49 protein-coding genes, 1 tRNA gene and 3 pseudogenes (2 of these 53 only partly in view) are annotated in these 57671 nt (G+C 75.4%); 17 read left to right on the top strand and 36 right to left on the bottom strand.

Features of this window, described 5'->3' with window-relative positions; genetic code table 11:
* From GC089_RS07855 to GC089_RS19640, 8 genes are all read right to left on the bottom strand, one after another.
* Positions 1–2031, bottom strand: the 5' portion of a protein-coding gene (locus tag GC089_RS07855) for an ATP-binding protein (protein WP_155377227.1). Its footprint begins 1347 nt before the window's first position; the window shows 2031 of its 3378 coding nt (coding positions 1–2031); it begins with the start codon at positions 2029–2031; the stop codon falls past the left edge of the window.
* The gene (locus GC089_RS07850; RefSeq protein WP_196250862.1) at positions 2028–2720 is read right to left on the bottom strand and encodes a DUF4194 domain-containing protein; all 693 of its coding nucleotides are present in this window, start codon (positions 2718–2720) and stop codon (positions 2028–2030) included. Before GC089_RS07850 ends, GC089_RS07855 begins: the two co-directional genes overlap by 4 nt.
* The gene (locus GC089_RS07845) at positions 2713–4188 is read right to left on the bottom strand and encodes a DUF3375 domain-containing protein (protein WP_155377226.1); all 1476 of its coding nucleotides are present in this window, start codon (positions 4186–4188) and stop codon (positions 2713–2715) included. The genes GC089_RS07850 and GC089_RS07845 overlap by 8 nt, the downstream gene beginning before the upstream one ends.
* 105 nt (positions 4189–4293) lie before the next feature.
* Positions 4294–4920 carry a GyrI-like domain-containing protein gene (locus GC089_RS07840; protein WP_155377225.1) on the bottom strand — a complete coding sequence of 209 codons (627 nt, stop codon included), beginning with the start codon at positions 4918–4920 and terminating at the stop codon, positions 4294–4296.
* A 97-nt stretch (positions 4921–5017) separates the two neighbouring features.
* Complete coding sequence (locus GC089_RS07835) at positions 5018–6040, bottom strand: ADP-ribosylglycohydrolase family protein (protein WP_155377224.1); 1023 nt, start codon at positions 6038–6040, stop codon at positions 5018–5020.
* Positions 6037–6231 carry a phosphatase PAP2 family protein gene (locus tag GC089_RS18405; protein ID WP_196250861.1) on the bottom strand — a complete coding sequence of 65 codons (195 nt, stop codon included), beginning with the start codon at positions 6229–6231 and terminating at the stop codon, positions 6037–6039. The genes GC089_RS07835 and GC089_RS18405 overlap by 4 nt, the downstream gene beginning before the upstream one ends.
* On the bottom strand, positions 6228–6806 hold the full coding sequence (locus tag GC089_RS07830) for a phosphoesterase PA-phosphatase (RefSeq protein WP_196250860.1): 579 nt from the start codon (positions 6804–6806) through the stop codon (positions 6228–6230). The genes GC089_RS18405 and GC089_RS07830 overlap by 4 nt, the downstream gene beginning before the upstream one ends.
* Positions 6807–6885: 79 nt before the next feature.
* Positions 6886–7011 (bottom strand): hypothetical protein, encoded by a 126-nt coding sequence (locus tag GC089_RS19640; protein ID WP_255449051.1) that lies wholly within the window; start codon positions 7009–7011, stop codon positions 6886–6888.
* A 117-nt stretch (positions 7012–7128) separates the two neighbouring features.
* Here GC089_RS19640 and GC089_RS07825 point away from each other — a divergent pair, with 117 nt between their 5' ends.
* The gene (locus tag GC089_RS07825; RefSeq protein ID WP_155377222.1) at positions 7129–7443 is read left to right on the top strand and encodes a hypothetical protein; all 315 of its coding nucleotides are present in this window, start codon (positions 7129–7131) and stop codon (positions 7441–7443) included.
* An 86-nt stretch (positions 7444–7529) separates the two neighbouring features.
* On the opposite strand, the gene GC089_RS07820 is transcribed toward GC089_RS07825, so the two are convergent.
* Positions 7530–7613, bottom strand: a tRNA-Leu gene (locus tag GC089_RS07820).
* 204 nt (positions 7614–7817) lie between these two features.
* On the opposite strand from GC089_RS07820, the gene GC089_RS07815 reads away from it, so the two are divergent.
* Complete coding sequence (locus GC089_RS07815; RefSeq protein WP_155377221.1) at positions 7818–9068, top strand: AI-2E family transporter; 1251 nt, start codon at positions 7818–7820, stop codon at positions 9066–9068.
* Between the two features lie 48 nt (positions 9069–9116).
* Here GC089_RS07815 and dnaE read toward each other — a convergent pair whose 3' ends face one another.
* The 5 genes from dnaE to GC089_RS07790 all read right to left on the bottom strand — a co-directional run bounded on the left by dnaE (position 9117) and on the right by GC089_RS07790 (position 16236).
* Positions 9117–12611: a DNA polymerase III subunit alpha gene (gene dnaE / locus GC089_RS07810; RefSeq protein ID WP_155377220.1), complete on the bottom strand. Its 3495-nt coding sequence runs from the start codon at positions 12609–12611 to the stop codon at positions 9117–9119.
* Positions 12604–14373: a DNA polymerase Y family protein gene (locus GC089_RS07805; RefSeq protein ID WP_155377219.1), complete on the bottom strand. Its 1770-nt coding sequence runs from the start codon at positions 14371–14373 to the stop codon at positions 12604–12606. Before GC089_RS07805 ends, dnaE begins: the two co-directional genes overlap by 8 nt.
* Positions 14373–15038, bottom strand: a complete 666-nt coding sequence (locus tag GC089_RS07800; RefSeq protein WP_196250859.1) for a hypothetical protein — start codon at positions 15036–15038, stop codon at positions 14373–14375. The genes GC089_RS07805 and GC089_RS07800 overlap by 1 nt, the downstream gene beginning before the upstream one ends.
* Entirely contained in the window at positions 15005–15319 is a 315-nt protein-coding gene (locus GC089_RS07795; RefSeq protein WP_155377218.1) for a hypothetical protein, read from the bottom strand. Before GC089_RS07795 ends, GC089_RS07800 begins: the two co-directional genes overlap by 34 nt.
* A gap of 221 nt (positions 15320–15540) precedes the next feature.
* Positions 15541–16236, bottom strand: a complete 696-nt coding sequence (locus GC089_RS07790; RefSeq protein ID WP_155377217.1) for a trimeric intracellular cation channel family protein — start codon at positions 16234–16236, stop codon at positions 15541–15543.
* Between the two features lie 176 nt (positions 16237–16412).
* Here GC089_RS07790 and GC089_RS07785 point away from each other — a divergent pair, with 176 nt between their 5' ends.
* Together GC089_RS07785 and GC089_RS07780 are read left to right on the top strand one after the other, a co-directional pair.
* Positions 16413–16955: a YbhB/YbcL family Raf kinase inhibitor-like protein gene (locus tag GC089_RS07785; protein ID WP_155377216.1), complete on the top strand. Its 543-nt coding sequence runs from the start codon at positions 16413–16415 to the stop codon at positions 16953–16955.
* Between the two features lie 46 nt (positions 16956–17001).
* Positions 17002–17577 (top strand): YbaK/EbsC family protein, encoded by a 576-nt coding sequence (locus GC089_RS07780; RefSeq protein WP_155377215.1) that lies wholly within the window; start codon positions 17002–17004, stop codon positions 17575–17577.
* A 62-nt stretch (positions 17578–17639) separates the two neighbouring features.
* Here the strand turns inward: GC089_RS07780 and GC089_RS07775 are convergent, their stop codons facing one another.
* The 11 genes from GC089_RS07775 to GC089_RS07725 form a co-directional block, all read right to left on the bottom strand.
* The gene (locus GC089_RS07775) at positions 17640–18755 is read right to left on the bottom strand and encodes a right-handed parallel beta-helix repeat-containing protein (RefSeq protein ID WP_155377214.1); all 1116 of its coding nucleotides are present in this window, start codon (positions 18753–18755) and stop codon (positions 17640–17642) included.
* A 219-nt stretch (positions 18756–18974) separates the two neighbouring features.
* Entirely contained in the window at positions 18975–19811 is an 837-nt protein-coding gene (locus tag GC089_RS07770) for an RNA methyltransferase (protein WP_155377213.1), read from the bottom strand.
* A complete protein-coding gene (locus tag GC089_RS07765) occupies positions 19742–21046 on the bottom strand; it encodes a sugar MFS transporter (protein WP_155377212.1) in 1305 nt (434 codons plus the stop codon). Before GC089_RS07765 ends, GC089_RS07770 begins: the two co-directional genes overlap by 70 nt.
* Positions 21043–22350: an endo-1,4-beta-xylanase gene (locus GC089_RS07760; RefSeq protein WP_230685140.1), complete on the bottom strand. Its 1308-nt coding sequence runs from the start codon at positions 22348–22350 to the stop codon at positions 21043–21045. The genes GC089_RS07765 and GC089_RS07760 overlap by 4 nt, the downstream gene beginning before the upstream one ends.
* Before the next feature lie 108 nt (positions 22351–22458).
* On the bottom strand, positions 22459–24366 hold the full coding sequence (locus GC089_RS07755; RefSeq protein ID WP_230685139.1) for an ABC transporter ATP-binding protein: 1908 nt from the start codon (positions 24364–24366) through the stop codon (positions 22459–22461).
* A 128-nt stretch (positions 24367–24494) separates the two neighbouring features.
* Positions 24495–26267 carry an ABC transporter ATP-binding protein gene (locus GC089_RS07750; RefSeq protein ID WP_155379025.1) on the bottom strand — a complete coding sequence of 591 codons (1773 nt, stop codon included), beginning with the start codon at positions 26265–26267 and terminating at the stop codon, positions 24495–24497.
* A 109-nt stretch (positions 26268–26376) separates the two neighbouring features.
* Positions 26377–27552, bottom strand: coding sequence for an SPFH domain-containing protein (locus GC089_RS07745; RefSeq protein WP_155377210.1), 1176 nt, complete (start codon positions 27550–27552; stop codon positions 26377–26379).
* A gap of 63 nt (positions 27553–27615) precedes the next feature.
* Positions 27616–28134 carry an NfeD family protein gene (locus GC089_RS07740; RefSeq protein WP_370514093.1) on the bottom strand — a complete coding sequence of 173 codons (519 nt, stop codon included), beginning with the start codon at positions 28132–28134 and terminating at the stop codon, positions 27616–27618.
* A 57-nt stretch (positions 28135–28191) separates the two neighbouring features.
* Complete coding sequence (locus GC089_RS07735) at positions 28192–28995, bottom strand: ABC transporter ATP-binding protein (protein WP_155377208.1); 804 nt, start codon at positions 28993–28995, stop codon at positions 28192–28194.
* A gap of 73 nt (positions 28996–29068) precedes the next feature.
* Entirely contained in the window at positions 29069–30181 is a 1113-nt protein-coding gene (locus GC089_RS07730) for a GNAT family N-acetyltransferase (RefSeq protein ID WP_155377207.1), read from the bottom strand.
* Positions 30182–30239: 58 nt separating this feature from the next.
* Positions 30240–32366, bottom strand: a complete 2127-nt coding sequence (locus GC089_RS07725; protein ID WP_155377206.1) for a type IIA DNA topoisomerase subunit B — start codon at positions 32364–32366, stop codon at positions 30240–30242.
* Between the two features lie 149 nt (positions 32367–32515).
* Here GC089_RS07725 and GC089_RS07720 point away from each other — a divergent pair, with 149 nt between their 5' ends.
* The gene (locus tag GC089_RS07720) at positions 32516–32779 is read left to right on the top strand and encodes a hypothetical protein (RefSeq protein ID WP_155377205.1); all 264 of its coding nucleotides are present in this window, start codon (positions 32516–32518) and stop codon (positions 32777–32779) included.
* Positions 32780–32988: 209 nt separating this feature from the next.
* Here GC089_RS07720 and GC089_RS18985 read toward each other — a convergent pair whose 3' ends face one another.
* The 3 genes from GC089_RS18985 to GC089_RS07705 form a co-directional block, all read right to left on the bottom strand.
* On the bottom strand, positions 32989–34566 hold the full coding sequence (locus tag GC089_RS18985) for an RNA polymerase sigma factor (RefSeq protein WP_155377204.1): 1578 nt from the start codon (positions 34564–34566) through the stop codon (positions 32989–32991).
* A 193-nt stretch (positions 34567–34759) separates the two neighbouring features.
* The gene (locus GC089_RS07710; protein ID WP_155377203.1) at positions 34760–35155 is read right to left on the bottom strand and encodes a universal stress protein; all 396 of its coding nucleotides are present in this window, start codon (positions 35153–35155) and stop codon (positions 34760–34762) included.
* Between the two features lie 82 nt (positions 35156–35237).
* A complete protein-coding gene (locus tag GC089_RS07705) occupies positions 35238–36404 on the bottom strand; it encodes a DUF4192 domain-containing protein (protein WP_155377202.1) in 1167 nt (388 codons plus the stop codon).
* A gap of 116 nt (positions 36405–36520) precedes the next feature.
* Between GC089_RS07705 and GC089_RS07700 the strand changes: the two genes are divergently transcribed.
* Both GC089_RS07700 and GC089_RS07695 read left to right on the top strand, forming a co-directional pair.
* Positions 36521–37048 (top strand): hypothetical protein, encoded by a 528-nt coding sequence (locus tag GC089_RS07700; RefSeq protein WP_155377201.1) that lies wholly within the window; start codon positions 36521–36523, stop codon positions 37046–37048.
* A 57-nt stretch (positions 37049–37105) separates the two neighbouring features.
* Positions 37106–38185 carry a polyprenyl synthetase family protein gene (locus GC089_RS07695; RefSeq protein ID WP_155377199.1) on the top strand — a complete coding sequence of 360 codons (1080 nt, stop codon included), beginning with the start codon at positions 37106–37108 and terminating at the stop codon, positions 38183–38185.
* A gap of 42 nt (positions 38186–38227) precedes the next feature.
* On the opposite strand, the gene GC089_RS07690 is transcribed toward GC089_RS07695, so the two are convergent.
* Complete coding sequence (locus GC089_RS07690; protein WP_155377196.1) at positions 38228–38635, bottom strand: Rv2175c family DNA-binding protein; 408 nt, start codon at positions 38633–38635, stop codon at positions 38228–38230.
* Between the two features lie 180 nt (positions 38636–38815).
* Between GC089_RS07690 and GC089_RS07685 the strand changes: the two genes are divergently transcribed.
* Entirely contained in the window at positions 38816–39955 is a 1140-nt protein-coding gene (locus tag GC089_RS07685) for a LysM peptidoglycan-binding domain-containing protein (protein ID WP_230685138.1), read from the top strand.
* A 49-nt stretch (positions 39956–40004) separates the two neighbouring features.
* Positions 40005–41987, top strand: coding sequence for a Stk1 family PASTA domain-containing Ser/Thr kinase (pknB, locus tag GC089_RS07680; RefSeq protein ID WP_155377193.1), 1983 nt, complete (start codon positions 40005–40007; stop codon positions 41985–41987).
* A 145-nt stretch (positions 41988–42132) separates the two neighbouring features.
* On the opposite strand, the gene GC089_RS07675 is transcribed toward pknB, so the two are convergent.
* The 3 genes and pseudogenes from GC089_RS07675 to GC089_RS07665 all read right to left on the bottom strand — a co-directional run bounded on the left by GC089_RS07675 (position 42133) and on the right by GC089_RS07665 (position 45665).
* Complete coding sequence (locus tag GC089_RS07675; protein ID WP_155377190.1) at positions 42133–43485, bottom strand: class II 3-deoxy-7-phosphoheptulonate synthase; 1353 nt, start codon at positions 43483–43485, stop codon at positions 42133–42135.
* A complete protein-coding gene (locus GC089_RS07670) occupies positions 43482–44702 on the bottom strand; it encodes a pyrophosphate--fructose-6-phosphate 1-phosphotransferase (RefSeq protein ID WP_155377188.1) in 1221 nt (406 codons plus the stop codon). The genes GC089_RS07675 and GC089_RS07670 overlap by 4 nt, the downstream gene beginning before the upstream one ends.
* Positions 44703–44883: 181 nt before the next feature.
* Positions 44884–45665, bottom strand: a pseudogene (locus GC089_RS07665) (lysophospholipid acyltransferase family protein).
* A gap of 136 nt (positions 45666–45801) precedes the next feature.
* On the opposite strand from GC089_RS07665, the gene GC089_RS07660 reads away from it, so the two are divergent.
* Complete coding sequence (locus GC089_RS07660) at positions 45802–46419, top strand: hypothetical protein (RefSeq protein ID WP_155377184.1); 618 nt, start codon at positions 45802–45804, stop codon at positions 46417–46419.
* Positions 46420–46438: 19 nt separating this feature from the next.
* Here the strand turns inward: GC089_RS07660 and GC089_RS07655 are convergent.
* Positions 46439–47384, bottom strand: a pseudogene (locus GC089_RS07655) (ROK family glucokinase).
* 217 nt (positions 47385–47601) lie between these two features.
* On the opposite strand from GC089_RS07655, the gene GC089_RS07650 reads away from it, so the two are divergent.
* Complete coding sequence (locus GC089_RS07650) at positions 47602–49410, top strand: long-chain fatty acid--CoA ligase (protein WP_155377183.1); 1809 nt, start codon at positions 47602–47604, stop codon at positions 49408–49410.
* Positions 49411–49470: 60 nt separating this feature from the next.
* Here the strand turns inward: GC089_RS07650 and GC089_RS07645 are convergent, their stop codons facing one another.
* On the bottom strand, positions 49471–50727 hold the full coding sequence (locus GC089_RS07645; protein ID WP_155377181.1) for an NYN domain-containing protein: 1257 nt from the start codon (positions 50725–50727) through the stop codon (positions 49471–49473).
* A gap of 194 nt (positions 50728–50921) precedes the next feature.
* Between GC089_RS07645 and GC089_RS07640 the strand changes: the two genes are divergently transcribed.
* Together GC089_RS07640 and GC089_RS07635 are read left to right on the top strand one after the other, a co-directional pair.
* On the top strand, positions 50922–52787 hold the full coding sequence (locus GC089_RS07640) for a DEDD exonuclease domain-containing protein (protein WP_155377179.1): 1866 nt from the start codon (positions 50922–50924) through the stop codon (positions 52785–52787).
* A gap of 8 nt (positions 52788–52795) precedes the next feature.
* Entirely contained in the window at positions 52796–53077 is a 282-nt protein-coding gene (locus tag GC089_RS07635) for an Lrp/AsnC family transcriptional regulator (protein ID WP_155377177.1), read from the top strand.
* An 88-nt stretch (positions 53078–53165) separates the two neighbouring features.
* Here the strand turns inward: GC089_RS07635 and trpD are convergent.
* Together trpD and GC089_RS07625 are read right to left on the bottom strand one after the other, a co-directional pair.
* Positions 53166–54214: pseudogene (gene trpD, locus GC089_RS07630) on the bottom strand (anthranilate phosphoribosyltransferase).
* The gene (locus GC089_RS07625) at positions 54211–54633 is read right to left on the bottom strand and encodes a response regulator transcription factor (protein ID WP_155377176.1); all 423 of its coding nucleotides are present in this window, start codon (positions 54631–54633) and stop codon (positions 54211–54213) included. Before GC089_RS07625 ends, trpD begins: the two are co-directional and overlap by 4 nt.
* Before the next feature lie 200 nt (positions 54634–54833).
* Here GC089_RS07625 and GC089_RS07620 point away from each other — a divergent pair, with 200 nt between their 5' ends.
* The 4 genes from GC089_RS07620 to GC089_RS07605 form a co-directional block, all read left to right on the top strand.
* Positions 54834–55499: a heme-copper oxidase subunit III gene (locus GC089_RS07620; protein WP_155377174.1), complete on the top strand. Its 666-nt coding sequence runs from the start codon at positions 54834–54836 to the stop codon at positions 55497–55499.
* Positions 55500–55567: 68 nt separating this feature from the next.
* On the top strand, positions 55568–56353 hold the full coding sequence (locus GC089_RS07615; protein WP_155377172.1) for a c-type cytochrome: 786 nt from the start codon (positions 55568–55570) through the stop codon (positions 56351–56353).
* Positions 56350–57411 (top strand): ubiquinol-cytochrome c reductase iron-sulfur subunit, encoded by a 1062-nt coding sequence (locus tag GC089_RS07610; protein WP_155377170.1) that lies wholly within the window; start codon positions 56350–56352, stop codon positions 57409–57411. Before GC089_RS07615 ends, GC089_RS07610 begins: the two co-directional genes overlap by 4 nt.
* A protein-coding gene (locus GC089_RS07605; RefSeq protein ID WP_155377168.1) for a ubiquinol-cytochrome c reductase cytochrome b subunit crosses the window boundary here: on the top strand, positions 57408–57671 show its start. 1512 nt of this gene lie beyond the right edge of the window; 264 of the gene's 1776 nt are visible here — the first part of the coding sequence; it begins with the start codon at positions 57408–57410; the stop codon falls past the right edge of the window. The genes GC089_RS07610 and GC089_RS07605 overlap by 4 nt, the downstream gene beginning before the upstream one ends.

The following is a 57671-nucleotide window of genomic DNA, read 5'->3' as shown; positions in this document are numbered from 1 at the left end:
CGTCGCGTACGCGCGCAGCGCGGCCTCGTGCCGGTCCATCCGGGTGCCCGCCTCGGCGACCTGCGCCTCCGCGACGACCAGCCGCTGCTCCGCGCGGGCGACCTGCTCCTCCAGGTGCGCCAGGCGGCGCGTGTTCGTGAAGCCGAGGACGTTCGCCCACCCCTGCCCGCCGTGCGCGCCGCGGGTGCCCTCCGACACCTGCCCGGTACGCGTCAGCGCCTTCGCGTGCTGCGCCAGCTCGCCGGGGGTGTCGACGCACACGTACGCGTACCGCGACGCGAGCTCGCCCTTGAGCCAGCCGGTGAAGGGGCTCGTGCGGTAGTCGAGCCGGCCCGGGAGCGTGCGCGCGTCGACGCCCGCGTCGTCCCGCAGCCCCGTCGGGACGCCCTCGAAGCGGATGCGCCGCGCGACCGGGACGGTGTCGATCGCGCGCCGGAACGCCTGCAGGTGCGCCACGTCGATGAGCAGCAGCGTCGCGAACCCGCCCAGGGCGAGGTTGAACGCCTCCCGCCACGGCTCGTGCTCGGTGCGGACCTCGACGAGCTCGGCGACGAACGGCAGGTCGTCGACGGTGAGCCCGGCGGCGGCGGCGAGCGCGGCCCGCGCGGCGTGCAGGTCCTCGGGCAGGTTGTCGCGACGCCGTGCCGCGGCGGCCGCCTCGCCCCGCAGGGCGGCGAGGTCGGCGGCGGCCTCCTTGCGCTCCGACATGGCGTCGAACAGCGCCCGCCGGGCCGACTCCTTCGCGTCGGTGTCCTGCAGGGCGGCCTGCGCGCGCGCGACGAGGGCCTCGAACTCGGCCTGCGTCCCCACGCCCGCCCCGAGGGCACCGGTGAGCACCTCGTCGAGGCGACGCCGGGCCCGGCCGACCTCCTCCAGCCGGGACCCGACCACGCGCAGCTCGCGCTGGGCGCGGGCCAGCTGGTCCCCGCCGGACGCCCACAGCGTCTCCCGGACGCCGTCGAGCTCGGAGCGCGCCGCGTCGATGCGGGCGCTCGTCTCCAGGGCGAGCCGCTGGGCCTGCCCGTGCCGTCGCTGCAGGTCCGCCTCGACGTCGCGCACCAGCGCGAGGCGGCGCTCGTCACGCCACAGCGCGGCCGGCGAGCCGGCGTCCTCGAACCGGCCGATCGCCTCGATGACGCGCAGCCGCTCGGCGCCCGCCTCGATGGCCGCGCGGTGCTCGCGGATCGGCTCCAGCGCCCGCACCTGCTGCCGGGCCGTGACCATCTGCTCGCGGGTGCCGCTGAGCTTGTCGAACTGCTCGACCACGGCGTCGGCCGTCGCGAACGTGTCGGGCTCCTCGAGCACCATCGCCTTGTACAGGGCGTCGACGGTGGTGATCTGCTGACCGGCCTGGATGCGGCCGAGCAGCGCGACAGCCTTGCCGCCGTCCCCCGACGCGCCGATGCCGAGGGACGTGTGCAGGCGGGCGGTGAACTCCCGGTCGGTGTCGAAGCACGCGAGCCCCGTCGCGGTGACCGCCGGGCGCGCGAGCCGCTGCGCCGCGGCGGCCTCCAGCTCCCGCAGGTCGAACGCGCCGTCGACGGTCGCGCGGACCGCGACGACGTCCTCGAGCGTGCGGGCCGCCGACGGCACGTACCAGGCCCGCACGGCCGTCAGCTCGGCGCCGGACTGGTCCGCCCACGTCATGCCGATCGCGGTCCACGTGTCCCGGCCGTCGCCGCGCAGCACGCGCTCGCGCGTGCCGTCGTCCGTGCGGGACTCGTCGAGCTTGCCCCGCGCGTAGGACAGGATGTTGCGCTGGTCCTTGCCGCGCGGACGCCCGACGACGCCGCCGTTCGAGGCGCCGTTGAACGGCGTCGTGTGCGGCATGAGCAGCGCGATGTACGCGTCCATGAGCGTGGACTTGCCGGAGCCGGACCCGCCGGACAGCAGCGTCGCCGTCGACGCGAGGCGCACCCGGTGGTGCCCGTCGTAGCCGCCCCAGTTGACCAGCTGCAGGTCGCGCGCGACCCACTGCTGCCCCGTCGACGCGGACGGCACGAGCCCGAACAGCGTGTCGACCATCGTCATCGGGCCACCTCCGTCTGCGCGCGCAGCCACGTGCGCAGCTCGCCGAGCCGCTCGGTGCTCAGCACGATCTCCACGAGCGGCGACACGCGGTAGCGCCCCTCGGACTCCTCCTCGACGATGCCCTCCTTGGCCAGGCGCGCGACGGCGGCGCGGATCTCGCGCTGGTGGGCGGCGACGTTCGTGTCGTCGGCGTCGAAGTACGTCAGCGCGGTCTGCTCGATCTCCTCGACGTCCACCCGCACCGACGTCTGCCCGGCGCCCTGCCCGCGCTGGTAGACCGTGCGCAGGTGCACGAGGACGAGGGTCTCGGCGCGGCTGTAGGCGTCGTCGCGCAGCAGCACCGGCACGTCGAGCTCCGCCGAGCGCACCTGCTGCTTGTACGCGACGCCGCGCTCGTGGTCGACGACGAGCCGGACGAACAGGTCGTGCAGGCGCGACTCGACGACGTGCTGGTTCTCCAGGAGCGTGCGCCACTGGGCGGGGCTGCGCTCGGCCAGCAGGAACCGGCGCTGCAGCAGGCGCACGAGCACGCGCCGCACGTCGGCGTCGAGCGTGCCGGTGTCCCCCGCGAACAGCTCGGCGGGGTCCTCCTCCATGGGCACGGGGGCGATGAACGCCGCCTCGCGCTCCTCGGCGGCGACGTCGCCGGGCGCCTCCTCGACGTCCGTCAGGTCCGTCGTCTCACTCATCGTCGTCCCCGATCCGCGTGGTCACCGCGCCGAACGCCAGGCGCCGAGCCGTCCCGTCGGGGCGGACCGCGTCGACGAACGCGACCTCCCCGGTCTCCGTCATGCCGTGCCGGTGCGCGATCTCCAGCAGCCCGAGCAGGTCCACGGGCCGGCGCGCGTCCGACGGCGCCGACCGGAACGCGGCCGCGACGTCGGCCGTCCCGTCCGCGCCGGCGGACGCGTGCAGGTGCGCCTCCAGCTCCGCGTAGTGCGGCCCGCCCCACGCGCGCGCCTCGTCGTGCGCGGCGACCGCGTCCAGCTCGTCGTCCCAGTCCACCAGCGGCGCCGGCGGCTCCGGCGGCCGCGGGTCACCGACGCTCTGGCGCAGGTGCTCGACCTCGGCGACGGGCAGGCGGCGCAGCGGGTCGACCGGCTGGCCGCGGCGCGCGCCCGGCACCCACTCCTGCAGCCCGGCCATCACGTCGCGCAGCAGCGCGTCGACCTGCCGGTCGCGCAGCGGGTCGTGGTGACGCACCTGCGCCGTGATGACGTAGGACGCCTCCCGCTGCGCGGCGAACACCTGGTCCAGGCCCTGCTCGATGCGACGGACGATCTCGCGCAGCTCGGTGCGCTGCTGCGCCGGCAGCCGACGCGTGAAGCGGTGCCGCAGCACGACGTCGATCTGCCCCGCGAGCGCGTCGAGGCGCTGCGGGTCGCCGATGAGCCGCAGCGCCCCCGCGAACGCGCGCCCCTCGGCCGTCGACTCCATGACGTGCTCGCCGCGTTCGAGGTACTCGCGCAGCACCGCCCCCGTGGGGCGCTCGTCCTGGCGCAGGGCCGTCACGACGTCGCGCTGCATGGCCTTGATGGACTCGGCGACGCGCGCGAAGTCCGCGGGCAGCTCGCGCACGAGGTGCAGGACGTTCTCCGCCTCCTCGAGGAGCGTCTCGTCGTCGACCGGGTCGACCGTGCCGGTGCGCTCGAGCCGCGCGAGCTCCTCGCGCAGCCGCGCGATCTCGGCGTCGAGGCGTGCGATGCGCACGAGCACGTCCGGGTCGGCGTCCTGGGCGAGCCGCTCCACGGCGTCGAGGAGCGTGCGCACGCGCGACTGCGACACCCGCGCGCGGGCACCGCCGGCGCGTCCCGCGACCTCGAGGGCGCCGACGGCGTGCGCGGACAGCCGGTACGCCTCGACGTCGTCGTCGAGCACCTGCCGCACGAGCCACCCGGCGTCGGCCCACTGCCGGCACAGGTCGCGGGCCGACCCGGTCGGCAGGTCGTCGCCGTGCCCCGCGGCGCGCAGCTGGTCGAGGGCGTCGGCGATCTCGGTGTGCGCGTCGGCGACGGGCACGGTGGGGCGCTCGGCCGTGAAGAGGACCGACAGCAGGGACACCACGAGGGGTGCGTGCCGCTTGTGCAGCAGGTCCAGCATGGGGTTCCGGAACGCGCGCACGGCGCCCAGGTACGCCCCTTCGGCACGAGTGATCATCGGCGGACAGCGTAGGCGGCGCGCGGAGCGCCCCGGGACACGGGCCGGCGGCCGGGGGCGGCGGGACCGCTCAGAGGTGGGCGAACAGGACGCGCCCCCAGCGCGTCACCCGTCCGCGGCGTCCCGCGTCACCGGCTGGCGCAGGATCGTGCGCAGCCGCTCGGGCGCGGTCCGGCGCGCGTCGCTGAGGTAGACCTCGTGGTGCCGGCCCGTCATCCGCAGGCCGTGGTCCGGCACGAAGCGGTCGTGGATCTCCGCCAGCACGGGACCCTCGGCGTCGTAGGGGCCGACGTGCAGCGTCTGGACGCACAGGCCCTCGTCGAGCCGCTCGAGGCGCAGCGCGTCCAGCGCGGGGGCACCGCCCTTGGCGGCGACCGTGGCGCGCGCGTCCTCGACGTGCTCGGCGGTGATCCAGTCGGGGACCAGGATCATCGCGGTCCAGCTCCACCGGGACTTGTCGCGGGCGGTCGTGAACGCCGCCATGTCGTCGGCCCACCACAGCGCCTCGAGCGGCATCACGACGTGGTCGCGCCCGAGCTCGCGCCGGCTGAGGAACTTGAGCGTGTACGCCACCGGGTAGAGCGTGCGCAGGGCGTCCTGGTACTCCGGCGCCGTGTTGGGGTCCCCGTGGCCGTCGACCATGAGGTACTGCAGCGGCGGGACGGTGACGAGCTCCGGCGTGCCGCGCCGGGCGCGGTAGGCGGGGATCTCCCTCTTGAGGTCCAGCGGCACGACGCCTCCTCCTCGGCACGCGCCGCGTCACGCGCGCGGTGCGCCCGGCGCCAGCGTGCCCGACCCGCGCCCGCGGCACGAGGCCCCCGGGGCGTCGCTACGTCGCGACGCGGAGCCGGCGCAGCACGACCAGCCGCTCGGCGACGGGCGCGAGGTCCAGCCTGTTCACGGCGACGACGCGCCCGAGCGGCTCGGCCGGGAGCGCGTCGAGCCCCGCGACGGCCCCCGCCATGCCCGCCGCCATGGACGCCACCGTGTCCGCGTCCCCGCCCGCGCTCGCCCCCAGCACCGCCGCGCGCCACGGGTCGGCGTCGGCCCGCACCAGGCACGCGACCGCGGCCGGCACCGACTCCACGGCGGCGACCGACGTGCCGACCTCGTCGACGAGGCGGCGCAGGAAGTCCTCGTCGTCGGCGGCGGTGCGCGCGACCTCCACGGCGGCGTCGAGCGCGGCGAGCAGGCGCGGCCCGGCGGCGGGCGTGCCGCGACGGCCCGCCAGCGCCGCGGCCGCCCGGGCGACCGCGACGTGCCCGTCCAGGTCGGCGCCGGGCTGCGCGAGCGCGGAGCTGACGACCGCGGCCACGGCGGCGGCGCCCGCGAGCGCCTCGCTCGTGTGGTGCGACATGACGCACGTCTCCTCGACGGCGTCGACCAGGGCGTCGAGGTCCTCCGTCGGGACGACGACGCCCACGGGCGCCACACGCATCGCGGCGCCGTTCGTCCGCCCGGAGCGGCCGGTGGTGCGCGGGTCGGCGCCGGCCCGCAGGAGGGTCAGCGCGGCGGCCGTGCTGGGTCCGATGACCGCGTCCGCCCGGGGCCCCGCGGCGTCGACCCACGCGAGCAGGTGACGGACCACGACGTCCACCCGCGGGACGCCGCCCGTCTCGGTGAGCGCCGCGGCGAGCATGAGGGTCTGCTCGGTGTCGTCGGTGACCGTCCCCGTCGCCATGCCGCGGTCGGTGCCGGGCAGCAGGCGGTCGACGACACCGAGCTCGGCGGCGATGCGGGCGCGGGTCCAGCCCTCGACGGGCATGCCGAGCGCGTCCCCGAGCGCGACGCCGGCGAGGCAGCCGTGGGCGTGGTCCCGCAGCCGGTCGTCGCCCCCACCGCCCGGGCTCACGGCACCGGCTCCGGGGCGGGCGCCATGCCGGCCCGGGCGGCCCGGCCGCGGGTGGGCGTCGCCCAGCCCGCCCGAGCGCTCCCCCGGTACGCGGACCACGAGCCGACCGCGACCGCGGCACCCAGCAGCAGCCCGGCGACGACGTCCGACGGGTGGTGCACGCCCAGCAGCACGCGGTCCGCCGCGGTCACGGCCGCCACGCCCCCGCGACCGCCGGGACCACGACGCGTCCCCGACGCCCCAGGACGGGCCACGCGACGACCGTGAGCACGACGCCCGCGGTCGCGGCCATGTTCGCGTGCCCCGACGGGAAGCTGAACCCGTCCGCGTGCGCGAGCGGGTCGTGCACGGTGGGCCGCGCCCGCTGCACGAGCAGCTTCACCGCCGCCGTCGTCCCCCACGACACGAGCAGCGTGACGGCGCCCCACAGCGCACGCGTCGGCAGACCGTGCCGGCGCCACACCCAGCCGCACAGCGCGCACCCCGCGAGCACGAGCCAGACCGGCTGCGTCACCTCCTGCCCGACGACGAGCGCGTCGTGCAGGGCCGGCGCGTCGCGCGTCGCATCCGTCGCCGCCGCCACCGCCCGCACGTCGAGGCGGTGCACGGTCGAGGACTGCGCGCGCACCGCCCACGCGACGGCGGCCACGGGCAGCGCCAGCACCGCGGCCGACGCGACGGCGCGTGCCGCCCGCCGCCACGGCGACCCGGCCTGCCACGCCGCCCGCAGGTCCTCGTGCACCCGCGTCCCTCGCTCCCCCGCCATCCCGAGAGAGTAGGTCGGTCCCGCCGCACCGGCAGGTCCGGGGGCGGACGGCGCCGGCGCGGGCCCCACGCGGCGAGGCTCAGGCCCGCGTGCGCGCCACCGTCCGCGCGATGCGCACCGCGTCGATGCGCAGCTCGCGCAGCATGCCGCTGACGGGTTCGGCGCAGCCGGTGACGTACCGGCCCGGAGCGCGGACCGCGGCCACCGTGAGGCTGCCCCGCCCGATGCACCGACCACCAGCACCGGAGCCGTCACCATCGCCGACCTCCTCGTCGGTGCGCGCGGCCCGTCCCGCAGGACGCGCACCGGCTCCGTGACCGCCGTGCACCGCAGCGACGACGGCGTCGACGTGCCGACGGCCGTGCGGCACCCCATGCTGAGCACGCCGGCACCGACGCCGGCAGGGCCGGCACCGACGCCGGAGGTGGGACGGTCGACGATGACGAACCTGCGCATGATCGCCCTGACAGCGGCCGCCTTCGGCACCGTCGCGCTGCTCGCCGCCGTCGTGGCCGCGGACCCCGCGCTGTGGGCCTCGTGGCCCGGCGCCGTCCTGCGGTACTGCGGGTTCTGCACCCTCGCCGTGGGGCTGTACGCACTGGCGGGGCGACTCGACCGCCGGCCGGCGCGCCGCTGACGGGCGCCTCTGACCACCGGGCCCGCGACGAACGACGACGGCCCCGACCGTGTGGTCGGGGCCGTCGTCGTCGCTGTCTCAACGAGTGTCCGGAGGGGGACTTGAACCCCCACGCCCTATACGGGCACTAGCACCTCAAGCTAGCGCGTCTGCCATTCCGCCACCCGGACAGGTGGACCTCGGTGACCCTCGCGGGCCCCTCGGCGCGGCAGAAAACATAGCACGGCACGGGCGCGATCCCCGCATCGACCCTCGCGCACGGTCGCCGTCCTGCCGGCGGACGTGACGGGGCCGGACGGCGCACCGCCGCGCCGGTCGGGTGCGGCGGGGGCAGACTGCGGGGTGAGGGCATCGACGACGGGCGGAGGCGCTGCATGGCCGACGTGACGAACGCCTCGCGCCCGCGCGCGAGCGCGGTCAACCCCGTGGCGCGGCGGGTCGCGGGTGGACGCCGCAACCCGCACGTCGTGGGCGCGGACGAGCCCGCACCGCGCTGGCTGCGGCAGGCGGCCGGCGTGTCGTGGCGGCTGCTCGTGGTGGTGGCGGCGGTCGTGCTCGTGTTCTACGCCACCTCGCGCGTGCAGCTGCTGTTCGTCGCCGTCTTCCTCGCGCTGGTGTTCACCGCGGTGCTGCGCCCCCTCGTCGACGGCATGGGCCGGGTCATGCCGCGGGGCCTCGCGACGGCGCTCGCCCTGCTCGCCGGGATCCTGTTCTTCCTCGGCATGCTCACGTACGTCGGTTTCTCGATCGCGACGCAGTGGAACGACCTGGCGCGGCAGTTCGAGACCGGCATCGACCAGATCACCGACTTCCTCGAGAGCGGCGCGCTGCCCTTCACCATCACGAACGACCAGATCGTCGAGTGGATCGACAACGGGGTGGCGTGGGTGCAGGAGCACGCCGGCGACATCGCCTCGCAGGCCGCCGCCAGCGCGGGTTCGGTCGTCGAGGGCTTCACGGCCCTGGCGCTGGCGACGTTCTGCACCGTGTTCTTCCTCGCGCGCGGCACGCAGATGTGGACGTGGTTCCTCAACCAGCTGCCCATGCGGGTGCGCGAGACCTGGGTCACCGCGGGCGGGGCCGGGTGGTACACGTTCTCCGGGTACACGCGCGGGACCGTGATCATCGCCATCACCGACGGCGTCCTCGCGTTCGTGCTCCTGACGGTGCTGGGCGTGCCGCTGGCGGCGCCGCTGGCCGTGCTCGTCCTCATCGGCGCCTTCATCCCGCTCATCGGCGCGCCCGCCGCCATGGTCGTCGCGATGATCGTGGCGCTCGCCGCGAACGGTCTGTGGAGCGCGGTGTTCGTCGGGATCGGCATCGCGCTGATCGGTCAGCTCGAGGGGCACATCCTCCAGCCGCTCATCATGGGCAAGCAGGTGTCGCTGCACCCGGTCGTCGTCGCGCTGGCGGTCACGGCGGGCACGCTCACGGCGGGGATCCTCGGCGCCGTCATCGCCGTCCCCCTCGTGGCCGTCGCGTGGGCGATCTACTCCCGGCTGCGCACCCTCGACCCGCCGATGGACGAGGAGGACGCCGACGAGGAGGCCGAGCCGGGTGACGAGGTCCCGGACGAGGACGCGCCCGGCCCGCGCGGGACGCCGCTCACCTCGCCCTCGTCCTGACCGCGCGCCGTCACCACCGGCCACGGCTCGCCTGCTCCCGCCGGAGCGTCACTGGAAGTCCCGCGACGCGGTGCGCACCTTGAGCGACAGCGGGCTCAGGTGCTCGGCCACGAGGTTCGTCGCACCGTCCGCCTTCTCCAGCCGCCCGCGCACGACCATCGCCTTCGCGGTGCGTGCCGTGCGTCGGAACCGCTGCCACAGGCCCGGTGAGCACACGACGTTGAGCAGGCCCGTCTCGTCCTCGAGCGACAGGAACGTCACACCCTGCGCGGTGCCGGGGCGCTGCCGGTGCGTCACGACGCCCGCGACGGCCACGCGGCGCCCCTCGTCGGTGCGGAACACCTGCTCGACGCGCAGCACGCCGGCCTCGTCGAGGCCGTCGCGGACGAACTGCGTCGGGTAGGAGTCGACCGAGACGCCCGTCGCCCACACGTCCGCGGTGGCGACCTCGACGTCCGCGAGCCCGGGCAACGTCGGGGCCCGCACGCCGACGGCCACGCCGGGCAGCGTGTCCGGACCCTCCTGGGCGAGCGCCCCCGCCGCCCACAGCCCCGCGCGCCGGTCGACGCCCAGGCCGGCGAGCGCCCCGGCCGTCGCGAGCGCCTCGAGCTGCGCCGTGCTGAGCTGCACGCGCTGCACGAGGTCGTGCAGGTCCGCGAACGGGCCGTGCGCGGTGCGCTCGTCGACGAGCCGGCGCGCCAGGTCCTCGCCGATGGTCCGCACCGACGACAGCCCCTGCCGCACCGCGAGCGAGCGCGGGCGGTCCGCGCCGGTGCCCGTGCGCACGCCCGGTCCCGCGACCGGGCCGGTGCCGCTGGGGGCCGGGACGAGCCGCGGCTCGCCGCCCGGCGGGGTCGGGCCCACCCGCTCGACGACCGCGAGCGCGTCCGACGCCTGCACGTCGGGCCGCAGCACCTCCACGCCGTGCCGGCGCGCGTCGGCGACCAGGCTCTGCGGGGAGTAGAAGCCCATGGGCTGCGCGGCGAGCAGGCCGGCGTAGAACGCGGCCGGGTGGTGCACCTTGAGCCACGCGCTCGCGTACACGAGGAACGCGAACGAGTACGCGTGCGACTCGGGGAACCCGAAGTCGGCGAACGCCTTGAGCTTGTCGAAGATCTCCTCGCGCACGTCGGGCGCGATGCCGTTGCGCGCCATGCCGTCCATGAGCCTGCTGCGCAGCGCCTCCATGCGCTCCATCGACCGCTTCGAGCCCATCGCCCGGCGCAGCTGGTCCGCCTCGGCGGGCGTGAAGTCCGCGACGTCGATCGCCATCTGCATGAGCTGCTCCTGGAACAGCGGCACGCCGAGGGTCTTGCCGAGCGACTTCTCCAGCAGCGGGTGCAGGTAGCGCACCGGCTCGCGGCCCTTCACGCGCGCGATGTACGGGTGCACCGACCCACCCTGGATAGGCCCGGGGCGGATGAGCGCGACCTCGACGACGATGTCGTAGAACCGCCGCGGCTGCAGCCGCGGCAGGGTGCCCATCTGCGCGCGCGACTCGACCTGGAACACCCCGACCGTGTCCGCGGCGGACAGCAGGTCGTACACGTACGGGTCCTCGTACGGCAGCGCGTGCAGGTCGAGCACGACGCCCTCGTGCTTCTCGACCTCGGTGAAGCCGAGGCGCAGCGCGGTGAGCATGCCGAGACCGAGCAGGTCGAACTTCACGAGGCCCGCGTCGGCGCAGTCCTCCTTGTCCCACTGCAGGACCGTGCGCCCCTCCATGCGCGCCCACTCGACCGGGCACACCTCGATGACCGGGCGGTCGCACATCACCATGCCGCCGGAGTGGATGCCCAGGTGCCGCGGCAGCCGCAGGAACCGCTCGGCGAGGTCGATGACGTGGTCGGGGATGTCCTCGCTCTCGGCGGCGGACGGCGGCAGCACGTCCGGGACGACGTCGTGGCGGTCGGCGGTCGGCCGTCCGGGCACCTCCGGCGCCGGTCCGACGGGACCGGCCTTGGTCAGGTGCCACCAGGACGTCGGCCGCTCGGGGCCGCGCAGGCTCCCCCACCGCTCGATGGACCGGCTCCACGCGTCCTGCTGACCCACGTCGTAGCCGAGGGCGCGCGCCGCGTCCCGCACGGCCGAGCGCGGGCGGTAGGAGATGACGTTGGCGACCTGCGCGGCGTGCGTGCGGCCGTGGGTGGCGTAGACGTGCTGGATGACCTCCTCGCGGCGCGCGGACTCGATGTCGACGTCGATGTCCGGCGGGCCGTCGCGCTCGGGGGCGAGGAACCGCTCGAACAGCAGCCCGTGCCGCACCGGGTCGACCGCGGTCACGCGCAGCACGTAGCAGACCGCGGAGTTCGCCGCGGACCCGCGGCCCTGCGCGAGGATGCCGTTGCGCCGGCAGAAGTCGACGAGGTCGTACACGACGAGGAAGTACCCGGGGAAGCCGAGGTCCTCGATGACGCGCAGCTCGTGCTCGAGCTGCGCGTACGCACCGGGCACGCGCTCGGCGTCCGGCGGGCCGTACAGCTCGTGCGCACCGCGGCGGACGAGCTCGCGCAGCCAGCTCGCCTCCGTGTGGCCGGGCGGCACGGGGTACGGGGGCAGGCTCGGCGCGACGAGCGAGAGGTCGAACGCGCACTCGGCCGCCAGGTCGGCGGCCGTCGCCACCGCGTGCGGGTGGCGCCGGTGCAGGCCGAGCATCTCGGCGGCCGAGCGCAGGTGGGCGGTCGGCGCCGCGGGCAGCCAGCCGTCGAGGTCGTCGAGGGAGGACCGGGCGCGCACGGCCGCGAGCGCCTGCGCGAGGTCGGCGTCCCGCGGGGTCGCGTAGTGGACGTTGCCGGTCGCGACGAGCGGCAGGCCCGCGTCGGCCGCGAGCGCGGCCAGCGCGTCGGCGCGCTCGGCGTCCCACGCGTCGCCGTGCGCGGACGTCTCCACCGCCACGTTGTCCCGGCCGAACAGCGCGACGAGCCGGTCGAGCTCCCGGCGGGCCGCGTCGAGACCGCCGGGAGCGACGCCACCCACGCCCGAGGGGTCGCCACCCGCGAGCGCGCGCCGGACGGCGCCCTTGCGGCAGCCGGTGAGCACGAGCCACTGCCCGTCCGCGGTGGCGGCGAGCTCCTCGAGCCGGTGGTCGGCGGCGCCCTTGCGTCCGGTGCGCAGGTGCGCCTCGCCGATCGCGCGGGACAGCGCCCGGTACCCGTCGGGCCCGCGGGCGAGCACGAGCAGGTGGGTGGCGCGCGGGTCGGGCGTGCCGGTCGGGGCGTCGAGCACCGGCACCGGCGAGGCGCGGCGCTCGCGCGCGTGCCGGCGCCCGTCGGGGGCGGGCAGGTGCAGCTCGGCGCCGAACACCGTGGGCAGGCCGACCGCTCGTGCCGCCTGCGCGAACCGCACGACGCCGTAGAGCCCGTCGTGGTCGGTGAGCGCGAGCGCGCGCAGGCCGAGGCGGGCCGCCTCGGCGGCGAGCTCCTCCGGCTGGCTCGCACCGTCGAGGAAGCTGAACGCGGAGTGCGCGTGCAGCTCGGCGTACCGGGGCACGGCACCGGTGGGCACGGCGCCGGTGGGGGCGGGGCGCCGCGGCGTCTCAGTCATAGTCGGCCTCGCACGTCCACGCCCCGTCCGCCCACGTGAGCAGGACGGCGCCGCCGTCCTCGAACGCCACCTGCACGTGCGCACGCACCTGCGGCGGGGTACCGGGGTGGTTCCACCAGCGGTCGGTGAGCAGCCACGGACCGGCCCACCCGGCGACGGCGCGGGGACCCGCACCCGTCGGCGCCGAGGCGGGGGGCCACCGCACCGCCACGGGCGGCCCGCTCAGGCTCCCCCGGGGGTCGACGACCACCGGCGCGCCCGCGCCGTCGCGCACGTCGACGCGCACCGGCACGGTCAGGACCGTCGCCGGTGCCGGGTCGGGCAGCCGGCCGGGCCAGGGCAGCGCGGCCTCGCGCGGTGGTGCGCTCTGCTCGCCCCAGGGGCGCACGTGCACCTGGTCGTGCACGTCGCGCCCGCCCTGCAGCGTGGCGGTGAGGACGCCGGCGCCGCCGACGATGCTCTGGGCACGTTCCAGCGCCCGGTGCGCCCGCAGGTCACCGCCCGACGGCCCGCCCCACAGCCGGGTCTGCTCGGCGCCGGCCGGGGCGACGTCGAGCGCGGTGAGCACGAGCCGCACGAGCGCGACCGGCTGCTCGTCCTCCGGCTCGACGTCGGGCAGGTCGACGGCGGTGGCGGGGTCGAGCAGGTCGAGCAGGTCACCGGCCGTCCCCGCGCTCCCCCGCCGGTACGCACCGGCACCCCCCGGACGACCTCCCCGGGCCCGCGCCGGCCCGGCCGCGACCGCGCGGTCGCGCGCGGTCGCCACGGCGCCCGCCGTGAGCCACCCGTCGAGCTGCCAGCGGATGCGGTCGGTGATGCGTGCGGCGGTCAGCGCGCCCCAACCGCCCACGTCGGTGCGCCACGTACGCACCAGCTCGGTGCCCTCGTCGGTGCGCGCGGCGACCTGCAGCCGCCCGCACGTGACCGACCGCGCGACGAGCTCGGCGTGCAGCTGCTCGGCCAGCCGCCGGCCCGCGAACGTCGCGGCGTCGACGCGCTCGACCGGCGGGTCCAGGACCGCGACGACCTCGAGGTCGGCCTCGGGACGCCGCCGGGCCGGGGGACGCTCGTCGAGCCCACGTGCGAGCGTGTGCGCCCACGTGCCGAGCCGGCCGAACCGCGCGTGCACGTCCCCCGGCGGCAGCGCCGCGAACGCCCCGAGCGTGCGCAGCCCGAGCCGGTGCAGCAGGTCGACGAGCCCGGCCACCTCCACCGCCGCCTCGGGTGTGACCGTCGCGTGCACGAGCTCGGTCACGCCGTGCGGGGCGAGGAACACCGGTGACGCGCCGGGCTCCACGACCGCGCCGGTGCGCGCCGCGAGGACCGCCGCGAGCAGCCCGTCGGCGGTCCCGACCCCGCACTCGTGCCCGGTGCCGCGCGCGACGGCGTCGACGAGCCGCTCCGCGAGCGCCTCCTCCGACCCGTGGTACCGCGTCGCGCCGTCGGCCGGCAGCAGGAGCAGCCCGGGACGCACGACCTCGACACCGGCGACGACGGTCTCCGCCGCGGCGGCGACCGGCTCGAACAGCCGCACGTCCCGCACGTCGTCGGCCGGCAGCAGCACGAGCCCGGGGCAGCACGCCTGCGCCTGGCGCCGGCGCATGCCGCGGCGCACCCCCTCGGCACGTGCGAGCGCGGACACGGCCGTGACGCGCCGGCCGTCGTGCACCGCGGCGGGCAGGTGCCCGGGCACCTCGTCCGCCACCGTCGCGGCGACCACCGGCCAGTCCGGCACCCACACGACCGTCGTCCTGGTCGTCATCAGCCCACCAGCCGCAGGCCGGCGGGGCGGTCCTCGGCGGTGCGCCGCGTGCGGCCGGGCCCTGCCGGCGCACCGTCGCCCGGCGGCGGGAACGGCAGCACGACGTCCACGGCGTGCGGCACGGCGGCGCTCCCCCGGCCGGTGCGCCGCACGCGCAGCTCGCGCGTGCGCAGGTGCCCGTCACCGGCGCCCACCCCCGTCCAGCGGGCGTGCTCGACCGTGAGCACGACGCCCGCACCGGGCCAGGCGACGGTCGGCAGCAGCACCGAGCCGCGTTCGCGCGCCCGCGCGGACAGCCGGCGCCGGTCGGCGTCGGTGAGCGCGGCCGCGGGGCCGACGAGCACCAGGTCGACGCCGTCGAGCAGGGCGGCCAGCACCGTCGCGGCGTCCGCCCCGGGCGCGGGGACCACCGCGAGCCGTGCGAGGTCGACGCCCGCCTGCGCCGCCGCGAGCAGCCCGAGGTCCGGCTGCCCGACCGCAGCCGCCCAGGCGCCGCCGGCGCACGCGTGGGCGACCACGCCGAGGGCGAGGGACGTCGACCCCAGCACCGCGGTCGTCCCGCCGCGGCGCAGGCCGTCGGGCAGCACGCGCGACAGCGCCGGCGGGACGGGCAGCGGCGGCCGCTCGGTGGTCAGCAGCGACGTGCGCCGGACCCCGTCCGGCACGCCGGCCGGCCGGTCGTCGACGCCCCCTGCGCCGGCGACCGACCGGGCCGCCGACCGGCCGGTCCCGCCCCCGGCACGGCACCGACCGCGGCACCGACCGCCGCGTCGACCGCGTGCACGGGTGCGCGGTCGTCCGTGACGTCGTGGTCCGCCGTGGCCGTGCGCGGGACGGGCACCGACCACGCCGCGTGGTGCCGGACCGTCCGCGCGCCCGTGCGCTGCTCCGCGGCCGCGAGCGCCGCACGCGCCCGCTCGACCCGCTCCGCGGTGCTCGCACCCACCACGTCCACCTCCCCGCACGCACCGACCGCGCACGCGGTCTTTCGAACACGTGTTCGATCATGCCAGTAGACGCCGACACCGCCGGGGTGTCAATCCGGGTGCACCCGGCCGGGCGACCCGCCGGAGCCCCGGGGCAGGGCACGACCACGCTCCCCCTCGTCGCGTGCCGCGCAGACCGTCGCACGGCCCGCCGACACCCGCCGTCGCGCCGACCGCGCGGCTACGCGTCCGCCCCCTCCGGGGGCCTCTCCCCGGAGGGTCCCTCCTCCGGCGTCGCCCGGGCTCGTCGCGTCCCGAGCGGCCGCGGGGCGTCGATCCCGTAGTGCAGCCCGACCACCCGCACGCTGAAGCAGACGGCGGCGGCCACGAGGGCCGCGGGCACGCCCAGCACCTCGTCCACCCCGCCGCGCGCGGCGAGCACGGCCAGCGTCGCGCCGACCAGGGCGGGGATCGCGTACAGCTCGTTGGTGAGCACGAACGGCACCCGCCGCACCAGCACGTCGCGGATCGTCCCTCCGCCCACCGCGGTGATCACCCCGAGCACCACCGCCTGCGCCGGTCCCGCGCCGGACGCGAGCGCCTTGCCCGCACCCGTGACCGCGAACAGGCCCAGGCCCGCGGCGTCGAGGACGTCGATCGTCCGCAGGAACCGCGTGAGCGGCCCGCTGAGCAGGAACGCCAGCGCACCGCCGGCGCCCGCGGCGGCGAGGTACCGCCAGTCCAGGAACGACGCCGGGGGCAGCGCGTCCAGCAGGACGTCGCGGACGATGCCGCCACCCACGCCCGTGACGGCGCCGAGCGTGACGACGCCGACGACGTCGACGTGCGCGACGCGCACGGCGGTCAGCGCGCCGTTCAGCGCGAACGCGAACGTGCCCAGCAGGTCGAGCACGAGCAGCACGGGCACGTCGGTCACGGCACGGGTCTACCGCACCGGGGCGGCCGGGGCCCGACGGCGGCGCCACGGTGCCGTGCGGGTGTGCCGTGCGGGTGTGCCGTGCGGGTGTGCCGTGCGGGTGCGCGTCCGGACGGCCGCCGGGAGGATGGCACCGACCGCCCGGCGACCGGTGCCGGGCCGACCCGGGAGGTCACGTGACCGCGTCGCTCACCCGCCCCGTCGCGCCGGAGCCCTACGCCCTGCTGCCCGCCGTCCCCGGCTTCACCGTGACCAGCGAGGACTGGGTGCACGGGGAGCGCGTCCCCGACGTGCACACCAACACCGAGGCCGGGCAGAACGTCTCCCCGCAGCTGTCCTGGTCGGGCTTCCCCGAGCAGACCCGTGGCTTCGCCGTGAACGTCTTCGACCCCGACGCCCCGGGCGTCGCCGGCTGGTGGCACTGGACCGTCCTCGGCATCCCCGCGTCCGTGACGTCCCTGGAGCGCGGTGCCGGCAGCGAGGACGGCGCCCTGCTGCCCGCCGGCGCGTTCCAGCTGCGCGGGGACGACGGCGTCGCGGCGTACCGCGGCAGCGCCCCGCCGCCCGGGGACCAGGTGCACCGGTACTACGTCGCCGTGCACGCGCTCGACACCGACGACCTCGGCCTGACGCCGGACACGCCGCCGGGGGCGGCCAGCGCCGCGCTCGTGTTCCACACGCTGGCGCGCGGCGTCCTCATGGCGACGTACCAGCGCTGAGGTGCGCCGGCAGGGGACGTCGGCACCGGCGGCTACCCTGCCTCGCATGACGACCGCCACGCTCGGCTCGCTCACCTGGGAGCGCGCCGTCGACCGCCCGGACCTGCTCGCCGACGCCACCGCCGCCGCCGTCGCCGCCTGGGCGGCCACGGACCCGGGCGTCGCGGACGCCGTGCTCGTCGCGGAGATCGACCCCGGGCTCGCGGACACGGCCGCGATGACCGACGCCTACGACCTGCCGCTGTCGGCCTCCGTCAACTGCGTCCTCGTCGGGGGCCGGCGCGCGGGTGAGGAGAAGGTGGCCGCGGCGCTGGTGCGCGCCACGACGCGCGCCGACGTCAACAACGCCGTCAAGCGCCTGCTCGACGTGCGCAAGGCCTCGTTCCTCCCGATGGACCGCGCGACCGCCGAGTCGGGCATGGAGTACGGCGGCATCACCCCGCTCGGGCTGCCCGCGGGGTACCGCGTGCTCGCCGACGCGGCGGTGGCCGCGGACGACGCGGCGTCGGGCGGCAGGGTGATCATCGGCAGCGGGGTGCGCCGCTCCAAGATCTCGCTGCCGGGCGCGCTCCTCGTGCGGGCGCCCGGTGTCGAGGTCGTCGAGGGCCTCGCGCTGCCCTGACCCGCGACGGCCGGTCGTGCGCGGGCCCGGCCCCGGGTCGTACCCGCTCGTACCGCCGTCGGTCACGACGGCGGCCGCCCCCCGCACACGACGCCGACGCACTGCGGCTCGTTGCCGTTCCCGCGTGCCACGTTCCCGCCCAGGTCCGTCACGCCGGGTGCGTGGATGCCCCAGCCCGAGCTGCGCCGCACGTCGTTGCCGCCCAGCGCGAGCGTGTCGTACGCCGGGTCGATGACGATGCCGTCGCCGTTCCACCGCAGCACGTTGTCCTGGATCAGACCCGGTCCGGACCCGCGGATGCCGGTCTCGTTCGCCCGGAACCTGTTGCCGACGATCGAGGCCCCCCAGTCGCCGAGCACCACGCCCGTGGTGTTCGCGACGAGCCGCGACCCGCTCAGCGAGAGCTGGGCCCACTCGGCGTCCACGGCGATCTGGGAGCCGGTGAACCGGCTGTCCCGGACGCTGATGTAGGCCTCGGCGATCTCGGCGCCGACCCCGATCGTGTTGTCGACGAACTCCGAGCCCACGACGTCCGCGCTCCCCTGGACGAGGAGGAAGACGCCGTGCCGGTTGCGCAGGAAGCGGCTGCCCGTGATCGTCGCGCCACCGCCGTCGTCGGTCACGACGCCGGCCCGGGAGTGCTCGGCGAACGTCGAGCGCTCGATCACGGCGTCGCTGTCCGGCGTCAGGACGCCGTCGCCGTTGCGCAGGAACGTCGAGCGCACGACCCGCAGCGGCTTGGCGAAGAACCCGCTGCCGGGCTCCCCCGAGACGTCCGCGCCGAGGCCGTTGTCCCGGACGACCAGCCGCTCGAGCGTGAGCACGCCGGTGGGTCCCCCGGTCTCGACCGGCAGCGAGCCGACGCCGGTGCTCCATCCCGCGACCGTCCCGTTGCGCACGACGGCCTCGCCCTCCCGCGTGACCTCGACGCCCCGCCCGCTGCCCAGCACCGGGCCGGGCCCGCGCAGGACGTGCCCGCCCAGGTCGAGCGTCACCCCCGGCGCGAGCCGGAGCCCGGGCCCGCCGGCCGGGCACGAGAGGTCGGCGGTCAGCACCGTGTCGACGGTGAGGGTGTCGCCGCAGGCGGGTGGCGGCGCGGCGGACGCCGGTGCGGCGCCGAGCGCGGTCAGCGCGGCGACGGCGAGGACGGACAGGCCGGTGCGGGTGCCGGTACGCATGGTTCCCCCTGGCGGCGCCCGGCGCCGGTGCCGGGCACCGTCCCCAGCGTCCTGCGGCGCCGCGGCCACATCAACCCCTGTGTCCCGTTCTCACCCGGTCCGGCCGCCGGTCACCGCCGCCGCCCAGGACGCGGGCTCCCGTAGCGCACCCTCCCGGTGTGCCGCGGCTCGTTCCCGTCGCCGCGGACGACGTCGCCCGCACGTCACCCGGGTGAGGCGTCAGACCCGCGTCGCCCAGAACGCGACGGCGGCCGCCGCCGCCACGTTGAGGGAGTCGACCCCTGCGGCCATGGGGATGCGCACGACCAGGTCCGACGCCGCGACCGTCCGCGGCTTGAGCCCGTGCCCCTCGGCGCCGAGGACCAGCGCGAGGCGCTCCGGCGGGTCGGCGACGAGCTCGTCGAGCGTGATCGCGTCGTCGGAGAGCGCGAGCGACGCGACCACGAACCCCTCCTCCCGCAGGACGTCGACGCCCTCGGGCCACGGGTCCACCCGGGTCCACGGCACCTGGAACACCGTGCCCATCGACACCCGCACCGACCGCCGGTACAGCGGGTCCGCGCAGCGCGGCGTCACGAGCACCGCGTCGACGCCGAGCGCGGCCGCCGACCGGAACGCGGCGCCGACGTTCGTGTGGTCGACGACGTCCTCGAGCACGGCGACGCGACGGGCACCGGCGCCGTCGCGGGCCGACGCCAGCACGTCGGCCACGGAGGGCAGCACGGGCCGCTGCATCGCCGCGAGGGCGCCCCGGTGCACGTGGAACCCGGTGATGGCCTCGAGCACGGGCTCCTCGGCCACGTACACGGGCACGTCGTCGCCGGGCAGGTCCGCGAGCATCACCTCGACGTCGCCCAGCCACCGTGGCGCGAGCAGCACCGACCGCGGCCGGTGCCCGGCGCGCAGCGCACGACCCAGGACCGTCGAGCTCTCGGCGATGTAGAGGCCGTTCTCCGGCTCCAGCCGTCGTCGCAGCGCGACGTCGGTCAGGGAGACGTAGTCGGCGAGGCGGGGGTCGTCGCGGTCGGTGACGGGTCGGACGTCGGGTCGTGCCACGGCGTCGATCCTCCCAGGGCCGCGGGGGTGCGCCGGACCGCGCGGCCGCCGAGCACGGCCATGCCGAACCCGACGGCGGCGACCACCGGCACCAGGACGAACGCCTGGTGGCTGCCCACCTGGTCGGCCGCCGCCCCGAGCGCGAACGGCGCCACGCCGACGGCCAGCGCGCCCGCGAGCGTCGCGTGCGACTGCGCGCGGTCACGCCGCCCGGGCGACGCGGCGAGCAGCAGCGCCACGGACAGCGGGTACTGCGCGCCGTAGCCGAAGCCGGCCACGACGAGGCCGGTGAGGGCGACGGCGGTGCTCGTCGCCGTCCAGAGCACGGCCCAGCCACCGACGGAGATGACGAACGACGCGGCGAGCAGGGTCGCCGGTGCGACCCGCAGCGACAGCGGACCGATCACGAACCGCATGGCCGTCATGCCGGCGGCGAGCCCGGCCGTCGTCGCCGTGGCGATCCCCGCGCCGGCCGACGTGCGCTCGAGCACGAGGTCCGTCGCCCAGAACGTCGTCGCGAACTCCAGCGACGTCGCGGCGACGAGCGCGGCCAGGAAGAACGTGCCGGCGTGCCGGCCCGGGCCGCGGCGGGCCGCCGCGGCCTCGTCGGCGGCGGCGAGCGGCACCGGCTCCGCGGGGTCGGCCGGTCCCGGCCGGTCGAGCGCGGGTGAACGCGGCAGCCGGAGGACCAGCAGCGCCGTCGCGACCCCCAGCGCCGCGGTCACGACGACCCCGGCCCGCCAGCCCCAGCCGATCGCGACGCAGGCGCCGACCGCCAGCGGCCCGAGCAGACCGATGCCCGAGCCGACGCCGTTCGCCTCGGCCAGGGCCGCCGACGACGTGGGCCCGTGGTGCGCCGCGAGCGCCACCTGCGCGGTCGCGATCAGCAGGTTCCCGCCCACCGCCGTGACGAGCATGCCGACCAGGGTGACCGGCAGCTCACGGCCGAGCAGCAGCCCGGCGAGCCCCACGGCGACGACGAGCGCCGCCACGACGAGCGTCGTCCGACGCCCGAGTGCCTGCGCAGCGCGCGGGATGAGCGGTGCGGCCACGAGCCCGCCGGCCGCCATGGCGGTGCCGTGCAGGCCCGCCTGCGCGGCCGAGACACCCAGCTCGTCGCCGAGCAGCGGGACGCTGGGGTTGAAGCTGTAGAGCAGCCAGCCCCACACCACGAACGGCGCGTAGAGGCCGAGCGTGAGCCGGTCCCGCACGAGCCGCGCGGCGACGGCGCTCACCGGGGCACGACCACCGTGGTCTGCGTGTCACCGCCCTCGGCGGGCAGGACGAGCTCGTGGCGCGCGCCGTCGACCTCGAGCACGTAGCGGCCCGGCAGGCCGCGCAGCTGCACGGTCCCGTCCGCGTCGGCCGTGACGTCGGTGGCGGCCAGCCACCACTCGCCCTTCACCAGGCCGCGCAGCGTCTCGTACGACGGCTTCGGTGTGCCGTCGGCCCGCACGAGCCCGCCGGGCGCGTTGAGCCACATGCCGTGGTCGGACAGGCCCCAGTACGTGATCGCGTCGACCTGCGGGTGGGCCACCAGGGTGCGGTAGTGCTCCTCGACCTCGCGCGCCTGGCGCTCCTCGCCCTCGGGCGTGCTCGGCCAGACGTCGACCTGGTGGTCGTTGAGGTCGTCGTAGTGCGCGGGCATGAGCTCGCCGGACAGGATCGTGGTCTCGGTGAAGTGCATGCGCAGGCCGAACCGGGAGAACCGCTCGAGCACGTCGAGCGTCTTGTCGCGGCCCCACGCGCCCTGGTGCATGTGGCTCTGCAGGCCCAGCGCGTCGATGCGCACACCGGCGGCGAGCGCCTCCTCCACGAGGTGCTCGTAGTCGGCGGACATGTCGAAGTCGTTGAGCAGCAGCATCGCCCCGGGGTTGGCGGCGCGCGCCTCGTCGAAGGCGAGCTGGATCATGCCGATGCGGCCGACCGTCTTCGCGACCCGCGTGACCGCGTTGTCGTCCTTGGTGAAGATCGGCATGATCACCACCTCGTTGATCGCGTCCCACACGTCGACGAGGCCGGCGAACTCGCTCGCGTCACGCTGCACGCGGGCCCGCAGGAGGCGCAGGACCTCCTCGTCCGGCAGCGGCTTCAGCCAGTCCGGCTGCACGGTGTGCCACACGAGCGGGTGGCCCTTCACGGTCACGCCGTGGTCGCGGTAGTGCTCGGCGGCGGCGCGCAGCGCGGCGGTCCGCGGGCTGCCCTGGGTCGGCTCGAAGGTGCCCCAGTAGAACGGCAGCGTCGCCAGGTTGAACACGTCGCGCCACAGCTCGTCGAACCGCGCGAGCAGCTCGTCCTGCCCCGGCGCGAGGGGGCGCCCGCCGGGCAGGGCGGCAGCGGCCCGCTCCACCTCGTCGAAGCCGATGTTGCCGAACCAGAACGCGTGGTCCTGCTGCTCGGCCCGCGCGACGGCACCGGCGAGCGGGCGCCCCGACGCGTCGGTGAGGCGGACCGTCAGGCTCCGGGTGCGGTGGGCGAGCGCGGGGTCCGCGACGACGGGGGCGTCGGCGCGGGCGGGCACGGCGGGCGTGGTCGACAACGTGTTCCTCCTCGAATCGTTCCAGGTCCAGCATGACCTGCGCAGACGCGGATGCACAAACCAGGGCTCGGGACGGGTCCGGGTTGCCCCGGTCGGCCCGTCGGCGGGTCAGTCCAGGGGTGCCGTGGCCGCCGCGAACTGGCTCGCGTAGAGGCGCGCGTACGCGCCGTCCGCCGCGAGCAGCTCGTCGTGGCTGCCCTTCTCGACGATGCGCCCGTGCTCCATGACGAGGATGACGTCCGCGTCGCGGATGGTGGACAGGCGGTGCGCGATGACGAAGGACGTCCGCCCGGCGCGCAGCGTTCCCATCGCCTGCTGCACGAGCACCTCGGTACGGGTGTCGACGGACGACGTCGCCTCGTCGAGGATGAGGATCGCCGGGTCGGCGAGGAACGCGCGGGCGATCGTGAGCAGCTGCTTCTCCCCCGCCGACACCGCACCGCCCTCGTCGTCGATCACGGTGTCGTAGCCGTCCGGCAGGGTCCGCACGAACCGGTCGACGTGCGTCGCGACGGCGGCCTCGACGACCTGCTCGCGCGTCGCCCCGTCGACGCCGTACGCGATGTTGTCGGCGATGGTCCCCTCGAACAGCCACGTGTCCTGCAGGACCATGCCCATCTGGCGGCGCAGGTCGTCGCGCGTGAGCGTGCGCGTGTCGACGCCGTCGAGGGTGATGCGGCCGGAGTCGACCTCGTAGAACCGCATGACGAGGTTCACCAGGGTCGTCTTGCCGGCGCCCGTGGGCCCGACGATCGCGACGGTCTGGCCGGGCTCGGCGACGACGCTCAGGTGCTCGATGAGGGGCGTGTCGGGCTCGTAGCGGAACGACACGTCCTCGAACGCGACGCGGCCGCGCACGGGCGGCTCGACGCGCACCGGCGTCGCCGGGTCGGGCTCCTGCTCGTCGGCGTCGAGCAGCTCGAAGACGCGCTCGGCGGAGGCGACCCCCGACTGCAGGAGGTTCGCCATCGAGGCGATCTGCGTCAGCGGCTGGGTGAACTGGCGGCTGTACTGGATGAACGCCTGCACCTCGCCGAGCGTCATCGCCCCCGACGCCACCCGCAGACCGCCGACCACGGCGATGACGAGGTAGTTGACGTTCGACAGGAACCCCAGCGCCGGCTGGATGATCCCCGAGATGAACTGCGCGCGGAAGCTCGCCTCGTAGAGCTGCTCGTTCCGCTCGGCGAAGGTGCGCGCCGCCTCCGGCTGGCGCCCGAACACCGTCACGAGCGCGTGCCCCGTGAACATCTCCTCGATGTGGGCGTTCAGCTGCCCCGTCGACGCCCACTGCTGCACGAACTGCGGCTGCGAGCGCTTCGCGATCGCCCCCGCGACCGCCACGGACAGCGGCACGGTCACCAGCGCGACGACCGCGAGCAGCGGCGACAGCCAGAACATCATGCCGAGCACACCCACCACCGTGAGCAGCGACGTCACGAGCTGCGACAGCGTCTGCTGCATCGTCTGGGCGACGTTGTCGATGTCGTTGGTCACGCGGCTCAGCAGCTCGCCGCGCGGCTGCCGGTCGTAGTACGACAGCGGCAGCCGGGAGAGCTTCTCCTCGACGTGCGAGCGCATGCGCCGCACGGTGCGCTGCACCGCGAGCGCGGTGAGCCGGCCCTGCAGCCACCCGAGCACGAACGACGCCAGGTAGACGACGAGGACGACCAGCAGGATCCCGCCGAGCCGTCCGAAGTCGACGCCGGTGCCGGGCACCACCCGGTCCATGCCCGAGACCATGTCGGCCAGCTGGTCCTGTCCGGACGCCCGCAGCGCGTCGACGGCCTCCTGCTGCGTCGACCCGGCGGGGACGACCTGACCGAGGGCCCGGGAGACCACGCCGTCGAACAGCACGTTCGTCGCGTCCCCGAGGAGCTTCGGGCCGGCGACGGCGGCGGCCACCGACAGCGCCCCGAGGACGAGCACGGCCACGAGCCGCGCACGCTCGGGCCGCAGCACGACGAGCAGGCGTCGCAGCGACCCGCGGAAGTCGAGCGACTTCTGCCCGGGCATCCCCAGCCCCATGCCCATCGGGCCGCCGCGCGGACCGACGGGGCGGGGCGGTGCACCTCCCGGAGGGACGGCCGCGGGTGCTCCCGAGGGTGCGGCACCCGTCGTCGTCCGGGGCCCCGGCGCCGCCGTCATGCCGCCTCCTGGGCGCTCAGCTGGGAGTGGACGATCTCCTGGTACGTCGCGTTCGACTCCAGCAGCCCCTCGTGCGTGCCGTCGCCGACGACACGGCCCTCGTCGAGGACGAGGATCCGGTCGGCGTGGCGGATCGTCGCGACGCGCTGCGCGACGACGATCACCGTCGCGTCGCGCGTCTCGGGTACGAGCGCGGCCCGCAGCGCGGCGTCCGTCGCGTAGTCCAGGGCCGAGAACGAGTCGTCGAACAGGTAGAGGGACGGGCGTCGGACCAGGGCCCGCGCGATCGCGAGCCGCTGCCGCTGCCCGCCGGACAGGTTGGTGCCGCCCTGCGCGACGGGTGCGTCGAGCCCCTCTGGCAGCGCCTCCACGAACGACCGCGCCTGCGCGACCGTCAGCGCGTGCCACAGCGCGTCGTCGTTTGCGTCGGGCCGGCCGAACTGCAGGTTGCTGCGCACCGTGCCGGAGAACAGGTACGGGCGCTGCGGCACGAGCCCGATGCGGGCCCACAGCGCCTCCGGCTCGGCCTCCCGCACGTCGACGCCGTCCACGAGCACCTGCCCGCCCGTCACGTCGTACAGGCGCGGCACGAGGTGGAGCAGCGTCGTCTTGCCGGCGCCGGTCGAGCCGATGATCGCGGTCGTCCGGCCGGGCTCGGCGGTGAAGGAGACCCCCTGCAGCACCGGGTGCTCGGCGCCGGGGTACCGGAACTCGACGTCGCGCAGCTCGAGGAGGCCGGTCCGCGGGCCGGGCGTCCCGTCCGCCGACGCCACGGACCGGGTGGTGGCGAACGGCACGGGCTCGGCGGGCGGGACGACGCTCGGGCTGGTGTCCAGCACCTCGGTGATCCGCTCCGCGGAGACGACGGCCCGCGGGACCATCACCGTCATCATCGAGGCCATCATCACGGCCATGAGCACGAACATGATGTAGCTGAGGAACGCGACCAACGAGCCGATCTGCATGTCGCCCGCGTCGACCCTGCGGGCGCCGAACCACACCACGGCGACGCTCGAGGCGTTCATCACGAGCATGACCGCGGGGAACAGCAGGGCCATGAGCAGGCCCGTGCGCAGCGACGCCTCGTAGAGCAGGTCGTTGGCGACCTCGAACCGGTCGCGCTCGCGCCGCTCGCGCACGAACGCCCGGACGACGCGCACGCCCGTGAGCTGCTCGCGCATGACGCGGTTGATCCCGTCGATGCGCTCCTGCACCCGCCGGAACCACGGCACCATCCGGCGCACGACGAGCGCCACGACGCCGACCAGCACGGGCACGACGACCAGGAGCAGGCCCGACAGGACGACGTCCTCGCGCAGCGACATCGCGACACCGCCGACGAGCATGAGCGGCGCCATGACGAGGAACACGAACGTCATCAGCACGAGCATCTGCACCTGCTGCACGTCGTTCGTCGTGCGGGTGATGAGGGTCGGCGCGCCGAACCGTCCCATCTCCTGCTGGGAGAACGCCTGCACGCGGTCGAACAGGCGCGCCCGCACGTCCCGTCCGAAGGCCATCGCCGTGCGGGCACCGAACCACACGGCGCCGATCGCGGCGACCACCTGCACCAGGCTCACGGCGAGCATGACGCCGCCGATCCGCCAGATGACCGCCGTGTCGCCCTGGGCCACGCCGTCGTCGATGATGTCGGCGTTCAGGCTCGGCAGCCACAGGGTCGCGAGCACCTGGACGAGCTGGAGCACCAGCACCGCGAGCACGGCGCCCCGGTAGGGACGCAGCTGCTCGCGCAGCAGCCGCAGGAGCACCGTGCGCACCTCCTCACGTGGACCGCGTCACACGCTCCCACGTGACGTGCGCGAGGCAACAGTCCTTCTCCGGCCGTCCGCTCTCAGCGGACGCCGGTGCAGCGGCCGCTCAGTCGCCTCCGGGTGCGGCCCCCCGACCGCCGGCAGGTCCCCCGCCGGTCCCGCGATCCTCCGGCCCGTCCACGCCGGGGCGCTGGCCCCGCTCGGCGGCGGGGTCGAAGCGCAGGCCCGACAGCGTGCCGGCGCTCGTCGCGTCCGCGGTCGCGGCGGCCGACTCCCGACGTGCCTCCGCGAGCGCCTCGCCCGGGTCCGTCAGGGACACCGGTGGCAGGTCGTCCGCGGCGAGCGGGGAGTCGCCCGCGGGACGCGTGGCGTACCGGTCGCCGTCGCCCTCGCCGCCTCCGGTGAACCCCTTCGAGAGCCACCCGAGCGCGCCGCTGAGCTCCGCCGGCAGGAACCAGAGCTTGTTGGCCGGGCTCGCAGCCACCTTCGGCAGCGTCTGCAGGTACTGGTAGGCCAGCAGCTTGGGGTCGGCGTCACCGCGGTGCACCGCGTCGAACACCTGCAGGATCGCGCGCGACTCCCCCTCGGCGCGCAGGATCGCCGACTGCGCCTCGCCCTCCGCACGCAGGATCGCCGCCTGCTTCTCCCCCTCCGCGGTGAGGATCTGGGACTGCTTGACGCCCTCGGCGGTGAGGATGGCGGCGCGCCGGTCACGCTCGGCGCGCATCTGCTGCTCCATCGACCCCTGCACGGACGCGGGCGGGTCGATCGCCTTGAGCTCGACCCGGTTCACGCGGATGCCCCACCGCCCCGTGGCCTCGTCGAGCACGCCGCGCAGCTGCCCGTTGATCTGGTCGCGGCTCGTGAGCGTCTGCTCGAGGTCCATGGACCCGATGACGTTGCGCAACGTCGTGACGGTCAGCTGCTCGATGCCGGTGATGTAGTTGGCGATCTCGTAGACCGCGTCCTTCGGGCTGGTCACCTGGAAGTAGATGACGGTGTCGATGCTCACCACGAGGTTGTCGGAGGTGATGACGGGCTGCGGCGGGAACGACACCACCTGCTCGCGCAGGTCGACGCTCGCGCGCACCCGGTCGATGAACGGGATGAGCAGGTGCAGCCCGGCGTCGAGCGTCGAGCTGTAGCGGCCCAGGCGCTCGACGATCATCGCGACGGCCTGCGGCACGATCCGCACCGCCCGCACGAGGGCGACCACGACGAAGAGCAGGACGAGCGCGAGGACGACGACGAGGGCGACCTGCCCGGCGTCGATGTCGGACATGGCGGCCTCCGCGGACTGCCGCCCGGCCGGGCGGCGGGCACGGCCCGGGTCCCGGGCCCCTGGTCAGGCGGGAGCGGCACCGGCGGCCGAGGGGCCGTCGGTGCGCGGTGCGGAGGCCGCGGCGGTGACCACGGCCGTGGCCCCGTCGATGCGGACGACCGTGACGGAGGTCCCGGCGGGCAGGCTCGCGCCGTCGACGGTGCGCGCGGTCCACACCTCGCCCCCCAGCTTGACGCGGCCGGTCACGCCGTCGACGTCGAGGACGACGACGGCGGGGCGCCCGACCAGTGCGGCCGCGTTCGTCTCCTGCAGCACCACCCGCGACCGCAGGTGCCGCAGGAGCCACGGGCGCAGCGTGACGAGCAGGACGACGGCCGCGACGGCGGCCACGAGGAGCTGGACGGCCACCGGCGCGCCGAGCGCGTACGCGAGCGCCCCGGCGAGCGCACCCCCGGCCAGCATCACCAGCACGAGGTCGAGCGAGACCATCTCCAGCACCCCGAGCAGGAGCGCCGTGCCGACCCACCACAGCCAGCCCATGCCGTCACCCCCGGCCGGTGGCCCGTCGTCGGGCCCCAGCACGATGGTAGGACGCGCACGCCCGCGCGGCCTGGGGGACGCCGGCGGGGACCTGCGGCGTCAGCGCGCCGTGCCGGCCCCCGGGGCCGCGTGCGCCGCCCACCGCCCGTCACCGTGCTCGAGGCGCAGCGGCACGTCGAACGTGCCGGACAGGTTCTCGGCGGTGAGCACCTCGCCGATCGGCCCCGCCGCGTGCACACGGCCCGCGCGCAGCAGCAGCAGGTGCGTGAAGCCGGGCGGGATCTCCTCGACGTGGTGCGTGACCAGCACGAGGGCCGGCGAGCGGGGGTCGCGCGCGAGCTCGGCGAGCGCAGCGACCAGCTCCTCGCGACCACCGAGGTCGAGGCCCGCGGCCGGCTCGTCGAGGAGCAGGAGCTCGGGGTCGCTCATGAGCGAGCGTGCGATCTGCACGCGCTTGCGCTCGCCCTCGGACAGCGTGCCGAAGAACCGCTCCGCGAGGTGCGCGACGCCGAACGCCGCGAGCAGGTCGTTGGCCCGCGCCTCGTCGAGCTCCTCGTACGCCTCCCGCCAGCGACCCGTCACGCCGTAGGCCGCGGTGAGGACGACGTCCTTCACGGTCTCGCCGGACGGGATGCGGTCGGCCAGCGCGGCGCTCGACAGGCCGATGCGCGGCCGCAGCTCGAACACGTCCGTCGCGCCCAGGCGCTGACCCAGCAGCGTGGCCGTGCCGCGCGTGGGGTGCATGCGCCCCGACGCGACCTGCAGCAGCGTGGTCTTGCCCGCACCGTTGCGGCCCAGCACCACCCAGCGCTCGCCCTCGCGCACCTGCCACGTCAGGTCGTCGAGGATCGTCGTCGTCCCCCGGCGGATCGTCACGGCCTGCAGGTCGAGCACGCTGGTCATGTGCACAGACCCTAACGTCCGCGCGCGCCCCGCCGGGGACGGCAGGGCGCGCGCGTGCGTCACGTCGCGGACGTCACAGCTCGATGGAGTACATCGTCGACGAGTGCACGACCTCGTAGCCGAGGCGGGCGTACAGGCCGTGCGCACCGGACGGGTTGGCGGTGTCGACGCCGAGCTCGGCGTACTCCACGCCGTCGGCCGCGTACGCCTGCATCGCGGTCGCGAGCAGCGCCACCGCGATGCCGCGTCCGCGCCACGCGCGCCGCACACCGAGCAGCTCGGTGTAGCCGGAGCTGTAGCCGGCGACGGGCCAGTCCTGCTCGTACCGCCCGGACAGCGTGTAGCCGACGACCTCCCCGTCGTCGTCGAGCGCGACGAAGGACCACGCCGGGGCGAACATCGCGCGGTGCTGCTGCCACTGCTCCGGGGTGCGCGGCTCGCTCCCCCAGTGGTCGGCGAACGCGTCGTTGTGCGCGAGCCGCACCGCGTCGTCGAGCGCCTCGGACCACGGCACGACGCGCACCCCGGCGACATCGGGCACCGGCGGCAGCTCCCCCTGCACCGACCGGCGCATCTCGGTGTAGTACCGGACGGGCGCGAACCCGGCCGCACGGTACAGCCGGGCGGAGCCGGGTGCGGTGTCCTCGAGGTACGCGGCGATCCGCGCCGGCAGCTCCTTGCCCGACGCGGCCAGGACCTGGCGTGCGCGGCCGTCGAGCCAGGCGACGAGAGCGCGCCCGACGCCGCGGCCGCGCCACAGCGGGTGGACGCCACCGGACACGAAGGCCCGGACGACCCGGGAGTCCCCCGGGGCGGAGTCGACCTGCGCCCACGCGCGCATCTGGCCGTCCGCGTCGACACCGACCAGCGTGTCGCGCGACAGGTCGCGCCACTGCGCGGACATCTCCTCGGCCAGCTCCTCCGCCGACGTGCGGAACGGCTGGCCGTCCGCCTCCTCGACGAGCTGCACGAGCCGGGCGAGCTCCTCCGCGTCGGCGACGGTCAGCGGGCGCCACGTCAGGCCGAGCGCGGCCGGGGGCAGCGGCGCGACGTCCGGGGCCGCGACGCGCTGTGCGAGCGGGAGTCGCGGGGGCGCGGCGGCCCCGTCGATCTCGTCGGGGCGGGACGTCGTGACGTCGGCGTCCGTGCCGGCGGGGGCGCGCGTGGCGTCGGCGGTGTCGGTCATCCGCCCAGGGTCGCGCGACGCCGGGCGCCGCCGCCAGCGCATTTGCGGCGGCGCGCGCTCAGGCGTCGATGCGCGACCGGTCGAGCGCGTGCGCGCCCGCGACGATGAAGTCCTTGCGCGGCGCGACGTCCGAGCCCATGAGGAGCTCGAAGATCTCCTCGGCGCGCTGCGCCGCCTCGACCGTCACACGCCGCAGCGTCCGGTGCCGCGGGTCCATCGTCGTCTCCGCGAGCTGGTCGGCGTCCATCTCGCCGAGCCCCTTGTAGCGCTGGATGTCGTCCTTGTACCGGCGGCCCGACCGGTCGAGCTTCTTCAGCGTCGCCGCGAGCTCCGCCTCGGAGTACGTGTAGACGTACTCGTTCTTCCGCGAGCCCGCGCCGATGATCTCGATGCGGTGCAGCGGCGGCACGGCCGCGAACACGCGCCCGGCCTCGACGAGCGGACGCATGTACCGGAAGAACAGCGTGAGCAGCAGGGTGCGGATGTGGGCGCCGTCGACGTCGGCGTCGGTCATCAGGACGACCTTGCCGTACCGCGCGGCCTCGAGGTCGAACGTGCGCCCCGAACCGGCGCCGATGACCTGGATGATCGCGGCGCACTCGGCGTTCTTGAGCATGTCGCCCACGGACGCCTTCTGGACGTTGAGGATCTTGCCGCGGATCGGCAGGAGGGCCTGGTAGTCCGAGCTGCGCGCCAGCTTGGCGGTGCCCAGCGCGCTGTCGCCCTCGACGATGAACAGCTCGCTGCGCTCCACGTCGTCGATGCGGCAGTCGGCCAGCTTCGCCGGCAGCGACGAGGACTCGAGCGCGGTCTTGCGGCGGGAGATCTCCTTCTGCTTGCGCGCGGAGATCCGCGCCCGCATCTCGCCGACCACCTTGTCGAGGAGCGCCGCGGCGTGCGCCTTGTGCTCGCGCTTCGCGGACGTCAGCAGCTCCGTGAGCTGCTGCTCGACGACCCGGGCCACGATGCCGCGCACCGGCGCGGTGCCCAGCACCTCCTTGGTCTGCCCCTCGAACTGCGGCTCGGCGAGACGGACGGTCACGACGGCGGTGAGGCCGGCGAGCACGTCCTCCTTCTCGATGCGCTCCGAGGAGTCCTTCGACGAGACCTTCAGGCGCCGGGCGTTCGCCGTGACCTGGGCGCGCAGCGTCTTGAGCAGCGCGGCCTCGAACCCCGCGAGGTGGGTGCCGCCCTTGGGCGTCGCGATGATGTTGACGAAGCTGCGGACCTCGGTGCCGTACCCGGTGCCCCAGCGCAGCGCGACGTCCACCTCGCACGTGCGCGCGACCTCCTGCGGCGTCATGTGGCCGCGGTCGTCGAGCACCGGCACCGTCTCGGTGAAGGTTCCCGCGCCGGTCAGGTGCCAGACGTCGGTCACGGGCGCGTCGGGCGCGAGGTGGTCGACGAAGTCGACGACGCCGCCCTCGTGCAGGAACGTCTCCTCGTGCGGCCCGTGCTTGCCGGGGGTGCCCGGGATCCCCCGCTCGTCGCGCACGGTCAGCGCGAGGCCGGGCACGAGGAAGCTCGTCTGGCGCGCCCGCGTCACGAGCTCGTCGTACGAGAACACCGCGGACGGCAGGAAGATCTGCCGGTCGGCCCAGTAGCGCACGCGCGTGCCCGTCCGCGCCTTCGCCACCTTGCCGACGACGGCGAGCTCCGAGCCGGAGACGAACGGCTCGAACGGCGAGTCGGGGCTGACGCCCGCGCTGTCGTCGAACACGCCCGGCTCGCCGCGGTGGAAGCTCATGCGGTGCGTGCGGCCGTGCCGGTCGACCTCGACGTCGAGGCGTGCCGACAGCGCGTTCACGACGGAGGCGCCGACGCCGTGCAGACCGCCCGACGCGGCGTACGAGCCGCCACCGAACTTGCCGCCCGCGTGGAGCTTGGTGAACACGACCTCGACGCCCGTGAGACCGGTCTTGGGCTCGACGTCCACGGGGATGCCGCGCCCGTTGTCCCGCACCTCGACGGACTGGTCGGCGTGCAGCACGATCTCGATGCGGTCGCCGTGGCCGCCCAGCGCCTCGTCGACGGAGTTGTCGATGATCTCCCAGAGGCAGTGCATGAGCCCGCGGCTGTCGGTCGTGCCGATGTACATGCCGGGGCGCTTGCGGACCGCCTCCAGCCCCTCGAGCACCGACAGGTGCCGAGCGGTGTAGCCGGGGGTCGAGGAGGTCGTCGTCACGCGGCGATGGTAGCCGTGCCCGCCGACAGGACCCGCGGCGCCATGCCGCTGCGCCGCACGGGTACGCGCCGGACGTGGCACAGGTCACGATCGGGTGACGTCCGGTCACGATCTTGTACGCAGAGAGCGAACCTCCCCCTCCTGGCGACATGCTTCCGCGATCCCGATGGTTGTATGGAGACGTGACAGGGACGACCATCGACAACACGGCCCCGCTGACGGCTGCCGACCGCTGCGACCGCTGCGGCGCGCAGGCGTACGTCCGCGTCGTGCTCCCGGTCGGCGAGCTGCTGTTCTGCGCGCACCACGCGCGCGAGCACGCACCGAAGTTCGCGGCCGTCGCGACGCATGTGCAGGACGAGACCGACCGCCTCCACGCCGAGTACGGCTCGGGGGCGAAGGCTCTGTCCTGAGCCCGAGCGCCACGGCGCACCACCGACCCCACGAGGGCCCGGACCACTGGTCCGGGCCCTCGTGCTCTTCCCGGCGCTCGCGACGCCCACCCTGACGCGCGGCGGTGCCGCGGCCCGCGCTCGGCCGCGCCGCCACCAGGCGCACCGACGACGACGGCCCCGCCACCGCAGTGCGGTGACGGGGCCGTCGTGGTCGGGAGAGCGGGGTCTCAGTCGAGGTAGTCGCGCAGCACCTGCGAGCGCGACGGGTGCCGCAGCTTCGACATCGTCTTCGACTCGATCTGGCGGATGCGCTCACGCGTGACGCCGTAGACCTTGCCGATCTCGTCGAGGGTCTTCGGCTGACCGTCCGTCAGGCCGAAGCGCATCGAGACGACGCCGGCCTCGCGCTCCGAGAGCGTGTCGAGGACCTGGTGCAGCTGCTCCTGCAGCAGCGTGAAGCTGACCGCGTCCGCCGGGACGACGGCCTCCGAGTCCTCGATGAGGTCGCCGAACTCGCTGTCGCCGTCCTCGCCGAGCGGGGTGTGCAGCGAGATGGGCTCGCGGCCGTACTTCTGGACCTCGACGACCTTCTCGGGCGTCATGTCCAGCTCCTTGGCCAGCTCCTCCGGCGTGGGCTCGCGGCCCAGGTCCTGGAGCATCTGGCGCTGCACGCGGGCGAGCTTGTTGATGACCTCGACCATGTGCACCGGGATGCGGATGGTCCGGGCCTGGTCCGCCATGGCGCGCGTGATGGCCTGCCGGATCCACCACGTGGCGTACGTCGAGAACTTGTAGCCCTTGGTGTAGTCGAACTTCTCGACCGCACGGATCAGACCGAGGTTGCCCTCCTGGATCAGGTCCAGGAAGAGCATGCCGCGACCGGTGTAGCGCTTGGCCAGGGAGACGACGAGCCGGAGGTTCGCCTCGAGCAGGTGGTTCTTGGCACGACGCCCGTCCTGCGCGATCCACTGCAGCTCACGCCGCAGCTTCGGCTCGATGTTCGGGCTGTTCGCGAGCTTCTCCTCGGCGAACAGGCCGGCCTCGATGCGCTTGGCGAGCTCGACCTCCTGCTCGGCGTTGAGCAGCGCGACCTTGCCGATCTGCTTGAGGTAGTCCTTGACCGGGTCGGCGGTGGCACCGGCCGTGACGACCTGCTGCGCCGGTGCGTCGTCGTCGTCCGCGTCGGAGTAGACGAAGCCGATGTCCTCGCTCGTCTCCTCCTTGGCGGCCGGACGCGCCTCGGCGGGCTCCTCGCTCGTCTCGGTCTCGCTGTCGTCGTCCGACTCGGTCGCGTCGTCGTCCGTCGCCTCGACGTCGACGATCTCCTCGACCTCGTCGATCTGCACCTCGGCGTCGTCGATGTCCTCGACGTCCTCGGCCGTCTCGTCGTCGGCCGGTGCGGCCTTCGTCGGCGCCGTCTTCGCGGCGGCGGACTTCGGGCCGGTCGACTTCGTCGCCGGCTTCGTCGCCGCCTTCGTGGTCTTCGGCTTGGTCGCGGTGGCCGTCGCGGACTCCGTGCGCGTCCCCTCGGCGACCGAGGCACGCGCGGCGGGGCGGGACTTGGCGCTGGTGGCGGCGACCGCACGACCGGCCGAGCCGAGGTCGTTCACCGTCACGCCGGCGGTGCCGAGCCCGCGCACGACGGCGCGCAGGCGCTTGGCACCCTCGACGCCGGCGGCCTCGCAGGCGGCACGCACGGAGTCGGTGTCGACGCTGCCGTGGGTGTGCCCGCGCCTCACCAGCTCCTGGAGCGCCGGGTGCTGGAACTCGCGCGGGAGTGCGGGATGCGGGGTCTGGGACGTCACGAAGGACCTTTCGTCAGCACGGCGACCGGATCCGGGAGAGGGCCCGCAGGATCGGAAGTCAGACGGATATTGTACCGACGACCGGCCGGGCGCAGAGCGCGGCGCCGCGCGGCGCGCGGGGACGCACCGGGGGTCGAGGGTTTCAGGTGTGACAACGCGCCCGGCACCCGGATGATTCCCGGCGGCGACCGTCTCAGCGTGCGGCGGGCTTGACCGTGAGCACGGGGCAGGGCGCGTCGAAGAGCACCCGCTGGGCGTTCGCCCCGAGGATGAGCTTGCCGACCGGGCTGCGACGACGCAGACCGAGCACGACCAGCTGCGCGCCGACCTCCTCGGCGGTCGTGATGAGGTCGTCGGCGACGTCACCGCCGGTGAGCAGCCGCACCTCGTGCGCGACACCCAGGCCCGTCAGCTCCCGCTGGACGCCCGCGAGGGCCTCCTCCGTCTCGGTGCGCCGCTCCGGCCCCTCGTCGAGACGGACGCTCGCGACCACGACGACCGGTGTGGAGCGCAGCCGCGCCTCGTCGACCGCCGCATCGAGCGCTGCACGCCCCTCCGGGGTCGCCAGGTAGCCGACCACGATCCCCATACCGCACCCTCCCTCACGGACCACGCTGGCCTCGGGCGCGAGGCTACCGGAGCGGCGGCCCGGCCACGACCGGCGGGGACGGTCAGCCCTCCCGGCGGACCCAGCCCGGCGGCAGACCGGCCTCCAGCGTGCGCGCCAGGAGCAGCGCGAGCCGGTACTCGCCGTCCCCGGCGAGCGCGCGGTCGAGCAGCAGCGACGCACGCGCGCCGTCCCCCCGCCACCACGCCAGGAGCCCGAGCAGCGTCAGAGCGGGCGGCTGCCCGCCCGCTCGGCCGTGGGCGACCACCTGCTCGAGGACCACCTCGTGCCGCCGCGCCGACGGCGGGGGCGCGACGCCGACGTCCGGGTCGACGACGCGCGCCATGGCGTCCCCGAGGAGGCGGTCGTCCGCGGCGCGCACCTGCGGGGCCGCGAGCGAGCGCTCCGGCAGGCGTCCCGTCCCGGGTACGAGCGTGACGAGCACCGCGTCGCGCACCCGACGGTCACGAAGCCCCGCCTCGACGCGCCCCAGCCTGCTGAAGGTCGTGCGGCCGCCCGGCCCTCGCGCGTCCGTGGCGGTCCCCCGGACGCCCACCGCCGGTGCGGGACGAGCGACCGCGTCCCCGACCTCCTCGCGCCAGGCGCGCAGCGACGCGAGGCGCCACGCAGCCACCGCGTCGTCACCGTCCGCCGCAGCACGCAGCCGGGCCGCGTCCCAGCGACCACGGGCTCGTGCCACGGACCTGCGTGCCTCGGCGGGGGCCGACGGGATGCGCGCCAGGTCCTCGCGGCGGTCCACCACGACGGAGCCGGCCAGCACCATCTCGGCCCCGACCCGCGTGCTGCGCAGGTCGTCCAGCGGCCTGCCCCCGGGCGGGCAGCAGCCGGGCGGGCACGCCAGGCAGCGGTACGCGCCCGCGGACACGAGGAGCGCCTCCAGCGGCCCGACGGGCACGTCGCACGCCTCGGCGAGGTGCGCGGCCCCCTCCCGCGCCAGCCGCTCCCCCGCGTCCCGCTCCGTGTACGCGACGAGCAGGACGCGGGTCGCGCCGTCCCGGTCCAGGTGCCCGGCGAGCGCGCGGGCGACCTGCGGTCCGTGGGTCGGGTGCGCGAGGTCGTCGAGGTCGACGCGCACCACCAGACCGACGCGTCCGCGCGGGCCCCGAAGGGCCACGGCGACGGCGCTCTCGTGCGGGCGGAACCCGAGGCGGTGGGGGACGTAGGCGAGGAGCTCGCGCGGGTCGTCGAGCCGGAGCGTGAGGTGGTCCATGACGTCAGCGCACCGCAGGCGGCGCCGTCGCGGGGGCGTCCGGGGCTTCCTGTGGGTCGTCGGCCCCGGCACCGTGGGGTGTGGTCGGTTCGCGCGTCCCCGCTAACCTGTGCGCCGTGCCGCTCCCGACGTCCCGGCCCGCGCTCCGCGCGGGCGTCGTCCCCCTCGTGGCGGCCGGTCTCCTCGTGGCGTGCGGCCCCGACCCGTCGCCCGCCCCCACGGTCACCGGGAGCCCCGCGCCGAGCGCGTCGCCCACGCCGTCGGAGAGCCTGCTCACCGACGAGATCGCGGGACACAGCGCGGTGGGCCGCCTGGCCGACGGCTTCCCCGCCGACCTCGTCCCGGTGCCGGAGGGCGCCGAGGTGCTCGTCTCCTCGGCGGTCCCGGGCGCCGACGGCACGCTCGACATCAGCCTCAACGTCCGCACGCAGCAGGACCCGCAGGCCCTGCTCGAGGCGGTGCGCGCTCCGCTGCTCGCCGCCGGGTTCAGCGAGGCCGCACCGGCCGCACCCGAGCCGGGGCTCGCGGCCCAGGTCACCTTCACGCGGTCCGCGGGTGCCGAGCTGCTCGTCGTCGGCGTCCTCGACCGCGAGGGCACCCGGACGATGACCCTGGGCGGCACCGTTCGCCCGGCCATCCCCTGAGCCGACGCCTAGGGTGGGCGCCGTGACGGACGCTCCCCCCAGCCGGACCTCGTCCACCTGCGCGCGGGTGTCGACGCCGCCCTCGACCGGCACGTCGCACGGCTGCGCTCCGTCGTCGCAGCCGTGTCCGGGGACGGGGCGCCGCTGGTCGACGCGGTGGAGCGCATGGTCGCCGGGGGCAAGCGGCTGCGTGCCGCGTTCTGCTACTGGTCGTGGCGGGCGCACGGCGGCGAACCCGGTTCGCCGGCCGAGGCCGCCGTCCTGCGCGCCGGCGCCGCGCTCGAGCTCTTCCAGGCCGCCGCGCTGTTCCACGACGACGTCATGGACGACTCCGACACCCGCCGCGGCCAGCCGGCCGCGCACCGGACGTTCGCGGCCGGGCACGCCGCGCGCGGCCTGCTGGGCGACGGCGAGCGCTTCGGCGCGGCCGCCGCCATCCTGCTGGGCGACCTCGCGCTCGTCGCGAGCGAGCAGGAGTGGGCGGAGGCCGAGCGTGACCTCCCCGAGGGCACGGCACGCACCGCACGCGCCGTCTTCGACCTCATGCGGACCGAGGTCACGGTCGGCCAGTACCTCGACGTGCTCGCGCAGGCGCTGCCGTGGGGTGACGACGCGGGCGACGAGCGCCGCGCGTGGGAGGTGCTGCGGGCCAAGTCGGCGCGCTACAGCGTCGAGCACCCGCTCGTCCTGGGCGCCGCCCTCGCCGGCGCCGACGAGGCCGCGCTCGAGGGGTGCCGCACGGTCGGGCTGCCGCTCGGCGAGGCGTTCCAGCTGCGCGACGACCTCCTGGGCGTCTTCGGCGACCCGGCGGCGACGGGCAAGCCCGCGGGCGACGACCTGCGCGAGGGCAAGCGCACGGTCCTGGTGGCGCGGGCCCTGCACCGCGCCCGCAGCGCGGGCGACGAGGCGACGGTGGCCGCCCTGACGACCGGGCTCGGGGACCGTGGTCTCGACGACGCTCAGGTGCGCACCCTGGCCGCCAGGATCGCGGCGACCGGCGCACCGGACGAGGTGGAGCGGCTGATCGAGGAGCTCACGGCCCAGGCGTTCGCGGCCGTCGAGGCCCGCGGCTGGCCCGAGCCTGCCCGCAGCCAGGTGCTCGCGCTGGCCCGGGCGGCCGTCGACCGCCGGGCCTGACCCGCACGCGCTCGACGACCGGACGGCGGTGCCGCCGGAGGGTCAGAGCAGCGCCTGGGCGATCCGCCGCACCTCGGTCTTGCGGCCCGCGCGCAGCGCGGCGACCGGCGTCGTGCCGAGGGCGTCGTCCGGGGTGAACAACCAGACGACGGCCTCGTCGTCCGTGAAGCCGCTGTCGGCGAGGACCGTCAGCGTGCCCTGCAGCGCGGCCAGCACGGTCCACGCGGGCTCGTCCTCCGCCCGGCCGGGCGCCGCGGGGTTCGCCAGGTGGCCCGGCACCAGGAACGCCTCGGGGACGCTCAGCACCGCGGGGTCGCCCCGGCGCACCCCGACGATGCGCCGTTCCTGCAGCATCCGCCGGACCTTGCCGGCGTCGGTGCCGAGCCGCTCGGCCACGTCGGGGACGGTCAACCAGGCGTCGACGAGGTCGTCGGGGTGCGGTGCGCTCACCCGGTCAGCGTACGACCTGCACCACCACACGCCTGTAATTCACCGGCCTCGCTTTCCCTGCCCGCGCTCGTCCTCTAGCGTCGTCTTCTGTCACACCAGTCACATGCGCCACAGGAGCCTCCTGTCGCCACATCCGGGGGGAACCCGATGCCCGCAGCCGCACGTCGTCGCGCACACCCGGTGGCCCGCGTCGCCACCGGGACGGGCGCCACTCTCGCGCTCGCCACGGTCGCGCTCGCCGCGACCGGCACCGCCGGCCACGCCGCCGACAGCTACACGGTCCGGGACGGCGACACGCTCTCGGCCATCGCCAAGCGGACCGGCACGACCGTGCGCGCGCTCGCCGCGGAGAACGCGCTCGCCGACCCGTCGCGGATCCGCGCCGGGCAGGTGCTGCGCCTGTCGTCCGCCGCTGCGGCCGCGGCCCCCGCCCCGTCGGCCGCGGCGACGTCCGCCGGCGCGACCTACACGGTGCGCAGCGGCGACACCGTCTCCGCCATCGCCGCGCGTCACGGCACCACGGTCCAGGCCGTCGTCGCCGCGAACGGGCTGGACGCGCGCGCCTTCATCCGCGCCGGGCAGACGCTCGTGGTCCCCGGGGCCGCCGCGTCGACCGCGGCCACGGCCCCCGCGGCCGCCGCGGCCACGGGCGGCACCTACACGGTCCGCACCGGTGACACCGTCTCGGCCATCGCCGCGCGTCACGGCACCACGGTCCAGGCCGTCGTCGCCGCGAACGGGCTCGACGCGCGCGCCTTCATCCGCGCCGGGCAGACGCTCGTCGTGCCGGGTGCCGCCGCGCCCGCAGCGGCCCCTGCCGCGGTCACCTCGGGCCTGGTCGGGAACACGTTCGCCGGGCGGACGTACCCGGAGCACGTCGTCGCCTCGGCCAACCAGAACAAGGCCAGCCTGCTCGCGACGGGGGTCCCCTCCCGTGACGAGATGCGCGCCAAGGTCGCCGCGACCGCGCGCGCCATGGGCGTCGACCCGGCGCTGGCGCAGGCGATCGCGTTCCAGGAGTCGGGGTTCAACCACACCGCCGTCTCCCCCGCGAACGCGATCGGGACGATGCAGGTCATCCCCTCGTCCGGGGAGTGGGCGTCGCAGATGGTGGGCCGTCCGCTCAACCTGCTGCACCCCGACGACAACGTCGTGGCCGGCGTGGCGATCCTGCGCTCGCTCGTGCGCACGTCCCCGGACCTGCCGACGGCCATCGCCTCCTACTACCAGGGCGCCTCGTCGGTGAAGCGCAACGGCATGTACGCGGACACCCGCCGCTACGTGGCGAACGTGCAGACGCTCATGACGCAGTACCGCTGACCGGCACGGCTCCCGGGATACCGCGGCACCCGCCCGTAGACTTCCGCGCGTGGGAGCCACCGTCACCGATCCGCTCGTCGGCCGTCTGGTCGACGGCCGGTACGAGGTCGTCTCGCGCATCGCGCGCGGGGGCATGGCGACGGTGTACCTGGCCGTCGACCGGCGTCTCGACCGCGAGGTCGCGCTCAAGGTCATGCACCCGCACCTGGCGGAGGGTGCGTCCGGCAGCGCGTTCGTCGCCCGGTTCCGGCGGGAGGCGCGCACCGCGGCACGGCTGACGCACCCCGGCCTGGTCGGCGTGTACGACCAGGGCGTCGACGGCGACACCAGCTACCTCACGATGGAGTACGTCGACGGCAGCAACCTGCGCCGCCGCATCGAGGAGCAGGGGGCGCTGACCGTCCGCGAGGCGCTGCGCGTGCTGGAGGCGGTGCTCGACGCCCTGGCCGCGGCCCACCGCGCGGGTCTGGTCCACCGTGACGTGAAGCCCGAGAACGTGCTGCTCATGAGCGAGGACGACCGGGTCCGCCTCGGGGACTTCGGGCTCGCGCGCGCCGTGAGCGAGGTGACGTCGACGACGACCGGCACGGTGCTCGGCACCGTCGCGTACCTGGCGCCCGAGCTCGTCACGCACGGCGCGAGCGACGCGCGCACCGACGTCTACGCGTGCGGCGTCCTGCTGTTCGAGATGCTCACGGGGCAGCAGCCGTTCACCGGTGAGACGCCGATCCAGGTCGCGTTCCAGCACGTGAACGCGGACGTTCCCGCACCGTCCTCGCGCGTGGACTGGCTCCCCTCGGAGGTCGACGAGCTCGTCGCCGCGCTCGCCGCGCGCGACCCGGACGACCGCCCGGTCGACGCGACGGCCGCGTGCCAGCTGCTGCGTCGCACGCGCGCCGGCCTGGACGACGCGACGCTGGACCGCCGGGCGGACGTCGCGGTCCCGGCCGTCCCGGCGCCGCACGGCGCGGCGGACGACGACGACGAGCGCACGGCCCTCACGGCGGCCGTCACGACGCGCCTCGGAGTGGCGGACCGTGCCGGTGGCACGGTGGCGCTCCCGCTGGGCCTCGGCGGCGCGGCCACGGTTCCGGCGGCCGTGGACACGGGGCCTGCGCCCGCGCGACGCCGACGGTGGCTGGTGCCCGCCCTCGTGGCGGGCGTGCTCGTCCTCCTGGGGGTCGGCACCTGGTGGTACCTCGAGCACGGTCCGGGCGCGTACACCGCCGTGCCGCAGGTCGACGGGGTGGCCGAGACCGACGCGGTCGCCGCGCTCGAGGACGCGGGTCTGCTGCACGAGCGCCGCGAGGCGTTCGACGACGAGGTGCCGGCAGGGTCGGTGATCGGCACCGACCCCGCGGGCGGGGACCCGGTCCGCAAGGACGGGACGGTCACGTACACGGTGTCCAAGGGCGTGGACCTGGTCGACGTGCCCGCCGGGCTGCTCGGCGCCGAGCAGGCCGCTGCCGAGGCAGCGCTGGAGGAGGCCGAGCTCGGCGCGGCGTACGGCGACCCGGAGCACAGCGACGACGTGCCCCGCGGCTCGGTGCTGCGGGCGACCCTGCCGGACGGCACCCCCGTGACCGACGGGACGCGCGCCAAGCGCGGCACGGACGTCGTGCTCGTGCTGTCGGACGGCCCCGCACCCGTGACCGTGACCTCGGTCGTCGGCATCACGGTCGACGCGGCAGCCGAGCAGCTCGCGTCCGACGCGCTCACCGTCGAGCCCGTCGAGGCGTTCTCGGACACCGTGCCGGCCGGCGCCATCATCGCGCAGGAGCCGCGCGCCGGTGCGACCGCCCACCGCGGCGACACGGTGAAGGTCACGGTCTCGAAGGGGCCGGAGACCGTCGCGATGCCGGACCTGACGGGCAAGCAGTTCGACGCGGCGGCGAAGGAGCTCGAGGGGCTGGGTCTGGGCGCGCGGCGCGAGAACGTCCTCGGAGGGCTCTTCGGGACGGTCCGTCAGCAGAGCGTCCCGGCGGGCGAGCAGGTGCGCAAGGGCACCGAGGTCACGCTGACCGTCGTCTGAGGCGACCGGGCTCGCCGCGCGACGTGCCCGCCACCCGGTCGCGCCCACCGGCGGCGCGCGTGGTGGCGTAGCGACTGCTCCGACCCACGACGAGGGGCCCCGACCGACGGTCGGGGCCCCTCGTCGTGCGCAGGGAGCGTGCGGCTCAGGCCCGGCGGAGCAGCTCCACCACCTGGAAGGCCATCTCCAGCGACTGCTGGTGGTTCAGCCGCGGGTCCACGAGCGTCTCGTAGCGCCGGGCGAGCCCCTCGTCGTCGATCTCCTCCGAGCCGCCGAGCACCTCGGTGACGTCGTCGCCGGTGAGCTCGACGTGCAGCCCGCCCGGCACCGTCCCGAGCGAGCGGTGCACCTCGAAGAAGCCGGCCACCTCGTCCATGACGTCGCTGAAGCGGCGCGTCTTGTAGCCGGTCGCCGACGTGATGCCGTTGCCGTGCATCGGGTCGCACACCCACGTGACGGGACGCCCGTCGGCCGTCACCTTCTCGACGAGGGCCGGGAGCAGCTCACGGACCTTCCCGGCACCCATGCGCGTGACGAACGTCAGGCGCCCCGGCTCACCCGTCGGGTTGAGCCGGTCCATGAGCGCGATCGCGTCGTCACCGGTCGAGCTGGGACCGAGCTTCACGCCGATCGGGTTCTGCACCCGCGAGAAGTAGTCGACGTGCGCGCCGTCGAGCTGCCGCGTGCGCTCCCCGATCCACAGGAAGTGCGCCGAGCAGTCGTACGGCAGGCCCGTGCGGGAGTCGACGCGGGTCAGCGGCCGCTCGTAGTCGAGGAGCAGGCCCTCGTGGCACGCGAAGAAGTCGACCGTGCGCAACGCGTCGAAGTCCGCGCCGCAGGCGGCCATGAACCGGATGGCCCGGTCGATCTCCGCCGCGATCTCCTCGTAGCGCGCGTACGCCGGGTTCGTCGTGAAGCCGCGGTTCCACTCGTGCACGCGCAGGAGGGACGCGAAGCCGCCCGTCGTGAACGCCCGGATGAGGTTCAGCGTCGAGGCCGACGTGTGGTACGCCTCGAGCAGCCGCTGCGGGTCCGGCGTGCGGGCCTCGGGCGTGAAGTCGTACCCGTTGATGATGTCGCCCCGGAACGCCGGCAGCGTCACGTCGCCGCGCGTCTCCTCGTCGGACGACCGGGGCTTGGCGTACTGCCCCGCCATCCGGCCCATCTTCACCACCGGCAGGCTCGCGCCGTACGTCAGCACGACCGCCATCTGCAGGATCGTCTTGATCTTGTTGCGGATGTTGTCCGCCGTGGAGTCGGCGAACGTCTCCGCGCAGTCGCCGCCCTGCAGGACGAACGCCTCGCCGCGGCCGGCCGCCGCGAGCTGCGCCCGCAGCGCGTCCGCCTCACCGGCGAACACGAGCGGGGGCAGCGTCGCCAGCCGGTCACGGACCCGGCGCAGCTCGGCCTGGTCCGGCCAGCGCGGCTGCTGGAGCGCGGTCAGGCCCTCCCAGGCGTCGAGGCCCTCGACGACCCGCGGGTCGGGCTCGACGCTCATGCGTGGCTCGCCGGCACGAGGGGCTGCCCGATGTCCTCGAGGAGCGCGCCGAACCAGGGCTGGGAGACGTCGAACGCCTTGCCGCCGGCGATCCGGGGGAACTCGATGGCGCGCAGCCGGTCGCCCTGCTCCTCGTCGTGGCCGATGACGCCGGACTCGGCGCGCAGCGCGCACTCGACGGCCAGGTCGGTCATCGACTTGATGAGGCGGAGGTCCTCCGCGTTCGGCGCCGCCGCCCGCGAGTAGTAGCCGGACTTCTGCACCATGACCTTCTCGGCGCCGAGCTTCGCGGCGAACTGCTTCGCGAACCACTGCCCCGGGTTGATGGTGTCCAGCTTCACGTGGCCGAACGGGTCCCGCTGCACCGTCTCGCCCGCCGACTCGAGCTGCTCGACGATCTCGTGCATGCCCGCACCCTCGGACAGGAAGATGTTGACGTTGCCCTGCTCGTCCATCACCTTGCGCAGGCGCTCGGCCTCGGCGTCGATGTCGAGCGCGAGCTCCGGCAGGAAGACCGCGTGCACGTCCCAGCGCTCGCGCGTCAGGCCGATGCCGGGGACCCACTCCTGCTGGTCGAGCCACCTGCGGTACTCGGCCGCGGCGGCGGCGGTGAGCCACCCGCAGTGCCGGCCCATGACCTCGTGGACGATGAGCATGCGCGGACCGGAGCGGTGCTCGCCGATGATGTTCGCCGCGAACCCGGCGGCCTCCTCGGCCGCGGTCCACGCGCCGAGCGACTGGCGGATCGGCACGACGTCGTTGTCGATCGTCTTGGGCAGGCCGACGACCGTGAGCTCGTAGCCGTTCTCGTGCAGGTAGGCGGCGAGGTCGGCCGCCGTGGTGTTCGTGTCGTCGCCGCCGATGGTGTGCAGGACGTCGACGCCGTCCGCCTTGAGCTGCTCGGCCGCGACCCGCAGCGGGTCCTCGCCCTCCTGCACGAGGCCGCGCTTGACGCAGTCGGCCGCGTTCGTGAGCTTCACGCGCGAGTTGCCGATCGGCGAGCCGCCGAACCGGTGCAGCACGCCCGCCTTGGCGCGGACCTCGGGCGTCACGACGACCTTCTCGCCCAGCAGCAGGCCGTGGTAGCCGTGCTGGTAGGCGATGATCTCGACCTCGGGGGCGATCTCCGTGTAGCGCTCGATGAGCCCGCCGACGGCGGAGGACAGGCACGGAGCGAAACCGCCGGCGGTCAGGAGGGCGACGCGACGGACCGACATGGGAGACACCTCTCGTTGGTCGAGCACGGAACGGGGCGCCCGCGTCGGCGGGCGCGCCCAGCGCGCCTCCCCCGTGGGGCCGGGGCGCGGGACCGAGGTCCGGGCGGGGCGGCGGGAGCGTGCGACGCGGTGGGCGCACCGGCGCGGTGCGCTCGGGCCCGGCGCGCGGCCGGGACCGTCGTCATCCTACTGACGTCGCGGGACCGTCCTCGGGAGGGCCCGGAACCTGGACATCGGGGCGGGGCGGCCTCCGGGGGCGTCGGGCAGCCGCCCGTCGCCGCTGGCCGACTCGGGGTGGCCGGTCGCGATGCGCGCCTTCTGCGTCGCGGCGTACACGTCCACGTACTCCTGGCCCGAGAGGCTCATGATCGCGTACATGATCTCGTCGGTGACCGAGCGCAGGATGAAGCGGTCGTTCTCCATGCCGCGGTAGCGGCTGAAGTCGAGCGGCTCACCGATGACCACCCCGATCCGCATGACCTTGGGGATCTTGCGTCCCAGCGGCTGCGCGACGTCGGTGCCGACCATCGCGACCGGCACGACGGGCGCGCCCGACTCGAGGGCGAGCCGCGCGATGCCCGTCTTGCCGCGGTACAGCCGCCCGTCGGGGCTGCGCGTGCCCTCGGGGTAGATGCCGAACAGCCCGCCCTCGCGCAGGCGCTTGAGCCCGGTGCGCAGCGCGGCCTCGCTGGCCTTGCCGCCGCCGCGGTCCACGGGGATGGTGCCGACGCCGCGCATGAACCCCGCCGTGAGGCGTCCCTTGAGCCCGCGTCCGGTGAAGTACTCCTGCTTGCCGATGAACACGATCTCGCGCTCGAGGACGAGCGGGAGGAAGAACGAGTCGATGACCGCGAGGTGGTTGCTCGCGAGGATCGCGGGACCGTCCGCGGGGACGTGCTCCGCCCCGCGCACCCAGGGCCGGTACACCAGGCGCAGCAGCGGTCCGACGAACACCCGCTTCATCAACCAGTAGAACAACGTGTCTCCTCGTCCCGACGGCCCCCGCCGACGCCGCGTGGGCCCGTGGTCACGGGCGCCGTGCCGACCGGCCACCGACCCACGGGGGTCGGCACGCCGGGTCCGACTCTAGAGTGCTCCCATGGCCGCACGCCCCGACGACGCCGCCGGTGCCGACGACACGTCCCCCGCGGAGGGCTCCGCACCGGACGAGCGCGCGCGGGCGCAGGACGCCGACGCTCCCCGGGACGACGCGGCGCCGGCGCCCGGCACCGGGGACGCGACCGGGCAGGACGACGAGGCCGTGTGGGCGTCGATCGTCGCGCGGCTGCAGGACGTCGACCGCGCGGGCGACGCGGAGGGCGCCGGAGGCGCGACGGGGCCCGGTCGCGTGGTGCGTCCCGCCGCTGCCGAGCCCGCCGCCGAGGCGCCGCCGGACCCCGCGCCGCGACTGACGGGCCGCGACTGGGAGGGCTCGGACCAGTACGACGCGGCCGAGGAGGCCGTGGACGAGGCCGAGCACTTCGTGCCGCCCGATCCCGGGCCCGTGCTCGGCGGCGACCCGCTGCTCACGATGGCGTGGGCCGCGGCCGTGGGCGTGCCGCTGTTCCTCCTGGTCGTCGTCGTCGTGTGGCGCGACGCCCCGCCGCTGCTCGTGCGCACCGCCGTCGGCCTGTTCGTCGTCGCGGTCGGCGTCCTGGTCTGGCGGATGCCGCACCGGCGCGACCCGTCCGACGACGACCCGGGCGCGGTGGTCTGAGGACCGTGGTGAGCCGGGGTCAGACCCGGGCGAGGTCGGCCGCGCCGACCATGCCGGCGTCGTTGCCCATCGACGCGATGACGATCGCCGCCTCCGGCCGGTGGCCGCGCGCCGACAGCTGCTCGCCGAAGGCCTTGCGCGCGGGCACGAGCAGCAGGTCCCCGGCCGCGCTCACGCCGCCGCCGATCACGAACATCTCGGGGTCCAGCAGCGCCGCGACCGTCGCCGCGCCCTCGCCGACCCAGCGGGCGACGTCCGCGAGCAGGTCGACGGCCAGCGGGTCGCCCTCCTGGGCGCAGTGCGTGACGAGCGGACCGGTGATCTTCTCCGGCCGGCCGCCGGCGAGCTCGACCAGCCGCGCGGCACGGTCGGGCTGGGTGATGGCCGCCGCCTGCGCGTCCCGCACGAGGGCGGTGCCGGACACGTACTGCTCCCAGCAGCCCTCGTGGCCGCAGCCGCAGTAGTGCCCCCGGGCACGACGCGCATGTGGCCGATCTCGGCGGCCACCCCCCACGCCCCGCGCACCAGCCGGCCGTGGGTCACGACCGCACCGCCCAGCCCCGTGCCGAGGGTGAGCATGACCATGTCCTGCACGTCGCGCGCGACGCCGTAGCGGAACTCCGCCCAGCCGGCGGCGTTCGCGTCGTTCTCGACGACGATGCGCACGCCCGGGTCGCCGATGAGCGCGGCGACCTTGTCCCGCAGGGGTAGTCGCGCCACGCGATGTTCGGCGCGAACAGCACGCCCGACCGGTCCGCGGCCACGAACCCGGCCGCGGCCAGACCCATCTCCCGGACCTCGTACGAGGCGGAGAGCTCCCGGTACACGTCGGCGATCGCGGCGTCGATGCTCGCGACGTCGTCCGGGTCGGTGTCCCGACGCGTCTGGGCGACGATGACGCCGTCGTCGTCCACGACCCCGGCCGCGATCTTCGTCCCGCCGATGTCGACACCGATCGCGTGCATGTCCTCGTCCGCTCCTGCCGTCGTCCGCGCCCACGACCCCCGCGAGCGCCCGGCCCACGCTAGCGGTTCCGGGTGCGGGCGTACGCACGCGGCCACGCGCACGAGGCCCGTCCCCCGTACCGGCGGACGGGGGACGCGACCCGCGCGGGTGCTGCTGTCCAGGGCGGAGGTCCCCTATGCTCGTCGCACCCGTCGCCCCCCTGCCACTGGAGTCAGCATGGACGAGGTCCACACCCCCCTGCTCGTCGAGGTCGACGCCGCCGACAACCTCAACGACCTGCTCGCCGCGCGGGTCCGCAGCACCCCGGACCGGGTGGTGGTCGAGCGGGCGACCGCGTCGGGCACGTGGGAGCCGATCACGGCGCGCGAGTACGACGCGCACATCGTCGCGGTCGCGAAGGGCCTCGTGGCCCGAGGCGTGCAGCCGGGCGACCGCGTGGGGATCATGTCCCGCACGCGGTACGAGTGGTCCCTGCTGGACTGGGCCGCCTGGGCCGTCGGCGCCGTCCCCGTGCCGCTGTACGAGACGTCGTCCGCGGAGCAGGTCGCCTGGATCCTCACGGACGCGGACGTCAGCCTGCTCGTCGTGGAGGCGCCCGCGCACACCGCGGTGGTCGCCGAGGTCCGGGACCAGGCGCCGTCGCTGCGCGACGTGCTGGTGATCGACGAGGGCGCGGTCGACGCGCTCGTGGCCGCGGGCGCCGACGTGCCCGACGACGAGATCGTGCGGCGCAGGGGGCTCGCCGCGCGGGACGACGTCGCGACGATCATCTACACCTCGGGCACGACGGGCCGGCCGAAGGGCGTCGAGCTCACGCACGGCAACTTCTCGCTGCTGACGACGAACGCCGTCGAGAAGCTCGGCGTCGTCGTCTCGACGCCGAACGCCCGCACGTTCCTGTTCATGCCGCTCGCCCACGTGTTCGCGCGGTTCGTGCACGTGCTGACGATCCCCGCGGGGGCGGTGCTCGGGCACTGGCCCGACACCAAGACCCTGGTCGAGGGCATCGGCACGTTCCGGCCGACCTTCATCCTGTCCGTGCCGCGCGTGTTCGAGAAGGTCTACAACTCGGCCGAGCAGAAGGCCGCGGCCGGCGGCAAGGGCGCGATCTTCCAGCGCGCCGCGAAGACCGCGATCGTCTACTCGCGCGCGCTCGACACGCCCTCCGGTCCGAGCCCGTGGCTGCGCCTGCAGCACAAGGTCGCGGACGTCCTCGTCCTGTCGAAGATCCGCAAGGTCCTCGGCGGCCAGGTCGAGTGGGCGATCTCCGGAGGCGCGCCGCTCGGCGAGCGGCTCGGCCACTTCTACCGGGGCGTCGGCCTGAAGGTGCTCGAGGGCTACGGCCTGACGGAGACCACCGCACCGGCCACCGTCAACCTGCCCGAGCGCACGAAGATCGGCACCGTCGGCCCCGCCCTGCCCGGCACCTCGCTGCGCATCGCCGCCGACGGCGAGATCGAGATCAAGGGCATCCAGGTCTTCCGCGGGTACCACGCCAACGAGGCCGCCACGGCCGAGGCGCTGCACGACGGCTGGTTCCGGACCGGTGACCTCGGCACGCTCGACGAGGACGGGTACCTGCGGATCACGGGGCGCAAGAAGGAGATCATCGTCACCGCCGGCGGCAAGAACGTCGCCCCGGCCGTGCTCGAGGACCGCCTGCGTGCGCACCCCCTCGTGAGCCAGGTCGTCGTGGTCGGCGACCAGCGTCCGTTCATCGGGGCCCTGATCACGCTCGACCCCGAGGGGGTCCCCGGCTGGCTCTCGGCGCACGGCAAGCCGCCGATGTCCCTGGCCGAGGCCGCCCAGGACCCCGACGTGCTCGCCTCGCTCGACAAGGCGGTCGAGCGGACGAACCGGGCCGTCTCGCGCGCGGAGTCGATCCGCAAGTACCGGATCCTCGACCGGGACCTGACCATCGCCGACGGGTACCTCACGCCGAAGCTGAGCGTGCGCCGTGCGGAGGTCCTCAAGGACTTCGCGGCCGACGTGGAGGCCCTGTACCAGTCCGCCGGCGAGCACTGACGGACCACGGCGCCCCCGACCCCTGCCGGGGTCTCGGGGGCGTCGTCGTGCCGGCGCGCGTCAGCGGCGGCGCAGGCGCGCGACGAGGACGGCCGACGGCAGCACCCACGCACCGTCGGCCTCGACGTCGTGCGCGACCTCCCGGTCGCTCGTGACGACGACGAGCACCCGCCCCGGCGGCTCCGCGGCGACGAGACGCCGCAGCAGGTCGTCGGCGGTCTCCCCCGCCGAGAACAGGACCCGCACGTCGCGGCGCGCGGCCTGCGCGGCGTACCCCTCGACGCCGTCGAAGCAGCAGGTCACCTCCGCCCCGGTCGGCGCGGACAGGTGCGCGAGGGCGTCGACGAGCAGGCGGCGCTGGTCGGCGAGCGGCAGGGCGGGCCACGCCGTCTTGCTCACGTTGTACCCGTCCACGAGCAGGTGGGCGCGGGGCATGCGCAGCAGGTCGTCGACGAGCGCGGGGTCGTCCACGGAGCGCCCGCGCGAGGTGGGCCGGGTCGCGGTCCCGGCGGCGGCCGGCGCGACGAGGTCCGCCGGGCCCCGTCCGACGGGCGGCAGCGCGAGCTCGGCCCGCAGGCCGGCGGCCGCGTCGACGAGCGTGTCGAGCAGCAGCCGGGTCCGGGCGTCGGTGAGCTCGCGCCCCGTGCGGGCCTGGTCGCGTGCCGCGCTCCGCTCGGCGGCCGCCGCGCGGCGGTCCTCCTGCGCCCGTCGCACGTCCTCGGCTGCGGCGCTGCGCTCCTGCGCGGCCCGGGACGCGTCGGCCGCCGCCTCCTGCGCGAGCCGGCGCGCCTCGCTGCGCGCGCGGTCGGCGTCCGAGCGCAGGCGACGCAGCTCACGGCGCAGCGCGGCCACCTCCTCGCGGGCGGCGCGCTCGTCCTCCCGGGCGACGCCGAGCGCGGCCCGCAGCTGCTCCACCTCGCGGCGCAGGGCGTCCACGCGGTCGTTCCCGCCGGGCCCTGCGACCTCCTCCTCCCCGACGACCGCCGGCAGGAGGTGCTGCCACGCGCGCCCCGCCAGCCACGCCGCGGCGGCCGCCTCGAGACCCGCCGGCGCACCGCCGGACCCGACGTCGTCCCCGGACCCCTCCTCGGCCGCGCCGACGTCCTCGTGCGCAGCCGCCCAGGCCCGTGCCACCCGCGCACGGAAGGCCGCGTCGTCGCGCAGGGCTCGCCACAGCGGCCCCGCACCCGCGGACGCCCGGCGGCGGGGGGCGAAACGCCGCACCGCCTGCAGGGCGGCCGGGACCTCGGCGGGCTCGGTGCCGCCGAGCACGTCGGCGGCGACGCGCACGAGCAGCGCGCGCAGCGCCTCGGGCACCGGCTCCTGCGCCGCCTCCGGGAGGTGCTGCGCTCCCGGCGAGGGCGCAGCTCCCCGCTCCGCGCCCGCGTCACCCGCCGTGCGTGGTGCGTCGTCGGCGGGGGCATCCCGTCAGCCTAGGGGCGGGGCGGCCGGGCGGTGCGGGGCGGCGCGGCGGCGCGGTGCTGTCGGACCCCGTCGGTACCGTCCCGCCCATGTCGAGCGTGCGCCGCCTGCGACCCGTCTGGGCCGAGGACCCGGGGGCCCCGCCGCCCCCGTCCGGTGCGGCCCCTCGGATCGCGGTCCAGCCCGGGCTCGACGAGCTCGGCACCCCGCTGTCCGACGTCACGTTCGTCGTCGTCGACCTGGAGACCACCGGCGGACGGGCGGGCCAGGACGCCATCACCGAGATCGGCGCGGTGAAGGTGCGCGGTGGCGAGGTGCTCGGAGAGTTCCAGACGCTGGTCGACCCCGGCGGCCCGGTGCCTGCCTTCATCCAGGTGCTCACGGGCATCACGACGTCGATGCTGCTCGGCGCGCCGCGCATCGAGGAGGTGCTGCCGAGCTTCCTGGAGTTCGCGCGCGGGTCGGTGCTCGTCGCGCACAACGCCCCCTTCGACGTCGGCTTCCTGCGCGCCGCGGCCGCCCGTTCCGGGCGCGCCTGGCCCGGGTTCCAGGTCGTCGACACCGTCCGGCTCGCGCGCCGCGTCGTCCTGCGCGACGAGGCGCCGAACCACAAGCTGGGGACGCTCGCCGCACTGTTCGGGGCCGAGGTGACGCCCAACCACCGGGCGCTGTCCGACGCGCGGGCGACGGTCGACGTCCTGCACGCGCTCCTCGGCCGGCTCGCGCCGCTCGGCGTCACGCACCTCGAGGACCTCGCGGGCGCAGCCGACCCCGTCCCGTCGGACGTGCGGCGTCGCCGTTCCCTCGCCGACGCGCTCCCCGACGCGCCGGGCGTGTACCTCTTCCGCGGCCCGCGCGAGGAGGTCCTCTACGTCGGCACGTCGACGACGTCGCTGCGCCGCCGCGTGCGCACCTACTTCACGTCGTCGGAGAAGCGCGCGCGGATGACCGAGATGGTCCGTCTCGCGGTGCGCGTCGACCCCGTCGTGTGCGCGACACCGCTGGAAGCGCGCGTGCGCGAGCTGCGCCTCATCGCCGAGCACGCCCCCCGCTACAACCGGCGCTCGCGCGCGCCGGAACGCATGCCGTGGGTCCGGCTCACCGACGAGGCCTTCCCGCGGCTGTCCGTCGTGCGGGACGTGCGCGCGGGCACGGCGCACATCGGCCCCTTCTCCTCGCAGGCCGCCGCGCAGCAGGCCGTCGAGGCGCTGCACGAGACGTTCGCGGTCCGCCGCTGCACGCGACGTCTGCCCCTCGTCCCCGCGTCCGACGCCCACGCGTGCGTCCTCGCCGAGCTCGGCCGCTGCGGCGCGCCGTGCGTCGGCGGCCAGGACCACGACGCGTACGCGGCGGTCGCCGACGACGTGCGGCAGGCGATGACCGGCGACCCCGCCGCCGTCGTCGCCGCCCACGCCGCACGCATCCGCACGCTGGTCACCCAGGAGCGGTTCGAGGAGGCGGCGACCGTGCGCGACCGGCTCCTGGCCTTCGCGCGGGGCGCCGCACGCGCCCAGCGGCACCGGCCGCTGGCGCAGTGCCGGGAGCTCGTCGCGGCGCGGCGGGACGACGACGGCGGCTGGGAGCTGGTCCTCGTGCGGTACGGCCGCCTCGCCGGCACCGCACGGGTGGACCGTCGCACGGACCCGCGACCGGCGGTCGCGACCCTGCAGCGGACGGGCGAGCACGTCGCGGCGGCGACGGCACCGTCGACGGCCGCGCACCCCGAGGAGACGGACCTGGTGCTGGCCTGGCTGGAGCAGCCCGGCGTGCGCCTGGTCGAGGTCGACGGGACCTGGGCCTCCCCCGCCCGCTCCGCCCAGTCCGTGCGCGACGCCGTGGCCGCGGTCGCGGTCGACCTCGTCACCCCCCGGCCGCCGCTCCTCGACGACGTGCCCGGCGGTGCCGGCGCGACGGACCTCTCCGCACCCGTGCGCGGGGCGCAGCGCACGGCATGATGGCTCCCATGCTCACGGCCATCGTCCACATCGACTGCGACGCCGCACGGATCCCGGAGGCCGCCGCGCAGATCGCCGAGATCGACGGCGTCAGCGAGGTGTACTCGGTCACCGGCGAGGTCGACCTCATCGCGCTCGTGCGCGTGCGCGAGCACGAGACGCTCGCCGACGTCATCGCGGACCACGTCAGCAAGGTGCCGGGGGTGCTGCGGACGCAGACCTACATCGCGTTCCGCGCGTACTCGCGGCACGACCTGGAGCAGGCGTTCGCGCTGGGCCTCGAGGACTAGCCCGAGCTCCGCGGGCTCCCGCGGGGCTGGCGCGTGCTGCCCAGCGGGGTCCCGGCGCGAGCGCGACCACGCCGACGCGGCGCCGACGTCAGAGGGCGGCCGCGGCCCGCCAGCGCTCGAGCACGTCCGCGGCGCGGCCCTCGTCGATGGACCGCTCCACGATGGTGCGAGCGGCCAGCAGACGCTCGACCAGCGAGCCGTCCGCCGTGCCGGGCAGCGTGCCGTCGGCTACGAGCGCGGCGGCCGCGTTGAGCGCGACCGTGTCACGCACCGGCCCACGCTCGCCGGCGACGAGCGCGCGCACGACCTGCGCGTTGACCGCCGCGTCGCCGCCACGCAGCTGCGCGATGGTCACGGGGGCGACACCGACGTCCGCCCACACCACCAGCTCCTCGCGCACCTGCCCGTCGCGCACCTCCCAGAACCGGGTCGGCCCGGTCGACGCGACCTCGTCCAGCCCGTCCGCCTCGCCGCGGAAGACCAGCGCGTCGCGACCGCGGCGCGCGAGCACACCGGCGACGAGCGGCGCCATCCGCGCGTCGGCCACCCCGATCGCACTCGCCGTCGGCTGCGCGGGGTTCGTGAGCGGGCCGAGGAAGTTGAACGCCGTCGGGATGCCGAGGTCGCGCCGCGGCACGCCCGCGTGGCGCATCGAGGGGTGGAAGGCCCCGCGAAGCAGAACGTGATGCCGACCTCCGAGGCGAGCGCCGCGACGCGCTCGAGCGGGAGGTCGAGCCGGATCCCGAGCTCCTCCAGGACGTCGGCCGTGCCCGTCGACGACGACGCCGCGCGGTTGCCGTGCTTGACGACCGTCAGGCCGGCACCGGCCACGACCAGCGACGCCATCGTGGAGATGTTGACCGTGTGCAGCCGGTCCCCGCCCGTCCCGACGACGTCGACCGAGCGGCCGGGCACCTCGAACCGCCGCGCGTGCACGAGCATCGTCTCCGCGAGCCCGGCGAGCTCCTCGGACGTCTCCCCCTTCGCCCGCAGGGCGACGAGGAACCCGGCGACCTGCGACGGCGACGCCTCGCCGCTCATGATCCGGTCCATCGCCCACGCGGTGCTCGCCGCGTCGAGGTCCCGCCCCTGGACCAGCGCCGTCAGCAGGTCGGGCCAGGTGGTCGTCGCGCTCATCGAGCGGCGGCGCGCTCACGCACGAGCCGCGCGACGGCGTCGTGCAGCACGACGGGGTCCAGCGGCCGGCTGACGACGGCGTCCGCCTGCGACCAGGAGGCGAGCCAGGCGTCCTGGGGGCGCCCGGTCAGCACGAGCACCGGGGGGCAGTCGTACACCTCGTCCTTGAGCTGGCGGCACAGGCCCATGCCGCCGACCTTGTCGGCCTCGCCGTCGAGCACGAGCAGGTCGAGCCCGCCCGCCTCCGCCGCCGTGATCGCGGCGGCCGCGGTCGCGACCTCCACCCACGCGACGTCGGGCTCGCCCCTGCCCAGCCGGCGGCCGACGGCCAGGCGCACCTGGTCGCGCGCGTCCACGTCGTCGCTGTACAGCAGGATGCGCGGCCCTCGCGCGACGTCCCCCGACCCTGCGGTGCTCATGGCTCGGCCCCTCACTCCTCGTCGACGTGCTCCGGGAGGATCTTGGCACGACCACCCCCGCGCGCGGGGAGGGTGCCCGCCGCGCCGCCCGCAGCCCGTCGTCGGGGCCCGCGGACGCCGTCGGCCGGACCACCGGGAGCGGCACGAGGTGACGGTGTGACATATACCCACCCGCCGCACCCGGGCCCTACGACCCACGCATGCGCGGCGTCAGCCATAATGGCGACGTGTCGACCGCAACGGCTGCCTCGCGCCCCGCGCCCCATGTGACCGTGAACCGCCCGAACCCGGTGTCGGTCGGCACCATCGTGTGGCTGGCCAGCGAGCTCATGTTCTTCGCCGGGCTCTTCGCCATGTACTTCACGATCCGGCAGGCGGTTCCCGAGGAGTTCGCGCTCCAGACGGAGAAGCTGAACCTGCCCTTCGCGCTCGCGAACACCACCGTCCTGGTGCTCTCGTCGGTCACCTGCCAGATGGGCGTGTGGGCCGCCGAGCGCCTGCAGCCCGTGCGCAGCGGCTCGCTGCTCCAGTTCTGGCGCTGGGGCATGAACGAGTGGATCACGCTCACCTACGTCATGGGCGCGATCTTCATCGGCGGGCAGATCTACGAGTACGCCGAGCTCGTCCACGAGGGCCTGACCATCTCGTCCTCGCCGTACGGCTCCGTCTTCTACATGACGACCGGCTTCCACGGCCTGCACGTCGTCGGCGGCCTGCTGGCCTTCCTGTTCCTGCTCGGCCGCTCGTTCACCGCGAAGCGGTTCACGCAGCACGAGGAGACGACGGCGATCGTCACCTCCTACTACTGGCACTTCGTCGACGTGGTCTGGATCGCGCTCTTCGCGGTCATCTACCTGGTCCGATGACGACGGCGGCGTCGTCGCCGCCACCGCCCCCACCCGCACATCCCCGACAGCGAGACGAGGACCGATCCGTGAAGGCACTCGCAGCCCGCAGGCACGACCGGCGGGCGCCGGCCGTGCTGCTCCTGCTGGCGCTGCTGCTCACCGGCGCGCTGTACGCCGTGCTGGCGCCGACCTCCGCAGACGCCGCCGCCCCTGCCGCGACGGCCGACCAGGTCGAGCTCGGTGAGAAGCTGTTCCAGGCCAACTGCGCGACCTGCCACGGGCCGGACGCGACCGGCACGGACGAGTACCCGTCCCTCGTGGGCGTCGGTGCCGCCGCCGTCGACTTCCAGGTCGGCACCGGGCGCATGCCCGCGCAGATGAACGGACCGCAGGTCCAGGCCAAGCCCGTCCAGTTCGACGAGGAGCAGATCGCCGCCCTCGCCGCCTACGTGGCCTCGCTCGGCCCGGGCCCGTCGGTGCCCACCGCGGACCAGGTCGACCCCGCCCAGGGCGACCCCGCGAGCGGCCAGTCGCTGTTCCGCACGAACTGCGCCATGTGCCACAACGCCGTCGGCGCCGGCGGCGCCCTGACGCAGGGCAAGTACGCGCCGAACCTCTGGGCGACCAGCCCGACGCACGTCTACGAGGCCATGGTCACCGGCCCGCAGTCGATGCCCGTCTTCAACGACGCCACGCTGACGCCGGACCAGAAGCGCGACATCATCGCGTTCCTCGAGCTGCAGGGTGACGGCTCCCCGGGCGGCATCGACCTCGGCAGCCTCGGCCCGGTCAGCGAGGGCCTGTGGGCCTGGGTGGTCGGCATGGGCCTCCTCATCGGCGCAGCAGTCTGGATTGGAGCACGGTCCTCGTGAGCACCCCCCACGGTCACGGCCACGACGGCGGGCACGACGCCGCCGACTTCGCGGGCTCGGACCTCGTCCTGCGCGAGGGCGACGCGACGCCGGAGAAGTTCGAGAACCCCGGGTTCGGCCCGCACCGCCCGCGCAAGGGCGACGTCGACCCGGCGGCGAACAAGAAGTCCGAGCGCCAGGTCGTCGCGCTGTTCACGATCTCGATCCTGGGCACGATCGGCTTCATCGTCGCGTACTTCGCGCTGCGTCCGGGCGAGACGGTGGACTCGATGCGGGTCTCGAACCTCGCGCTCGGGCTCGGCCTCGCCTTCGCCCTCCTCGGCATCGGCCTCGCGGCCGTCCACTGGGCGAAGACGCTCATGAACGACCACGAGAAGTTCGAGCACCGGCACGCCCAGCGCAGCACGGACACCGTCCGTGCCGAGGCCGTGCAGGCGCTGAAGGACGGTGCCGAGGACTCCGCGATCGGCCGCCGCGGCGTGCTCAAGGGCGCGCTCGTCTCCTCGCTCGCGCTGTTCCCGCTCACGATCGCCCTCCCGCTCATCGGCGAGATCGGCGAGGACTGGAACATCAACAAGTTCAAGCGGACCCTCTGGGCGCGCGGCAAGAAGCTCGTGCTCGACCCGACGGGCGAGCCGATCAAGGCCTCCGACGTGACCATCGGCTCCGTCGTGCACGTCATCCCCGAGGACCTCGACGAGGCCGAGGCGCCGCTGGACGAGAAGGCCAAGGCCATCGTCCTGCTGATCCGTCTCGACCCGCGCGACATCGTCTCCGAGCAGGGCGAGGGCTGGTCGTACGACGGCATCGTCGCCTACTCGAAGGTGTGCACCCACGTGGGGTGCCCCGTCGCCCTCTACGAGCAGCAGACCCACCACCTGCTGTGCCCGTGCCACCAGAGCACGTTCGACGTGGCCGACGCCTGCAAGGTCGTCTTCGGCCCCGCCTCGCGGCCGCTGCCTCAGCTGCCGATCACCGTCGACGACGAGGGCTACCTGGTCGCGCAGAGCGACTTCCACGAGCCCGTCGGTCCGAGCTTCTGGGAGCGACTGCGATGAGCACCACCACCACCGCGCCCTCGCGCGGCGCCCGCGCCGCCGCAGGGACCGCGGACTACCTGGACCAGCGGACCGGCATCGGCACCGCGGTCAAGGAGTTCGCGCGCAAGATCTTCCCCGACCACTGGTCGTTCCTGCTGGGCGAGATCGCCCTGTACAGCTTCATCACGCTGCTCATCTCGGGCGTGTTCCTGACGATGTTCTTCGTCCCGAGCATGACCGAGGTGCACTACCACGGCCCGTGGCCGGCGCTGGACGGC

This window comes from Cellulomonas sp. JZ18, from assembly GCF_009720485.1.
Classification (GTDB): domain Bacteria; phylum Actinomycetota; class Actinomycetes; order Actinomycetales; family Cellulomonadaceae; genus Cellulomonas.
Note: the sequence above shows the minus strand (reverse complement) of the source record. Positions and strands in the feature narration are given on the sequence as shown.

Bases quoted from the DNA above. Each gene is read 5' to 3' on its own strand.
- GC089_RS07775 (WP_155377214.1), bottom strand. From the start codon at position 18,755: ATGCGTACCGGCACCCGCACCGGCCTGTCCGTCCTCGCCGTCGCCGCG.
- GC089_RS07635 (WP_155377177.1), top strand. From the start codon at position 52,796: ATGCTCACGGCCATCGTCCACATCGACTGCGACGCCGCACGGATCCCG.
- GC089_RS07780 (WP_155377215.1), top strand. From the start codon at position 17,002: ATGACGACCGCCACGCTCGGCTCGCTCACCTGGGAGCGCGCCGTCGAC.
- GC089_RS07620 (WP_155377174.1), top strand. From the start codon at position 54,834: ATGCGCGGCGTCAGCCATAATGGCGACGTGTCGACCGCAACGGCTGCC.
- GC089_RS07710 (WP_155377203.1), bottom strand. From the start codon at position 35,155: ATGGGGATCGTGGTCGGCTACCTGGCGACCCCGGAGGGGCGTGCAGCG.
- GC089_RS07830 (WP_196250860.1), bottom strand. From the start codon at position 6,806: ATGGCGGGGGAGCGAGGGACGCGGGTGCACGAGGACCTGCGGGCGGCG.
- GC089_RS07735 (WP_155377208.1), bottom strand. From the start codon at position 28,995: ATGACCAGCGTGCTCGACCTGCAGGCCGTGACGATCCGCCGGGGGACG.
- GC089_RS07625 (WP_155377176.1), bottom strand. From the start codon at position 54,633: ATGAGCACCGCAGGGTCGGGGGACGTCGCGCGAGGGCCGCGCATCCTG.
- GC089_RS07730 (WP_155377207.1), bottom strand. From the start codon at position 30,181: ATGACCGACACCGCCGACGCCACGCGCGCCCCCGCCGGCACGGACGCC.
- GC089_RS07805 (WP_155377219.1), bottom strand. From the start codon at position 14,373: ATGACGACCAGGACGACGGTCGTGTGGGTGCCGGACTGGCCGGTGGTC.
- dnaE (WP_155377220.1), bottom strand. From the start codon at position 12,611: ATGACTGAGACGCCGCGGCGCCCCGCCCCCACCGGCGCCGTGCCCACC.
- GC089_RS07650 (WP_155377183.1), top strand. From the start codon at position 47,602: ATGGACGAGGTCCACACCCCCCTGCTCGTCGAGGTCGACGCCGCCGAC.
- GC089_RS07845 (WP_155377226.1), bottom strand. From the start codon at position 4,188: ATGATCACTCGTGCCGAAGGGGCGTACCTGGGCGCCGTGCGCGCGTTC.
- GC089_RS07755 (WP_230685139.1), bottom strand. From the start codon at position 24,366: ATGCCCGGGCAGAAGTCGCTCGACTTCCGCGGGTCGCTGCGACGCCTG.
- GC089_RS07670 (WP_155377188.1), bottom strand. From the start codon at position 44,702: ATGTCGGTCCGTCGCGTCGCCCTCCTGACCGCCGGCGGTTTCGCTCCG.
- GC089_RS07850 (WP_196250862.1), bottom strand. From the start codon at position 2,720: ATGAGTGAGACGACGGACCTGACGGACGTCGAGGAGGCGCCCGGCGAC.
- GC089_RS07640 (WP_155377179.1), top strand. From the start codon at position 50,922: ATGTCGAGCGTGCGCCGCCTGCGACCCGTCTGGGCCGAGGACCCGGGG.
- GC089_RS07720 (WP_155377205.1), top strand. From the start codon at position 32,516: ATGCTTCCGCGATCCCGATGGTTGTATGGAGACGTGACAGGGACGACC.
- GC089_RS07705 (WP_155377202.1), bottom strand. From the start codon at position 36,404: ATGGACCACCTCACGCTCCGGCTCGACGACCCGCGCGAGCTCCTCGCC.
- GC089_RS07675 (WP_155377190.1), bottom strand. From the start codon at position 43,485: ATGAGCGTCGAGCCCGACCCGCGGGTCGTCGAGGGCCTCGACGCCTGG.
- GC089_RS07660 (WP_155377184.1), top strand. From the start codon at position 45,802: ATGGCCGCACGCCCCGACGACGCCGCCGGTGCCGACGACACGTCCCCC.
- GC089_RS07815 (WP_155377221.1), top strand. From the start codon at position 7,818: ATGGCCGACGTGACGAACGCCTCGCGCCCGCGCGCGAGCGCGGTCAAC.
- GC089_RS07745 (WP_155377210.1), bottom strand. From the start codon at position 27,552: ATGTCCGACATCGACGCCGGGCAGGTCGCCCTCGTCGTCGTCCTCGCG.